Origin of the sequence: Streptomyces sp. ISL-99 (assembly GCF_018614005.1) — a bacterium.
In the GTDB taxonomy this organism is placed as follows: domain Bacteria; phylum Actinomycetota; class Actinomycetes; order Streptomycetales; family Streptomycetaceae; genus Streptomyces; species Streptomyces flavidovirens.
Map to the genome: position 1 here is coordinate 1 of NZ_JAGGPC010000033.1, position 57,671 is coordinate 57,671.

A 57,671-nucleotide genomic window follows, 5' to 3' on the forward strand; every position below is an offset into this window, starting at 1 on the left:
CTGATAGGCCGGGTTACCAGTAGATGTCATGGCTCTCTCTCGCGTTCCTCGGTCAGTGGTCGGGGGGTGCGTGCGTGGCGGTCTTGGCGAGTCGGAAGGCGATGAAGCCGAGCTCGCGGGACAGTTTGGCGTATTGGGCGGCGTGCTCGTGGGCCATCTGCGGGTCTGGCCGATGCTCCACCATCTGTTCGATGGCGAAGCCAGCGGCGGTGAACTCTTCGACCCACCCCTGGAGCGGCTGGCGCCAGTAGCGGTGGATCATGCCTTCCGACCAGGTCTCTTCGACGTGGTCGGCATCGAAGTAACTGCCGCCGTGGGTGAGCCAGTCGGCGGTCGGGTGGCTGGTGGAGAGGATGAGCCGGCCCTGTGGGACCAGGACTCGGTGAAGCTCGCGGAGGGCGGCGACACGGTCGCGGACGTAGTGGATGACCAGGGCGGCAAGGACGAGGTCGACGGCGTGGTCGGCCAGCCAGTCGAGCGGATCGTGGAGGTCGTGCTGGCGTACCTCGATCCCGGGGCCGAGACGCTGCCGGGCGTGGCGGACCATGTCCGCGCTCTGGTCGAACCCGATGGCTGCGGCACCGCGCGCCGCCAGCTGCTCCAGGTACAGGCCGGGCCCGCAGCCGGCGTCCAGGACGCGCAGGCCGCGGACGTCACCGAGCAGGGCGAGGACGGTGGGCCGGTCGTAGAGGGCGTTGTAGGCGCTGACGGCCGCTTCGGCGGCGAAGGTGTCGGCGAAGCCGTCGTAGGGCGCTGGGGCGTCACCGCGGTGCACGGGCTGTCCCCAGGAAGTGGCCGCTGGACGTGTGCGGCCGGGCTGCGACTCGAAGAACCTCCACCTGGAGCCGCTGCGGTACACGGCCACCGAGTGGAGGATGTTCCGTGAGGCCATGGTGAGCGGAGAGCTCTGATCAGTGCAGACGGGCGGTGGTCTTCCCCCGAGGGAACCGGGGGAAGACCACCGCCGCAGCATCTCACCCCCCACTGACAAGGTCCTGTCCGGTCGGCGCGACTTTGGGTTAGGACGGCCGGGTCGATCTCGCCCCGCACGGTCGCTGAAAGGCGTGGGTGATCTTGGTGACAGTTGTCGATGTTATGTGTCAACTAGAGGCGTCAGCCGCAGGTGAGCAGGGCCGCGGTGCCGGGAATCGTCGGCCAGTCGATCGCGACGCGAGTGTGCTTCTTGACGAACATGTGCGGATGCCCGGTCACGGGCGCGGGGCCGTCGGTGTCCAGCGGGTGGATGGTGATGCGTGGGCAGAGGGCGGCGCGGTGGTTGCGCTGCCAGTACTGGACCTGTTCCACCATCTCCCTCGCGGCCAGGTGGCCGTGGGGTCCGTAGCCGTGGACGACGAACTCGTACAGGCCGTTGCCGTCATCTCCGTCGGAGATGCGCTCGGTGGCCAGCCGCGCGAGGGAGGCATCGCGGACGATCGCGGCGCCGGGCCAGTGCTTGGGCGGCGGGTTCAGGACCCCGTTGTTGCCGTCCGGCTCGACGGACAGGCGGCAGAAGCCGGGGAGAACGCCGGCCAGGTAGAGGGTGAGGGCGTCGAAGGGCTCCTGGCCGCCGACGGTGACGTGGGTGTGCGCCACGGTCGGTTCGCGGGTGAGGGCGGGTGCGAGCTGGTCGACCGGCATGGGCGTGCCGTCCTCCCAGGACAGGTGGACGCCGGTGCCGGGGATGGTGCGCCGGTTCGCGTTCCAGGCGCCGTCGCCCTGCATGGCGACAAAGCCGCAGACGATGAGCGGCTCGTCGCTGTGCAGGGCCCCGTCGCGCTTGGTGAAGCCGATGGCCAAGTGGTACCCGTGCAGACGGAGCGGCGCAACGAGACGTCCGCCCTCGGTGGGAGCGTCGATCCAGGGCAGGTCCCAGGTGTCGACGGTGACCAGGATGGCGTCGAAGCCGCCGTCCGGCACGATGCCGGTGGGCAGGTGCTCGGCGTCCGCGGTGACCACCTGGACGCGGTCGTATCCGGTCTGGGTCAGGAAGCGGGTGGCGCGGTCGGTGACGGCCGGGTCGATGTCCACGGTGGTGACGCTGCCGGTGGGGCCGACGAGTTCGGCGATGAGGGCGGCGTTGTAGCCGCCGGAGCCGATCTCCAGGACATGGTGGCCGGACTGGATGCGGACGGCTTCGAGCATGTCGGCCTGCAGCCAGGGCGCGGAGATGGAGCTGATGACATGGCCGTCGTCGCTGTGGCGGGTGGCGACGATGTCGTTCGCGTACGCCTTTTGGACCGGGACCTCGGGGGCGAAGGCGTGCCGGGGCACAGTACGCAGGGCCTCGTCGACCGCGGGGGTGCGGATGTGGCCCGCCTCGGCGAGTTGGTCGGCCAGTTGGTGGCGCAGGGCGCTGGCTTCGTCGAGGTTGACGGTGGGAGGTGTTGTCACTGTGGGCCTTTCGTTCGAGTGGTTCACGCGGGGTCCGAGACGGTGGGGGCGGCGGGGTTGGGGATGCTGGCGGTGGTGGGGGCGTACTGGGCGGCCTGAGCGTCGAACATGGCGGCGTACCGCCCGCGTGCGGCGATGAGCTCGTCGTGCGTGCCGTGTTCATCGAGGTGCCCGTGATTCAGGACGTAGATGTGGTCGGCGTGGCGGACGCCGGACATGCGGTGGGTGACCAGGACGACGGCCCGGTTCGGAGCGGCAAGGCGGCGGATGCGGTCGAAGGCTTCGATTTCGGCCTCGGGGTCGAGCGCGGAGGTGGGTTCATCCACGATGAGGACGCTGTCCGCCTGCGAGGTTGAGCTGCGCCAGTGGGTGCGGGCCAGCCCCACTTTCTGCCACTCGCCCCCGGAGAGCTCGATGGCCCCGCGGAACATGCGGGCCAGCAGACTGCGCAGACCGTCGGGGAGTTTGGCGATGACCGGGGCGGCGCCGGCGTAGTCGACCGACGGCTCCAGATCCTGCGATGTCGCCGCGTGGGCCGGGCGGCCGAGGCGGATGTTCATCGCGGCGGTCACCGGCCAGCGCTGGAAATCCTGGGTGAGCAGGGAGACGCGCGCGAAGACCTGAGAGCGGTCGAGACCGGTGACGTCCTCCTCCCCCCAGCGCAGGGTGCCGGCCTGGGGCAGCAGCATCCCCGAAAGGATCTTCATCAGTGTGCTCTTGCCGGAGCCGTTCTCGCCGACCACGGCGGTGACCGACCCCATCGGCAGGGTCAGCGACACCTGCTCCAGGGCAGACGTGTCACGGTCGGGGTAGCGGTAGGTGACGCCGTCGAGGGCGATCTCCCTGACCCGCTCGGGCACTGGGCAGCCGCCCTCGGGGATGGTGCGCTGTGCTGCCTCGGTCAGAAACCGGCCGTGATCGCGGACGTACAGGGACTCCTCGTGCAACTGGTTGATGTTCATCACCAGCCCGCCCAGGCTCGCCGAACCGGTCCGCACCGCGATCACGGCGGTGCCAGCAATGGCGAGGCTCATGTGCCCGGAGAGGATGAGCCAGAACATGGCTGCGTACGTCGTGGCCATGGCCAGGCCGGACAGCGCCGAGGCGACCCACTCGGTGAGGGCCTTGCTGGAGGCAAGACGCTCCTGTTCGGCTTCGGCGCTCTCGGCCATGCGCTCGTAGCGGTCGAGGAGAAAGGTGCCCACGGCGTGGATGCGCACCTCCTGCGCGGCAGAGCGCTCAGTGAGCAGGTTGCCGATGAGGCGGCTGGCCCGCACATGCTCGATCCAGGTCATCACCGACACGTACCGTTCCTGCGCCACGCGCATGGCGCCCCAGCCCCGCGGGGCCGCGATGAGGACCAGCATGGGCATCAGCACAGGGTCCAGAACGGCGAGCACACTGGCCGTGGCGATCAGCGAGATGATGCCGTTTAGCGCGGCGACGCAGGCTCCGATCATGCGGCGGGCGGAGCCGGGGCCGTGCTGTGCGATGTCGACGAGCCGGCGGAAGTCGGGGTCGTCGATGGCCTCCAGCTCGACGCTGACAGCGCCGGCCAGATACTGGGTGGTCGCGATCCGCTCGACCTTCGGCTCCAGACGCCCCGCACGGGAGGTGGACCAGGCGGAGAGGGCGGAGTTGACGACACCGATGGCGGCGGCGGCCAGCAGACCGGGTAACAGCGCGTGCAACCGCTCGTTGGCGCTGCCCGTTCCGGCGAGCAGCGCGTGCATGACGGCGTTGACGGCAAGCAGCCCGATGGCCGCTGCCACGCCCTGGCCGACCTCGCTGACCGCCACGGCCAGCAGCGCCCGCCGGTCGGCCTGCCACGCCATACGCAGGGTGGCGCCGACGAGCGCGGGCATGGAGCGCAGCGCCGACATCATGGTCAGATCCAGGCCCGCGTGCTCGTGGTGAGACCAGCCCATGTCGTAGCGCAGCGGACCGCCGAACAGTTCTTGTTCGGCGTCGGAGACCCGGGGCTCGGCCATTTTCACCGGTCCGAAGAACCTCTTCACCGGGCACCTCCCGAGGCAGGCCAGTTCAGCGCCCGGTATGACGGGCCGTGGGTGAGCATGTGGAAGATGGCCGCGGTGTAGGGGTGGCAGTCCGGCGGGGGTTTCTCCATCGACACCCAGAACAGCCCCTCGTGCTTGTCCGGCTCGGCGTTGTGCGGCTCACCCGCCCAAGACTGGGCGACGAACACGGCGGTGATCCGGTCCATGCCGTCACCGGGTTCGTGGTGGTGGATGAGGCCGCAGAACTCCTGCTGCTCGGCGCTGATGTGAACCCCCGTCTCTTCCTTCGCTTCGCGCCGCGCGGCGCGATCGAGCGGCTCGCCGGCTTCCAGATGGCCACCCACGACGGTGAGTTGTCCTGGTGCGAGGTCGGCGTCCGGCTTGCGGCGTACGCACAGGGCGGCGCCGTTCGCCTGGAGCAGGACCTGGGCCACGTCAGCGATCAGCAGGTGAGGCGCGTCGCTCACAGACGGCCCTCCTGCACCAGGCGTTCGACGGTGCGCCGGCCGCGGGCGGTCACCAGCGAGTCGCCGTGCCGGGGGCCGTAGACGAGGGCGCTGGCTGCGTCAGCTGCGGCGAACGCTGACAGCGCGCGTTCCTCTGTTTCGGACAGAGGCCGGCCGTACCCCTCGAACAGGGCGGTGCGCAGTTCAGGGTGCTCCGGCCACAACGACGTGGCGAGCTTGACGAAATCGAGGACGAGAGGGCCCGGTTCGCTGCGCTTTGTTTCCGCAGTGACCGTGTCCCACGCAGGTCGTGTCGCTTTACAGGGCGCCCGAGCACGTCGGGCGTGTCGTTTCGCGGCAACGCGTCGTGTTGCCATCGGCGCTCGGAGCTGTGAGGAAGCGCACACTATCGTCCAGGTGGATGGCGGATCCCGTAGGAACCCTGCACGGCGCGGAACAGGCACCATGAGTAAAGCTGTCGAAGTTGAGGGTTGCCTGCCCCGGTCGGCACGGCTCTGCGGGACGGCGGGACGGGCCTATCGCGATTGTCCTTATTGGGGGTCGTAGATCGGCTTGGCAGTGCCAGTGCCCAGACCAGTCCAGTTTGTTTTGATTGTGGTCGTGCGACTGCCTCGAAGCAGGGTGTATCCGAAGTTCTGGTCCTTCATGACGGGAAGGACGGCGGATGCGCTACTGGTTCCCGGCGAGCAATGAGCCCACGCTGTGAAGTTCATGTTCCCGCTCCACAGCATGGCGCTGCTCTCTCCTCCGCTTCGGGAGATTGTCACGGTGACCAGTCCCGAGGTCGGAGCTTTCCAGGTTGCGGTGAGCTCGGTGACGCTTCCGTCGCCGATGTGTTGGAGTTCCCACTGCCGGTAAGCGTCGACTGCTTTGCCGAAGCTGAACTCGCCGTTCAGGGTGGTGGGGCCTGCCACGGTCAGTGCATCGTTGAGATCCGATGTGCCGTGGACGGTAAGGTTCCCGACTTCGAGGTCGGGCTTGAGGACGGTGACCTGGGTGGAGATGATCCGTACGACGGGATTGGTGGGGTCTCCGGTGGTGGCACGGAGGTAGAAGGTGGTGTCGGACCTGACGCCCTCGATATCGAGGCTGGTGCGATTGGTGACGTCTCGGTCGACTCCTGGGTACAGCAGTTCGTAGGTGGCGTTGGCAGAGCGTTCCCAGGTCAGCTTGATGTCACCGCCGTTGGGGATGATGGAGGGTTCGCAGAGGAAGTTGCGCAGGTAGAAGTCGGCGGGGAACTTGCCGATGTCGAAGACGGTGGTGCGGTCCTGGAAGGCGGCGCTTCCGGTGCGAGACCGTTCGGTGACGGTGAGGGGGGCAGTGCCGACCTTGCGGCTGACGGGGATGTCGGACAGCTGGATGGTGATCCCGATGTCGGGACCGACGGGCGCGTGACCGCTGGTGGGGGCGCAGACGAACTCCTTGGCGCCTGCGTCCAGGCGCACGGTCCAGCCGGCGAGGCTGATCCGCGGGCTGACCTTGGCCAGGTCGGTGGCGAGGTCGGGTGCCATCGTTCCGGACGGGATCTTCACCTTGATCCACTCGACGTCGGCCGGCGTGCCACTCTGCCGGGCAACGGAGATGATCAGTTCCCCGATCTCCTCCTCGGCCTGCGGGTTTTCCGGCGACGCCTTGAGGGGACTCGGCGTGGTGGTGACGGCGTAGGACAGCAGCGGGTCGTTCGCTGCACTGCCTGCGTCCTGCATCTGGACAACTAGGGTCACGGCTGGCTCCTGTGGGGGTTCGTTGGCCGTGCCGCCCCACCATTGGGGCGGCACGGAATGAGCGGAGGTGTCGACCGGTCAGTTGTCGCCGCGGCTGTGTGCGGCAGCGTCATCCAGGGTGAGGAAGCCGGAGCGGATCTCGGGCTCGGCCAGGGGCAGGTCGTACTGGTCCTGGCCGAGAACCGGCAGTTTCTCCCATGTGCCGCCGCGGTTCTCCGACCAGCTCCAGGTGCCGACGATCCCGGCCGGCACCGGCATGAGGACGGTCTCCTCGTTCTCGCCCTGCGGGCCGCTCAGGGCGGTGGTGGCGGCCAGCAGGGGGCCGGTGCGGAAGTTGACCGCCATCCGGGCGATCGCCGGATCGGTGAACTCCTGCGGGACGAACACCTTCTTGGTGGCGAGGATGTCGGTGGTGGCGTGCACGGCGGCACGCGGGTCCAGAAGTACGGTGGCGACCGCGGTGCTGTGCTCGCCGAAGTCCAGCTCCAGGCTCGGCCGATCGCCGATCGGCCGCAGGTACTCCCCGCTGCCCGCGGCCGGATCGACGACACTCTCGAAGTGCTCGTAGTCGTCGTCCAGGACGTATCCGACCAGGCCGTCGTCGCTCTGCTGTGCCTCGCCGAGGCGGATCGCCCACGGATAGGTGGGAAGTTGCGGCGTGCCGGGCTCGAAGAGGTTCTGCCAGCTGACGTCGGTGCGCAGAGGGCCGCGCAGGTTCATGGTGAGGCGGGTGCGGACCAGGGCGAGGGGTCGGCCGAGGAGGAAGCCCAGGCCGGGGTCGGCAGGGCCGTCCGGGTCGATGGTCTCAAGGGCCCGGTCGAGGGTGGCCCTGAACGCGTCGAAGGTCTGCGGGCCGCGGGTCTTCACCGCGTTGAGCAGCCGGTAGGGGTGGGGGGCCGCCGTCTCCAGTTGCTCGAACTCCGTGACCTCGGAGCCGGGCAGGGCGAACCAGGAGACCTCCCGCCGGCCGTCGCGGTCGAGGGTGACGCGCAGTTCGCCGAGGGTGGCGCCGTCGGGGGCGTGGACGACGAGGGATTTGTCGAGGCGATTGTGCAAGAGCCAGGCGCAGACGGGGTTTGTCCCGGGGGTGAGGTCGGTGTCCTCGTCGGTGATGGCGGCGAGGAAGTCGAAGCGCAGCCGGGCGGGCTGGAGCAGGCGCGGCCCCAGCTCGACCAGCCGGTCGGAGTCGTAGTCGCTGACGGGATGGGCCGGGCGCATGGTGTCGGGCATTTCGGGCGTGAAGTGGCTGGGGTTGGTGATGAGGTTGACGGAGCGTCCGAAGCGGTCGACGACGGCCAGGTCCAGGAAGGCGAGCTGGCCGGCGCGCAGTTCCTGGAAGGTGGTCTCGGGCCAGGGGTCCCAGTCGCTGGCGGGCATGGCGCCGGGCTCCGGCGGGGGATAGTCGCCGTTGCCGATGAGGTCGGCGAGGTCCCCGGCGGGCTGGAGGCCGGCGAGGGGCCTGCGCTGGGCGACAGCGGCGCCGAACCCGTCGAGGCTCTGGGAGAGGTAGTCCGCCTTACGAGCCTGGGAGCGGACGCCGTGTACGGCGTCGGCGGACAGGTTGTCCCGCACGCGGGCGTAGCTCTGCAGGGAGCCGTCGACGATGTGCCCGGCGGAGGGGGCCAAGAGCTGGCGGCCGGAGACGACCAGCGGGGTGCCGGACTCGCCGGTGCCGTTGTACTGGTAGCGGGAGCCGTCGACGAATTCCCAGTGCGCCGTGTCGCCGTCACGGAAGGGCAGGGGGAAGTACTCGGCCTTCCAGAGCAGGAACAGCGGCTGCCACGGCATCGCCCACAGTGTTGTGCCGTACTCGGGCAGGGTGCCGGTGACGTCCCGGATCGCACCGCTCGCCAGTGCCCGGTCGAGGATGAGGAACTCGCTGAGCAGTGCGGGGAAGCAGGCCGGCTGCTGTCCGGTGAGGTCGATCTGGGCAGCGGTCGCGGCGACGTCGGTGGTGGTGATGTTGGAGGCGGTGGTGACGAGGCGTTCGGGGGTGCGGCAGGGCAGGGCGCTGTCCCGGGTGAGCGGGGCGTGGAGGTTGGCGCCCTGCAGGGTGAGGACCGGGTCGGCGCTGTACTCGAAGTCCTCGGCGGGCACCCGGATCAGGCGCCGTGCGGCCCGGGAGTGATAGGCCGGGTACAGGGCGTCGATGCGCGCCGCCAGGTCCGCCTCGCTCCGGCCCCAGGGCAGCGCGGCGCGCTGGGCGGCCAGGTCGCGGGCGAGGACGACGACACGTCCGGCTGCACCGTCCGGGTTGCCGGGATCGAGTTCGTCGTCGATGCGGGCGTTGAAGTCGTCGGAGCGGCGGGGAAGCCGGCTCAGCCACCACAGGTGGTAGAGGCGTTCGCGGGCGGCGTCGAGTTCGGCTTCGGTGGCGTCGTGGGCGGCCTGGCGGTGGTTCAGGTCGGTGACGGTGTCGGCCTCCGCCGCCCGGGCGGCGCGCGAGGTGCTGCGGCCGGTCTCCTCGCCGCGTTCGCCGATGAACCAGCGGTAGCCGCCGGCGACCGGGCCGAAGGCTTGGTCGTGGGCGCGGCGGTCGGTGAGGATGTCGGCCTCGGGCCGGTCGCGTTCCTCCAGGGCGTCGATGCCGCCGAGCAGGAACGCCCGGAACAGATCGGCCTCGTCGCCCGAAAAGGCACCCGGGCCGTCCGCCTGGGCGCCGAGTTCGGCGACGGCTTCGGCGATGCTGTTGGACACGATCGGGGTGACATCACGGGGCGCCGGGCAGGGCGAGTCGGGGACGGGGCCGTCCAGCTCCCAGTCCAGGCCCAGGACGGTTCCGGTGTAGACGGAGGTGCGGATGCCGCTGCCGGAGCCGACGGGCGGCGTCCACTGCAGGCGCTCCAGCAGCTTGGGGAGGTTGTCGGTGCCGGCGAGGATGTCGCTTCCGGGATCCGCGTACCAGCCGGCGACGAAGTAGCTGAGCCGCTCTTGTGCGGGCAGTTCGCCCTCGGCGGTGTCGAGGAGGGTGTCGTGGAGGGAGAAGACGTTGCTGTTGTAGGGCTGGAAGACCGAGAAGGTCAGCAGGCCGGGGCCGATCGCGGTGAGGAACGGCGCCCGGCGGCTCTCGGGTTCGCTCCAGGGGCCGGTCAGGTCGTGGCACTTGCCGATCAGTGTCGCGGCGGGTTCGTCGCTGCCGGGGTCCTGGAAGGAGACGGTGCCGTCCATCGGGTCGAGGTAGTCGCTCTCGACGATCCACGCTTTGAGCGCGCGGGTGCTGTCGGTGTGGCGTACGACGAGCCAGCGGTTGGGTACCAGGGGGAAGTCTCCGACGCCCTCCTCCTCGTCGTGGCGGCCGCGGGTGAGGGCGGCGGGCAGCTCCCACTGAAGGTAGACCCCGAGGCGGTCCTCGCGTCCGGTCCACTCCTCGGGGCTGGAGAACGGGGTGGGCTCCGGGGGGACGCCTTCGCCGATGTCCTTGAAGTTGGTGATCCACCGGTGGAAGACGTGCGGGGTGCCGGTGTCGCGGGTGGTCCGGTTGACGGCGAGGGCCGCGACCTCGACCGGCACGATGAGGGTGTTGTCCACGGACATGGCCCGGGGTCCTTTCGTCGCTGCTGGGGGTGGTCGGGGCTCAGGGCCGGGAGAAGGTCTGTGCCTGTGGTGCGTTGATCATCTGCAGGGCGAACTGGGCCGAGGAGATCCGCTGGGTTCCTTCGAGGCCGTGTGCCCGGGACAGGGCGGGCAGCAGGGCGTCGCCGGTGCCGTCGACGTTGAGGACGTCCTGGCCGCCGGGGCGAAGGAATCGGGCGAAGCCGGCCGGCTGCGGGAACTCGCCCATGGGGTGGCCGATCCGGTTGCCGCTGATCTCGCGGAGCTCGATGGTGCCGACGTCGCCGATGCCGAAGCACAGGCCGCGGGGTGGCTCGGCCAGCTCGAAGCGGTCGATCAGTTCCGAAAAGAGCGCAAGGCGGATCTCGGTGCCGAAGACGGCTTCGCGCACGGGTTCGACGATGCGGGTGCCCTTGTAGGCGGTGATGACGGCCTTGGGCCAGTTCGGGACCAGGCTGGAGTTGATCAACACCGCGCACTTCGGGACGGGCCCGCCGTCGGTGGCGAGCGTGTTGAGGTCGGCGTCCAGAGTGTGGCCGACGCCGACGCTCAGCGCGCCGTCGACCGCCGCCCGTACCCAGGCGGGGTCGAGGTAGGCGAAGCGGATGCTCTCCGCCGGCAGTGCGCGGGCGTCGGGGACCAGATGGGACAGGCTCAGCAGCTCCAGGCGGCGCAGGGCGTCCAGCCAGGCGGTGACCTTCGCGAAGTCGTCCGGGGCGGCCTGGGTGAGGAGGCCGGCGACGCCGGGCTGGGCCAGGACGGCCCGCGCGTCGCCGGGGCTGCGGCGGGAGCGGGCGGCGGTGCGGCGGCGCCCGGCCCGCAGCTGCGGGCCGGCCTGGTCGAGTGCCTGGACGAGGCGGGCCTTGCTGCCAGCGCCGCGTGCGTCATCGCCCTCACCGTCGACCCCCGTGAGGAGGCGGTCGAACGCTTCGTAGGCCAGGGGGGCGGTGAGCTGGCGTGCGCTCAGGGCCGCGACGGACCGTGCGGCGAGTTCTGGATGGGAGGCGAGGCGGCGGGCTGCGGTGCGGGCGGCGGAGCGGAACTCCAGCAGCGCGGTGCGGAACTCGGCGTCCGCGAGGGCCAGGGTGCGTCCGGTGGTGAACGCGGCGGCGTAGGCGGTGTCGAAGACGCCGTAGCGCTGCAGGTAAATCAGTGCTTCGCCCGGGGATTCCAGGCGGGTGGCGGCCGGTGCGGGCAGGTTCTGGGCAGGTTGTGCGGTGAGCGGGCCGCGGTAGAAGGCGAGAGTGCGCTCACCGGTCTCCAGGCGCTGTGGCAGGGCGACGGCGCCGGTTTGCATGCGGCCGATGGCCTCGGCCTGCTCGGCATTCGGGTTGGCCGGGCCCGGGGCTGGTACGCGCAGGCGCAGTTCGTCCGCGCTGCGGGGGGTGGTGCCGTCGGTGGTCGCCAGGTACTGGGCGAGGTCGCCGAAGCCGATGCCCGAGTCGGGCTCGGTGGTGAAGGACCACGAGGTGAGGGAGACCAGGCGCACGCCGTCGGCGGGCGCGGGGGTGGTCAGGTACCGGTCGTGGCCTTCGAGGGAGACCAGGTGGACGACGTGGCGGCCGCCCGCGGCGGCGGGGAAGCGGTTGGCGACCAGGACGGCGTTGAGCTCGCCCTCGTCGGGCTCGGGGGTGTCGCCCGAGCGGGTGGCATCGGGGCGGCCGCCCTCGCGCAGGTGAGCGAGGTAGCCCATCTCGGCGGGCAGCGGCTTCACCAGGTCGAAGACGGCTTTGGGCACGAGGACGGTGGCGCACTGCTCGTCGTACTCGTCGGGGCGCAGGCTCTCCGGCGGCAGAGCGGGGGGCGTGCCGGGGCCGTGGGTACCGTCGAGGAGGGTGCGTACGATGCCGGCCTTGACGAGGCCGACCGCGTCGGGGTCCTCGGGCAGTTCGTCCTCGCGGAACAGCAGGAGGGTCATCCAGGGCACGCCGCCGGGGTGGCCGGCGCCGAGGGGACGGCTCCAGGGCAGGCCGGGGGTGTCGAGGTTGATGTGGGCGAGGGTCTGGCTGTAGGTGCCGACGGCGTCCGGCACGGGGAACTGTGCGTGGATGCCAGTCGGGTCGACACTGAAGCGTGGCTGGACGACGTCGAAGGGCTGCGGGGTGGCGTCGATGACGCGGTCCGCGCCGCCGAGGTCCTTGAGGGTCTGGCGGTTGTCGATCCGGTAGCGGCCTGCGTACAGCGACGGGATGCGGTGATCGAAGAACCGGGTGCGGTGCTGGGTTGCCGGGGTGCTGGTGCGCGGTTGGGGGACGGGTTCGGACGTGGTGCTCACGTGGAAGGGCCTTTCGACAGGACGCGGCAAAGGGCGAGAGGTCCGGTGGCGCACGGCGCACGGCGCCCGGGCGCGCCAGCTGGTGCGGGCGGCCCGGCGCGGCGTGGTCGGTCAGCCGGCGAGGAGCATCGGCTCGGCGGTGAAGGCGGTGCCCGCGGCCAGGGCGTAGGTGCTCAGGTCCGAGTCCAGTGCGCCGCAGTCCATGCCGAGGCCCGCCAGCGCCTGGGCCAGGGCGGTGCGGTGGCCGCGGGTGGTGTTGGTGTCGATGCCGTCCTGGATGGCGGCGATCACGCCGCCGGGCCGTGTCGGTACCGGGCCCGTGGCGGGCTCGGCCGGGGACAGCGGGAGGTTGCCGTCGGGATTGATCGGGTCGAAGGAGATGGCCTTCTCGTCGATGAACCCGGTGTCGGTGCCGTGGTCGACCGGTGGTGAGGTGAGCCGGATCCCGAGGATCCGGTCGGGGATGATCCCGTCGTTCGGCGCGTCCGCCTGCTCGCCCCACAGGCCGTTGGGCACGTTGCCGCGCAGCACCGCACGGCCCCATGCCCCGAGATCGACCGCGCCGCTGCCGAGGGTGAGCCGGACACGTAGTTCGCTGCCCTTGCCCCGCGTGTGCATGGGCAGGACGTCCACCGGGCTGTCGGTGGCGACCGGGATGTCGCTGTCGCCGAGGAACACCTTGCTGACGGGGGCCTGGGTGTCGGCGGTGAAGGTGAAGCCGCCGTTGCTGACCAGCCACGGCTTGACCGCGTCCCGGGTGGCCGGGGCGCCCTCGCCCGTGTAGCCGGCGACGGCCGTGGTGCGGACCATGTTCTGCGGTGGCGGCAGCATGCCCTGGAAACCGCCCCAGTCCAGCGCGGGGGTGTGTTCGCGGCGGTCGGCGCCGAAGCCGATGGTGAAGGAGATGAACCACAGCTGGACGGTGGCCTCGCCGCCGACCGCGGGACCCCAGATGCGGACGCTGACGCCGACCTCGATGGAGATCTTGATCTTGACGAACCAGATCTTGATGGTCGCGGACACCCCGACCCGGATGCCGATGCCGACGTCGAAGTAGAAGGGGTTCCACTCCAGCAGGGCGTCCACCCGGGCACTCAGCCAGGCACGGAGCATCCCTGACTGGAAGACGACGTCAAGGGAGCCGCCAGCCATCAGGGATTTGGGGGTGAACGCGGCGTAGGCGTTGCCGGTGATGCTGACGGTGGACCCGACGCCCCAGGTGAGGCCGGCCGGCTGCTGCTTGGGGTAGCGGGTGGGCAGTTCCCGGCCGGCGGGGATCGCGCCGAGCATGAACGCGAAGTCGCCGGCGTGCGGGTGGTTGCCGAACCAGAACTTCATGCCGACGCCGCCGCGCAGCTTGCAGTTCGGGTCGATGAGGAATGTCTTCTCGGTGAACGCCGCGCCGATGCTCAGCTCCCCGGCCGTCGGGCGCAGGGTCGCCTCGATGCCGATCTCGACCCGGGCGATCTTCTTCTCACTCTTGGTGGGCAGCTGCATCCCGGCCACACCGAGCAGGCTGATGGTGAGGTCGGAGCCGGTCTGCACCAGGGCCATGGCGTGGCCGCGGAAGGTCTCGAAGCAGTCGAAGGCCAGCCCGGCGGCGAACCACAGGTCGCCTTCCTGCGGCCGCACCCACGGGGTAGGGCCGCCGATCAGCTCGCCCAGGACCTTCAGCGGGTCGACCTCGTCGTCGGCGCCGATTCCGCCCGGGTTGTCGAGCGCGACCAGGAACGGGAAGTTCCCCAGCGCATCCGCGGCCGGCACCCGCACGCGGCTGTTCCAGCCGAACCCGGCGGAAATACCGCGCACCTGGAAGAGCGGCGGGCCGAAACCGACCTGGCTGCCCAGCGAGCCGTAGGCGAACAGCGACGGCTCACCGCCGGAGCCGTCGGGGACGACGTAGGCGCCCATGGCGGAGCCGTTGAACGCGCCGGTGTCCACCAGCAGGACCCCGCCGACGACCGTCTTGTAGGGCGGGGAGGCCGGCAGCGCGGTCAGCGCCCCGGCGATCCGCAACGGCGGACTGTAGTAGTCGACGCTCAGGCCGTTGTCGCCCCCGGGCGTGCCGATCGGCGACCAGCCGCGCACCGACGGCGCGTCGAGGACCCGCATGCCCTTGCGGAGCCGGGGCCCGGGGCGGGGGGTAAGAATGCCGTTGTCCGTGACCAGGGCACGGGGGGTGTCCTCGCTGGGGACGCCGCCGCGGTCCCTGACTGCGGGAAGGGCCCGGCCCAGTCCGTCCAGGCGCCCGGGATCGGCCGGCGGCGCGGGCGCGCGCCGGACCAGCCGCAGAGCCCGGCCGTCCGTCAACGCCCATGCACCGGGTGCCAGTTCCATCTCAGCCGGTGCGCCGTCGACCAAGACCAGAGCCTGGCCTCCACCGAGATCCGCCGTCACCAGGGTGCCGGTCACCGCTTCGCCCTCCGTGGTGAACGCGACCCGCACCGGCACCGGCGAGGGAGACGCCGTGGTGATCGCGTGCCCGACTACGGCCAGGGCCTGCGGATCACACACCGGAGTATCCAGGCGCACCGTGCCCTTGTCGAACACCAGGGCAACGGCATCGCGGTCGGGAAGAAGAGGCACCGGAATCTCAACCGCACCTCCCAAGGACGTTTCGTCCAGCAGCCGTTGAACGTCTTCCACGCGTGCTGTCACAGCGCTCAGCCCCTACTTGCGGCAAAAGGGAAGACGGAAGCGCGCCTCGGTCCGGTAATGGGCTTGGCGTGTCCGTCGCGAGGAGCCTAGCCAGTTGTGGACCATCTGTATGCATCTTGTCACTTGTGGTGACAGGTATGGCTGGAAGGTGAGGTGCGAGCTCAACGAAGAAGTGGTCCTGCCACGGCTGCATCCGGCTGACCTGCAAAATCGTTTCGAAGTGCCGCAGGGGAGCGGGCGGCTGAAACGCCAGGAACGGCCATCGTTCGTCGGGCCCGGGGTGCGCGTAGCGCAAACCGGCCAGCCAGATCGGGGCCGCACTGTTCGCGACAGCGGGTGGAAGGCGCCAAGGGATCCCGTAGGGCGAACGTCCGGAAAGTGCTTGCCCGCGGTCGGTGGACAGGCGCCCAAATAGTTTCTGCGAAGCCCTGAGTTGGGCGCTGATCAGCACTCGAAGCGGCCGGGATGCCGCCCGCGACTCAGCCGCCGTGGTGTCGGTGGCGGCTGGGGGTGCTGAACCCATGGAGGGCGGCGAGCAGTGCTGGCGGCCAGGTGTACGGCGTGGCCAGCACTTACTTCCTCCACAGCACGCAGGGGAAGCATGCCCCGGCAGGTCTCAGTTCCAGCCGGGCCTGCAGACGACCAGGCCGATCAGCCTCCCGCAGCGCCCTTAACTCCGCCTGAGGAAGGGTTCGGAAGCAGCGGAACAGGGCAGTGCGCAGGCGCTGGAGCCGAGATCGGTTGCGGAGGGGGTGCGTTCGCCCCGTGGAAGACAGCAAAGGATGCGTTCGGATGGCTACAGGCACGGTGAAGTGGTTCGACGGTGAGAAGGGCTTCGGGTACATCGAGCAGGACGGCGGGGGACCGGAGGTGTACGCCCACTACAGCGCAATCCGGGCTTCAGGGACCTGCAGGAAGGCCAGAAAGTCGAGTTCGACATCACCCAGGGCCCCAAGGGCCCCCAGGCCGCGAACATCCAGCTCGGGTAGAAACAGCCGGTCCGGATCCCGTCGCGCCGGGCTGCCGGCCAACCCTCGCCAGACGAGCCCCCCATCCCGTCTGAGCACCGCCCCCTTGCTCGGTGCCCCGGTGCCGCGACGCTGGTGAGGCGGCCGGACATGCATCCCGCCCCGGTACGGGCGCCGATCGCTCGTACCGGGCGTGGCCTGGCGCCTATTGGGTGCCGAGGCGTGTGGGCTTGAGCCCCGCTCCGGGAAGGTAGGCCATTTCCATGGAGGCTGGCAGGGGCGAGCCATCGGGTTGCAGTAGTTCCACAGTGGGGTCCACGTTGGCGTAGATCATGAGGCTGCGGGTCTGCGGAGCCGTCTGTAGTGCAGTGGGCGTTTCGCTGGCGACGGCGCTTACGGCGTATACCGCCACTGCAGTGCCCGTCTCGTCCACGACCTTGATTCCCGAGGGGATCGCCGTTCCGCCACTGAGGGTCAGCGTGGGCACACCGTCCTCTGAGTACGTCACGGCGAGCGTTCCTCTCTGCTCCGGCGTGATGTCCTGCACCAGCAGGTTCGGGACGCCGGAGTCGGTGGCTTGCTCGTCGCTCGGGGACTCATTCGGGATCTCGGCCATGGGTGTTCCTCCATGCGTTCGCTCTGCTACGGACAGCAATTCAGCGTCCCATGATCAGGATTTCACGACTACCCCACCCCCCGATGCTGGGCACCCTCGTAAGCCTCGCAGGCCCCATACCCGCAGGCAGCCGGGGGCTTCCTCGCTCTCCGGGAGGAAATGCTTTCAAAACGGGATGGGCAGGGACCGCTCCCCAGCTTCGGCCGCGGTCAGGCATGCGTCAGCGGAAGGGACGTAGTACGTCGTCTCGCCCTGGTAGGTCGGGAAGCAGCTCTGTTCGTAGGCGTACTCCTGAGCCACGCACGACATGAATTTGGTCGGGTTGCTGGGGTGGGGGTAGTTGCCGTCGGTCCGGCCCTCGCAGGAGAAGGGGGCGGGGTCCTGGACCGCGGCCGGTTGCTGGGCTCCTGCGGTGGAAGCGGCGGCGAGCACGGCAATGCCGCTCAGGGCGAGGCTGGTAAGGATCTTGTTCATCATGCCCCGTACAACGCCGCAGGCGGCAAGAGGTCGCGGGTCATCACCCGAGCGGGGCGAGCGTTACCGGGTGGCGAGGTGGGCTGTCAGGCGGGAGGCGGAGGTGCCCAGGCCGGTGGGGCCGGCCGGGACGCGGCCCGGCTCGGGGCGGGAGGGGGAGGCCGGTGCGGGCGCGCCGGGGGTGAAGACTTCGTGCCAGTCGTATTTTCCTGACGTCACGTGCCATTCGAGCATGGCCCGTACGACCTTCTTGATGCCGGCGGTGTACCTCTCCAGCCTGTCGTCCGCCATGCCGTCCTTGCCCGCGGACTGTGCCATGTAGTCGAGCGCCGTCATGTCGGCGTTGATGCGGTCCACGAGGAAGGTGACGGCTTCGACGGAGCTCTTGCCTTCGTGGGCCATCATGGCCGCGATCAGGTTGTACACCTCACCCGATGCCATGTCGCGGTTGAAGCCGAAGATGTCGTTGTACCAGCAGACGGCGTTCATGAAGCGCACGTGGGTGTCGGCCACGGATGGGTGTCCGTAGATCTCCTCGGGCAGGAACGCGTCCAAAGCGATTTCGTTCCAGGGGATGAACATGTCCATCCCGTGGACCTGGATGAATTTGCCCAGGATGTGCGCCGTGGTGGGGATCCGGCGCTCATGGCGCACCGCCCCGCTCTCATCGAGGGAGACGTTCAGCCAGTTGTCGATGACGCTCGCATGGCGCTTCAGCTGGTCCAGCGGGGAGATCGCCCGCACCTGGGCCCACAGCTCGGCAAAGGTGTTCAGGGTGCGGGCGCCCCACGGGTCCCGGCAGGGTCCGGGGACCCCTGCCCACAGGATTGGTCTGAACGCCTGGACGTACTCGATCTGCTGTGCACGGTATTCATCGCTGCGGGGTTCGTCCATGAAGTCGTCGAGGATCCAGAAGAACGTCAGGAGCTTGTCGGCGAGCGCCAGGTAGTCGTACTTCGGGGCGTCGCACCACATGCGGGCGTGTAGATCTGGCATGCGCTGCCGCTGCAGGCGGCCCAGAACCTCCTCCTCGCTCACACCCGGGTAAGGAGGCGCCATCCCTTTCTCCATGATCCATCCGAAATTGTCCCTCTTGAGTCGCTGCGCCTCAGGGTGGATTCCGACTTCCGGGAACGGGCAGACGATCTCGGGGACTTCCCGGCTCGCACGCGGCACGGCAAGTCCGCGTACCGCGGGGATGGGGAAGGTGTCGCGCACGGCGGCGGAGCTCAGGTCATCAAGGGTGAGGACGCGTGCCACGGTGAAATCATCCTGTTCGATAGGGCTTGCCCGGTCTGTGAATCTGGTGCGTCCAGTTTGCGCAACGGGGCTTCGGATGCGTGGTTGGTGAGTCCTACATCGGGGCCAGAGGGTGAGAAGGCCCCGTCCGTAACGGACCACCGGTTTGCCCACCTTCAAAGCCAAGAGCCAGCCGGCAGGATCGCTCCGGACACCCTTCGACGACACGCAGCACTGAACGTCCCCGGCGAGGTGCCGTTGACGCATTCAATCGTTGGGGATGTCTCGCAGGCGCCGGAACTTCCTTGCCGCCACTCGATGCGATGAATCCGATGGCTGCAAGGTTTGCGACAGTGCCTGTCGGCGACGGGCGAACTGTCAGATGCACTGCTCATCCGGTGAGACCGAGTTCGCGTAGGGCGTCGGAGGGTGGTTGCGGTAGTGGCCGCCGCCGGATTCGGCGCCATGAGAACTCAGGAGCGGGGCGCCCGGAATTTGATTTTCGACCGGGTGCACCGCCCAGCAGGTGAAAGGTTCAGATAACGTCAGCTGCACGACCCGTACGGCGCCGTGCCGCCGCGGGCGGCGGGCAGCCGGCGGACGTTACCGAGGGCTGCCGCCTGTTCTCGGAGCCGCGTGATCTCGTCGTGCTGGGCCGTGAGTTGGGAGATGGCGGCGGTCTTGAACGCCAAGAGCTCGGCCATGGCTTCGTCCCGCTTGGCGACCCGATCCTTGAGCTCGGCGACCTGGGCCTTGAGCCGTTCGATCTGCGCGGCCCGCGGGTCGACTATCTCACCGGCCTGTTGCAGAGCCACAAGGCGCCGCTCAAACTCCTCGGCAAGGTGCTGGTAGGGGCCCGGCCGGGTAGTGCCGTCCCGGTTCTTCTTCGGGTAGAAGCCGGTCCGGCTGACGCCTGACTCCAGGGCCAGGGTCTTGAGATCGCACTTGCCGCCCGGAGGGAGTTCCCCGCGCAAAAGCCGGTCCATGGCCGCTCGGATGGCTTCCTCGTTGCGCGCGCGGTCGCTGTCACTGATGCGCCCCATCAGATCTCGTCCTTCCCGGCTGCACCTGCGGCCGTAACTTGGGCGATCTCAGCGAGAACCCGCTCGGCGCGGGTCACGCTGACTTGGAGCCGGGCTCGCTCGGTCTTTTGCCGGCGGCTGAGACTGCCGATGAACACCTTGGCGGTCTCCCGCGATTCCTCCCACACCGGGCGGTGGCACGGATGATGCGTGGCCTGGGAACAGCGGGAGGAGTCACACATACCAGCAAGCGGCCGGTCTGCATCCGGAGTACCAGCCAGCCGCAAGCACAGTGCCTTGGCCGGATCGACGAACCAGCAGTAGTTCGCCGTGCCCAGGTGGAGGGTGCGGGCCCGGGCTGAGAGCATGGAGACGACCTCCAGCTCGCTGTCGACGAGCTGGGGTGCGAGCTCGGAGAGCTCGTGGAGCCGTCCGTCCACGCTGGTGAAGAGACTGATCAGATCACGGGCGCCGGGACCGGCCGGCATGATCCCGCTCTGATAGTCGCGGTAGACGTCTATGAGGATGCCGATGTTGCGCTCTTCCTCAAGCTCATTGATCTCGGCGAGGAACTTCGCCTGAGCACCCCCCGGACGGGCCGCGTACCCCTCCGTAGTGACTACAGACAGATGCTTGAGCTGCAGTTTTGCAGCGAGGAGGCCGCCAGGACGGTATGCGATCTCCACGGCGAGGGTGCGCCGGAGTGCCCGTGGCGTCACCGCCGCGATCGGAATGGGGGCCAGTCCCAGCCGCTCCCGGCTGGCCCGTTCACCCACGCTCTGAAGTTCTGGTACGTCGTGTCGCAGAAGACCGGATGGAACAGTGAGGTGCCGGGCGCCGCGTCTGGGCCGAGGAGCTGCTCGGCCACCTCGATCGCTTCGTAGACCTCCCGGGTCACCACCCACTCGTCCCGGACGCCGCCGAGCGGTTGGCCCTTGATGAGCTTGCCTGTGAGCCGGTAGCGGAAGAGGCCAGGAGCGATCTCCTGGGGCGGCTGGCGGCAACCGACGACCAGTTCGCCCAACTCACAGTGCCGCATCCCGACGAGTGCGGCCAGCGCCAGGCCGCAGGCCGTGGCCAGATATCCGACCAGGAACTTCAGTTCAACCGAGAAGAGTGGTTCCGTCCAGGCGGCGTGGCCCTGCCCGTCGGCGCGCTCCACCTGAGCTGCGTGGCGGCCGTAGGGAGCGCAAGCCCCGACAAGGGCAAGGGCCCGCTCCAGGTCCGGGCGGAGTTCCGGAAGCCAGACACCCCGAAACTGCTTGGTCCCGCACTCCCGAGCGAGTGCGCTGAGGGAAACAGCGGCCAGTGGGTCATGCTCCTCGCGCAGCCCGCGAGCACGCGCCTCCTTCGCGCCGACCTGTGTCATCAGTTCCAGAGGTTCTCCGCTTTCAACCCGGCGCTCCAGCTTGCGCAGGAACGCCTCGTGTCCGGGGTGGGTGGTGGCGGTGAGGCTGCGGTCCGCGGCCTGACGCTCTCGTTTCGAATCGGCTTCTCGCAGGATGTGCGGGGCCAGCGTTTGGATCATGTACAGCACCGCGGCGAGCAGGGGCTGCTGAACGTGCGACGCCAGCGGCTGCACCTTGTTCGCGCCGGCGAGTTCGGCCGTCCGGCCCGAGCCCCCGGCGGCACTCGCGCCGTTGAACGGCCGCAGATTATCTCGGAGCCTCTGTCCGGTGAACAGCTCCCGGTACTGCGCGAGCCCGATCACCGCGCCCATCGCGACGGCTCTGGTCGACGGGGAGTCGGCGACCACTTCACCGTCGTCGCCGAGCCGCTCGCCACGGAAGTCCACATACGCGGTGCAGTGGTAACTGGTGACCTCGTCCAGATCGGTGATGCCCTGGTCCGTGAGCCACTTGAACCACCGTATGAGCTCCGACAGCTTGCCGTGGCAGGTCGACAGCGCCTGAACGGTGCGTTCGGCATGGGCGAGGTCACGAACGGCGTTGTGGCGAGGCGCCATCAGAGCCGCGATGTACTCCTTCGCGGTCAGCCTCCACTCCCTGTTGGCGATCGGAGTGAAGTCGAGGGCGCGCTGGTTGGGCCGCAGATAGGCCGGCAGCCCAATGACAGCGTCGAAAGGCCACCGGTCCTCGTCGAAGTAGGACCCCGTCACACCCAGCGGCAGGGCGAAGCCGAACAGAGGACACAGCTCAGCGCCAGCGAACGGCGAGACGACGTGCCTCGGCCTGGGGTTCAGCGGCGGCATCATGCGGTGCGCTCCTCGGGGTACAGCGGGATCTCGTCGTCGGTGTCGGTGATCACCGCGGCCAGGCGCGCAAGCTCGGCCGGATCGTAGGAGGTGAGGATCTGCTCGATCCGGTGCGCGTACGGACCGAACACGGCCATGAAGTGCGCGGCCGGCATCTGCTGCCACTGCCGCGCGAAGAACGCCTTCATCCGCAGCAAGTTGGCAGCATGCCGCGGCGCGAACAGGGAGAGCGGGCACAGCAGGCACACCCAAGGCCGGGCCGGGCACGGCTGGCCCTTCGGGCCATGCAGTCCCGCGAGCGGGTCCGCGCACGCGGCGACGAACACGTCACGCTGTCCGCCGACCAGTTCGGCAATAGCTGCGTCGTCCAGGCCGAGCCGGGAGACGAGGTCGGGCAGGTTGTCGGCCAGCTCCGCCAGGTCGTCGTCACTCAGCACGGTCGGCGGCAGCGCCTTACGTAGAAGATCACCCTGGGCCTCCTCCACGATCGCCTCCAGCGCATCCTTCTGCGCAGGGGTCGCGGCCGTGAGGTAGTGGTCGCCCTCGACCCGTGGGCTGTGGTTCGGGTCGATCCGCCCACGCCCGCTGCCGAACCAGTGCTTACGGTCCCGGTGAGACTCGAACGAGGTCCGGATGCTGTGCCGGTGGATCCGCAGCGGCTTGCCGTCAGCGCCCTTCAACCCCGCCCGCCTCACCCATCCCTGGATCGAATCGTGGAGCGACGCGCCCGTCCTCCAAACCCCGAGCTGGGTGTAATCGTGGCGCAGCCACAGCTCCGAGGCTTCCGTCTCCGCGGCGAAGCGGCGCGAGACGGCGGAATGCTCAAGCCACCATTCCACCAGTCGCACGGCACGCGGCGACAGCGTCACGCTCTCCTCGGCCGTACGGCCCTTGAGGTAGTTCACCAACATCGCCGTGTCTCCGGCCCACTCCAGGTCCTCAACGCCCAGATCGGCGATGCCATCGGGGACGATGCCGGTGTACGCGCCGAACAGCAGCTGGTAAGCGACCACCACCGACGAGGAGGGAAACAGCGCAGTACAGGCACGCTGAGCGTCACCGCCGCGGCCCATCCGGTAGTAGGCCATCGTCGGCGTCCACCCGACCCGCTGCCCCAGACTGACCGCGTTCTCCGGGCCATAGCGGAGCATCCACCAGCACAGATTCTCGAATGACCAGCCGTGCTGATAGGGATCCCGGCCCTTCTCGGCCGCGGCACGAGCCTGCCCGAACTGCGACCACGCTTCCCGGATCTCTGTCCGGCACACCTCCTGCAGCCTGCTCCAGACCCTCTCGTCGTAGGGCAGCAGCGGCTTGGAGTCCCGTCGGCGTCTCTGGTTGTACGCCCGACCGCCCACCAGTTCGCGGACCTCGGGACGCAATGCCTGCCTGTCTTGGTCAAATGCCGCGAGCATCCGACGGATCATCGACTCGTGAACGTGGCCGGTCACCCACAGCTGCTCGACGAGGGCAGGACGGGTGAGCTCCGCAGCGCCGCCTCTATGCCCGCGCTTGGCCATCGCCGCGGCGAACAGACGAATCGCCCGCAAGAACTCCCGGACACTCCCCTCCGCGTCCACCTGCCCGTGCGGATGTATCAGCCCGATCAACCCGTTGGCCAGGTCACGCACCAGCTGTGGGTTCTCCTGCTCGGGCAGCTCCAGCGTCGCGGTCGTGCCCCTGGTGAACCAGCAGACCAGCCGCGCGGGCTCCTCCAGTAGTTGAGCGGCCATCAGACGAGCACCGCCTCGTCCTCGAACTCCTCATCAGCCTCGGCCTCGGCGAACAAGTCGAACTCAAGCCCCGCGCGTTCATACGCCTCGCGGTAGATCCGGGTCATGTCCAGACGTCGTAGGTACGCTTCCGTGGTGACGACACTGGTGTGTCCAAGGAGGTCACGCAGCACCATCATCGGATCCGCCTTCCCCAGGTAAAGAGCAAGTGCCGCATCCGTGTCGGTCGCGTGGGCCATGCGGGCCGCCTCCATGAAATAGCCGCTGACCAGCCATTCCAATGTCCTGATCGCGAAAGTGTGACGGAGCCGGTGCGGGGCAGTGTGAGGGAAGCGGGGCTCGAAACGCTCCCGGATCCGGGTAGAGGTCCGCTCGAACACCGCGGCCCAGGCGGTGAAGGGAGCTCCGTTCGCCTGTACCCCCAGCAGCATCGATCCGCCATCGGGCGCCACCAGGCGTCGCCGCTCGGACGGCGTCAACGCCGCCCACTTCACACGGGTGCCGTTGACCCGGCCGCCCCGGGCGTCGGCCTCGCTCACCGCCAACGGTTCCCCCCACCGGGCCGGCGGCTTCCAGCACGAGCCGACCGTGGCCAGGGGACGGACCGTCGTCATGTACCGGTGCACACGAACCAGGCTGCTATAGGACGTCCACGTCGTGCGGAACTTGCGCCCCTTCGTCACGCCCTCGGGGACAGGGAAGGAGATCGGCAGCGCGGTCGGCTTCGGCGGAAGCGGGGGAACCTCCACATCCAGCAAGTACGTGAACTCCTGCGACCGCAGCCCCGAGGAGAGCACGAAGTCACCCACCGCGGCGTTGCGCGTGAGCGTCCGCCCGCGGTACGAGGTATCTGGCGACCCATCCGGTCGGAGCCCGGCCAGGCCGCGAACGAACGTCTCCTCGAAATCGGCCTCGAAGTAGCGGATCGTGACATGCCGCTTCGGAGTGCGTCGGCGGGCCTGGTTGACCCGTTGGGTCCGCACCTGGTCCCCGTACATCGAGACGGCTTCCTTGTGAGTGAACGGCACCGCGGGCGCGTACTTCTCCTTGTCCGCCCACATGTAGAAGCGCGACAGGATGCTCATCTGCTGGTTCCACGTGGTGGCCGCAAGCCGACGCTTCAGCGGACCGCACGACCTGTCGACCGCGTACAGACTCAGCGCGTCCTTCAGCCGGGCACGCTCATCGAAGACCCCGATCCCCAAGGTCGCAAGGAACTCGCACCACTCCCGCAGCGTACGACCGTAGAACTGCCACGAGTTGGGGGCCGGGACACCATCCAGCGGCAACCACCGCAGCCAGGTGTTGATCGCCACCGTGTCGCGTACGCCGCGCTCATCCTCGAAGAGAAGGTCGTCATCGACAAGGACCGGCATGAGCTCGGATATCACGGGGCGGCCGCTGAGCCCCCACGACTTCCAGCCCTTTGAGCTGAAGAAGATCATCTGCATGGCCGGGACGGTACGCGGGGGACAGGAGGGGCTGCAAAGCGCAAACCCAGGTCAGGAACTCACTCCCTCCGGCTATGGGACATGACCACTAAGCAGAGACAATGCGCTCGAAGTCGATCAATGCGCAGCGTCTGCCGTTCCACAGCAAGTTGCGCTCCCAGAAGTCCCCGTGCCGCCGCCCAGCCGGCAGGGGCCCGCAGCCGGACAGCATGCTCACCAGGTGCCGCAGCGTGTCGGCTTCCGCGGTCGACAGGTGGTCGCCGGCCGCCGTCAGGTGCTTGTCCAGGCCGGCCACTGTTTTCTCGACGACTCTGGCGGCGTCAGGCTGGACCAGGAGGCCATTCATTGCGTCGTGGAAGCGACGCAGGAGTTGACCGGCTTGCCGGTGGGCAAGGCGGCGGCGCGCGGGCGACTCCTCTTCCTTCAACGGCTCGCCGTCCACAGCGGTAAGGATCAGGGCGAGCAACTCCGCGGAACTGTCGCGCAGCACCGGGGCGTTGCCGTGACCGAGTTGAGGAACGGCCACCCGGTAGGCGTGGGTTTCGCGCGTATACAGGATCGGCTTGGGCGCCACCTTCACGTAGTGGTCGCCGGTGCGTCCAGCCACCCGCCACACCTGGGAGTTGTCACGGGCGTGCGAGGCGTCCCGCACACAGTCCAGGGGACCCAGCACTCTCTCCACCCAGGAGGCGAGGGGGGAGGGAAGACGAGTGGATTCCGTCATGCCAGGTACCTCGTATCCAGTCGTGACCCCTCGGCGCGCAGGGCGGCGCGGCCGGATCCGATGTGAGGGTTGGTGCCCGAGGAGGTGGCGGTGTTTTCGAACGCAGGATGAACGAGCGCAGGGCGGCATACGGGATGCATGAAGACTCCTCGGGACGAAATGCGGACAGGTGATCGGCTAACGGCGGTTCTGCTGTCGCCGTAACGGGTGGGTGCGGGCGAAATCTAGAACCTGATTTCGAATACTGGGCTCTCTCCTTGTGCGGCCGAGCGTGGCGGGCTGTGATGCTGTGTTCGATCACTCATGTGGGTTGCGGTTACTCCTCCGGGGGGTTGCCTGGCACCGCCTTGCCGTCCCGCAGCAGTCGCCTCAGTTCGGTTTCGCCGAGGGCGACGGCCTTGGACAGAGACTGCCGGTAATCCGCGGACAGGGTGCCGGCCCCGAGACCCGCCGCCGTGATCACCGCCTTCAGTGCGTCTGCCCGGTCGGCGCTTAGACCGGCTCGGGCGGCGGGGTGGTGTAGGGCCTCGCGTGCGGCGTAGGCGTCGAGCCGGGCCGCCTCGGCAACGGCTTCGGGAAGCGTGCTCGCATACGGTCCGTCGGGGGCCAGTTCCAGGGCGGCCAGGCCCGCCCGGGTCTGGAACACGGCGGTCGACGGATCGGGATGAGTAAGGAGCACGGCGGCTTCGCTCAGGGTGTGGTCGAGATCGGGCTGCGGAACCGGTACGTCGAGGGGACGGCAGTGGGCGCGCAGGAGCAGGCCGACGGAGGTCTCCCAGGGCTCCGTGGGCTGGGTGGCGTCGATCAAGTCGCGGGCCTGCTGGTCCAGTCCCTGTTCCATCAGGGACATGATCTTGATCTGGCGGCCGTCGAGAAGCCGGTTACCGATGCCACGGTGCCGGGCCATGGCCTCAGCTGCTTCTGTCCACCGGCCGATCCGGGCGAGGGCGCGGGCGCCGTCCACGAGCAGGGTGACCCACAGCTCCTGGCACACCTTCCGGTGATCAGCCTCGGTGCTGGTCAGCGCAGACAGGTCGACGGTGCGGCCGTCGATCTCGGCCTTCTCTCGCCGCCGGGCAGCGTGGTTGAGACGGGTGAGGAGGTCATAGGCGGCCTCGCCCTGACCGTCGCGGGTCAGCAGCCGGGAGAGGTTGACCAGCGGCATCAGCGACATGACGGCGATCGGCCCGCTCAGGCGTCCGGCGTCGGCGAAGACCTGGTGCTGGCGCCAGCACAGGTCGGTGGCCAGGTCGGGCAGGCCGACGTCGGAGGCGATCAATGCGGCGTAGTTGAGGACCCCGCAGGTGCGGGCCACCAGGTCGTGGTGGCCCGCACCTGCGGGCGCGACGGTCAGCCCGGTCAGGTGGGTGATGCGCTCCTCCAAGGGGAGCGCGGGCGCCTTGGTGCGTCGGACCAAGGGGATGCGGCTGGCTATCGCGGGGATCATCGGCTCAGCCCTTGCGCGCCCAGTCGACGACCAGTCGGCTGTAGGGCTTGTCGACGACGAAGCGCGGGTCGGCCGCCGTCAGCCGGTCACGCGAATCCGCGACGGCCATCCGGAAGCCCGGTTCGGGAGCGTCGTTGCCGCCACTCGCATCCCAGGCGCGGATCTCGCTCACGACCCGCTCGGCGAGGTCGGCGCCGCCCTCGCCGTGGCCGATCACGCCGACCTCCCAGTACCGGCCCTTCTCGTCCTCGCCCTCGCGGATGGTCAGGTACGCGAGCGACCCGCCGTCGAGCGCGGCCATTGAGCCCCAGCCGAAGTGCGGGGTGAACCCGGGCCGCTGGCCCGGCAGGCGGGACAGACCGTTGGGCAGCACGCAGGCCAGGTACAGATACAGCCACTCCCACGCGGAGCCCTGCCGGAACTTCACCCCGGTGTAGACCTTGGTCTGCTGCTGGTCGAGGACGAAGGGCATGACGTCACGGTCCACGTCCTGCTCGCTGAAGGTCTCCAGCCGGACGTTGCCCTCGCCGGCCATCGGCACGAGCGTGTACACGTCGTCGCAGACGCCCTTGCGCAGCGGGATGAAGGTGGCCATCTCGCAGGACACGGTCTTCCAGGTGTCTCCGTCGCGCTCGAAGGCGAAGGAGCGAGAGATACTGCCTCGGATCCGCATCGGCAGGACGAGGCGTCCGCCGGGGGCGAGCTGATCGAGGATCTTCGCCGGCACGTCTCCCGCGCCGACCGTGAAGATGATCCGGTCGTACGGGGCGTGCTCGGGCAGGCCGGCCGCGCCGTCGGCCAGGGTAGCGGTGGCGTTGTCGACAGCGGCGGCGGCGAGGTTCTTGCTCGCGCCGGCGACGAGGTCCTGGTCCACGTCGAGGGTCCACACATGCCCACAGGGCGACACGATCTTGCCGAGGAGGGCGGCGTTGTAGCCGGTGGCGGCTCCGGCTTCCAGGACCTTGTGGCCGGGCTGGGCGCCGAGCTGTTCGAGCTGGGTGGCAACGATGGACGGCGCGGAGATGCACGAGATCATCTCCCCGTGCTCATCGTGCTTGATCGGCACCGCGTCCTCCTTGTACGCGGCTTCCAGGTCGACGCCGGGCAGGAAGGCGTGCCGGTCGGTGGTGCGGAAGGCGTCGATGGCTGCCTTGCTGCGCAGGTGGCCGCTGTCGACGAGGCGCTGGGCGAGGGATTCGCCCAGCTCGTTGGGTTCGGTTACGGGTGTCACGGTGGTCTCCATTCGAGGAAGGCTAGGGTTCGCCGGGGCGGACTTGCGGGTAGACACGTCAGCTCCTTCTCCGGTGGAGAAGGCGACGTGACGGCCGAGCCACGCAGTGGCGCCCTGCACGTCGGCAGGCACGCCCGCGCGGTTGAACGCGAAGATGGCGTGGTGGGCGATGACGCCCCGAATTCCGCGTATCAGTCGGCCGTCGGCGGCGAGCTGGCGCAGGCGGCGGCCGGCGTCCTCGAACGCGGTGACGCGCTCGCCCCAGCCCGCCTCCGCGTCGGGGCGCAGGGCGGCGTCCGCGTTCATCAGTCGCCGCATCGCGGAGACGGCTCTCTCCAGCGCGGGCCCCTCGGGCGGGGTAACGGGGGGACGCAGGGCGGCCCACCGGGCCCATACGTCTCCGGCTTCGAACGGGTCCAGTCCCGCCTCGCGGATCATGGCGGACAGCAGCATTACGCTGCGCTCGCGGGCGCCGGGGTTGCCGGTCCCGGCGAGCGCGGCCGGGCTGTCGGCGCAGAACACGTCGTGCGCGATCTCCATGCCTTCGGGGCCGCCGAAGGCATGGGTCTCCGGCTCGTAGATCCCGCCCGTCCAGCCGGTGATGACGCGGTCGGCGACGAGCTGGTCCAGCAGGTCGGTGGCGGGCTGTTCGGTGCGCATGCGCACTCCGGCGTCCTTGCGGAGGAAGTGGAAGCGGCGTTCGGCCAGCGCGGTCGCCAGGGCCCGTGCGGCGTCCGCGTGTTGGTCGGGGAAGGCCAGGGTGGCGTGCCACCAGGACGTGTCTGGGGGGATCGGCAGGTTCTCGTCGTCGAAGGTCACGGGGAGGGACTCCTTGTGAGGCGGCGGGGTGGGGTCAGGTGAGCAGGAGGGCGCGGGTCCAGCCGGTGGTGTCGGTGGCGTTCAGGGCGAGTTGGGCTCCGGCGCGGCCTTCCATGAATCCGGGTTTGGGCAGGTGTTCCCAGTCGGTGGCCAGTCGTCGGTGCAGGTCCTGGATGATGGGGGTGAAGCGTGCGGGTGCGGGGCTGTCGGCGGCGACCGCGCGGGTGAGGGTCAGCAGGCCGGCCCAGCCGTGGCAGAGGCTTGAGTCGGTGATGCGGGCGAGGCGCAGTGGGGCGGTCAGGATGGCCTCGACGGTGTCCTCGGACGCTTGGCGCCGTGCGGGGTCGCCGAGGGCGAGCGCGGCGAGTTGTTGGGCGCGGGCGATGCCGGGCTGGCCGTAGCACCAGGACTGGCGGGCCGGTTCCGCCTCGGGCGGCTGGTCGGCGTCCAGGTGCGCTGCGGTGGACCAGTAGTGGGTGCTGTGCCGGTCGAGCCAGGTGGCGAATGTGCCGACGGCCTCTACTTGGCCGGGGACGCTGACTCCGGCGCGCAGGGCGAGGGAGAGCACGGCCAGGGTCCCCGCGATGCCGTGGGCCATGCCGTTGTTGCCGTGTCCGCCGGCCATCTCCTTCCCGTCGGGCCCGACTGGCGACCACCACCCGGGCAGGATCCGGCCTTCACTGCGTGCGGGGTGGGCGAGCGCGACGAGGCAGGCGAGCACGTCGGGCAGCCGGGGTGCGAGCGTGCGGCGGGCCAGCAGCAGGGCGGCGAGCCCGGTCAGGCCGCGGATGAGGTCCCATTCGGCGAGGTGGGGCAGAGCGCCGGCCGCCTGACGGCGGTGGGCGGCGGCGAGCCGGGCGTCCACGACGCGGTCGACGGCCGCGCGGACGTCGTCGCCGGCCCCGTGGGCGCGGGCCAGGACGAATTCCAGGGCGGGTGCGCCGTGGAAGAGGCTGGCGTTGCTGCCGGTACTGACCCCCCGGGCGGTGGCCTGGGTGAGGTGGCGGCGGGCGGTGGACAGGTCGTGGCGCTCGATGTCGAGCAGGGCTATCCCCAGGGCGCCCTCGGACAGGTCCTGTGTACGGGGCACGGTTGTCGTGGTCATGAGCGCCTGGCCAGGGGGATGACGATGCTGTGGGCCCGGCCGCCGATCCACCCGTCGGCGTTTGGCGGGGGCGCGTCGTGCAGTGTGGCGATGCCGAAGGGGCTGGCGTCCAGGTGCGCGCGCAGGAGGTCCAGGTCGACGTCGCGGGTGAGGTCGAGGGGAAGCTGCTGGTCGTCCTCGGCGAGCAGGACGCGCTCCGGCACCCGGAACCGGGCACGCCAGGCTTGGAGTTGGCCCGCCCACTGCTGGAGTGGGGCGGTGCGGGCAGGTAGCGTGCGGCTGCGGACCTTCCATCGGGCGGCGGTGAGGATGGTGCGCCGGTAGGTGAGTGCCGGGGTGAAGGGCAGGGTCCAGGCGGCGCCCCAGTCGAACCAGGTCACCTGAGGGGATACGGCCCGGCTGATCTCGCCGAGGAAGCGGGCCATCGGCGGGGTGTAGTTGTTCCACAGGAAGTTGATGGCGGTGGGGGCCAGTAGCTCCAGCCGCTTGCCCGTCGCGGACTCCAGCAGCTGGGGGCGGCCCTCGGCGACGGTGACCGAGAGGTCGCGGGGGAAGAGGACGTGCGGTTCGGGACGGCGGAATTCGCCGACGCTGACGACGCGTGGCAGTGCCTGCGGCGCGCGGGTGAGCAGGTCGGCCGGCACCCGCCCGGCGTGGAAGGAGAGCTGCGCGGGCTCCGCCGCCGGATCGACGGTGGGCAGGTTCGCGTACGGCCCCTCGGTGCCGGGCAGGAGGTGCCAGAACCGTCCGGTCATCGATCCGGCCGAGCGGGAGACGGTCAGTACGCGCAGCCGGAAGTCGCCTCGGTCCAGGGCCGGGACAGAGAAGGCGTGGATCTGCGCGGCCAGTTCGAGGTGGGGCGCCAAGTGGTCGGGCTTGCCGCCGACCGCTGCTTCCAGTTCCTCGAGCAGCGCTCCGGTCAGCGCGACGGTGCGGCTGCCTTCGGCGGCGGCGGTGCCGGCCAGCTCCAGCAGCAGGCGGTCACGCCGGGACATCGGCCGGGGCGGTTCGCTCGCCGTGACGAACCCTGCGGGGAAGCCCACGCCCCGTTCGGTGTCCGTGGCCACCTCGACCGGCACGGTGGTGTTCTCGCCGTAGCGCTTGGTGAACTGCTCGATCCACTGCCGCCATGTCGGTGTCCCGTTCGGATGAGTGGCCAGGCGGGCCAGTACGGTTGCTGCGGTTTCCGCCTCGGTCAGAACCTGCTCGGGCAGCCGCACGTCGGCGTCGAGCCGCAGGTCGCACGCCGTCCGTAGGCCGGCTGCCTGGGGGCGTGCCGCAGGCGTTAAGACGTCGGTGGGGTCGGCGATGGTGGCGGGGGCGCGCAGGGAGGAGCGCAGCAGCCGCACCCGAAGCAGTTCGCCCAGCAATCGGTCGCGCGCCGTGTCGCTCACGGCGGGGAACTCCGCGGCGAGCTTGTCGGACAACTGGCGGTACCCGATCGGCGATCGGGCCAGGTCGAGTACGAGACGCAGCGCGGGGCTGAGGGCGAGGCGGAACTCGGCGTCGCCCTCGGACGGCACGTGGACGTGCCGGTCGCGCTGACGGATCAGGGTGTTGACGCACACCTCAGCGCTGGCCATGCGTGCGGCGTCGCTCTCGCAGGCACTGAGTACCTCGTCGAGCCCGACCGGGTCGGGGCGGGTGACGGCCTGGTGCTCCTCGCCGAAGCGGACGGACGTAGCCTGGTCGAAGCCGAGCGGGGCGACTCCGGCGAACAGGCCGTATGGGGTGGAGCGGCGGGCGTAGCGGATCGCGTAGCGGGCGGTGGACAGAGCTGCCCGGCGCACCCGGCGCATCTTCGGTGTGCGGCCGTCGATGATCGCCTGCACCTGCTCGACGAGGTCAGGGCTCGCATCCGACACGGTGCGGCGAAAGTCGGTGTCGGACCACACCGCGCTCAGCCACGCGCGCCACTCTTCCACGGGCGCCGTGGATGCCGGCCAGGGCGGCATGGCGGGCTCGGTCGTGTGTACCGCGGCGCGCAGCATGGCCTGTCCCGCGCCCTCGTACAGGCTGGGCCGTTGCCGTGTCATCAGCGCTCTCCTCATCTTCTGGCGTGGCGGGCGGGGCGGGCCGGACGGGGAGAGCCCCGTCCGGCCCGCGCTGCCGGGGTGTCCCGGCTTACGAGGTGGTGCAGGCGCTGGGGCAGGAGCTGCCGCAGGTGTCGCCCGTGCTGCACATCAGGACCGTCTCGGTCGCCGGCGTGCCCTCGATGAAGGTGATGTCGAGCCCGAACGGGTCGTCATCGGTCTTCACGAGGTCCGCCGCCTGCGCGGGAGCGGTCGGCCTTTCGGCCTGGATGGCGGTCATGCATGCCTCCTAGGGGGTGGATGGTGCGGGATGCCGGGGCCCGGTCGGGCCCCGGGGTCTGCTGCCAGACGGGTAGACCGGCGATGTCGCCTGAGCCGTGGCGTCTGGGGTCTGTGTGTTGTGCCGTCAGGCTGCTGTGGGCTGCGCCTGGGGATGGTTCTTCGCGGCCTGGTCCAGCACCCTGGTGAAGTGCTCGGCGCGCTTGTCTCCCTCGGCCTCCTGGGCGCGGAGGTCGCCGAACCGCTTCCAGTAGCGTCGGCTGACGTCGCTTTGCATGATCCACGAGGCGAGGAAGGGCAGGTGTCCGTTCGGGACGAAGCCGAGGCGGTCGCGCAGGCTGAGCGTGCAGATGAGCCGGTTGGCCGACATGAGCTGCATGTACTCGTCGGCTTCCATGTCCTCGGGCTTCCAGAGCTCGGCCAGGTCGGGATTGGTGGACATATGCGCCAGCCAGTCGAGCTGGTTGCCCGCGAGGAGCGCCTCGTTTCGCTCGGCCTGGTGCCGCGCGTCCTGCCTGAGCCTGGCGGCTCCGACCACGGCGGTGGCGAGCGAGACGGCGGCTCCGGCAGCGAGGACAGCGCTGGTGAGCTTCATACGGCAAGGGTCCTTTTCGTGTGAGGGGGGATCGGTGAGTGAGTCGGATCAGTGGAGTGGGCGGGGCCCGCTGGTCATGCGGCCCCGGCGAGCACGACGGTCGAGGAGTCGCTGGCCTGGCGATCCTGGGCGAACCGGCGACGCACCGTCTCCAGGGCGACGGCGATCGGTGACAGTCCGACGGAGGCTCTTCGCTGGTCCAAGGAGTCCGGCGCGCGCACCAGGCACAGCTCAACCCCTGTTGCTTCGAGGACCAGCTGGGTCCCGAACTCCTGCGGGCGACCGCTGTTGACCAGGGTGCGGTCGTAGAGGTGAGCCCAGTGCTGGATGCGCGCGTCGCCGTCCTGGACTGCGCGCTCCAGCAGGGTGGTGGCCGCCCGCTGGAAGTCGGGTTCGTCGTCGGCGTGAAGAGCGAGGCTCCATGCGGCGCGCGCCGCTTCGGCGCCGACGAGGCGGCGGCCGGGCCAGTCATGTTCGGCCAGGATGCGGCGCAGGATCTTGGTGTCGGCGTGGTCGGCGTGACGGTCTTGGCCGAGCTGGACGGCGTCGAGCTGGTTGCGCACACGCTTGGCCCGGCGCGCTGCCGACTTCGTGGCTCTGGCGATGAGTTCGCGGGCGAGGTCCGGCCGCAGCGGTTCGGCGGCCGTCACACGATGCTCCGGCTGTCTCCGGCGGACTGCGGCTCGTGTACCCGGCAGCCGATGAGCGCGCCTAGTCCAGAACGCTGCTCGGCGGTGAGTTCGAGGCGAGCGACCCGCTCCTCGTGCTGCCCCGTGCCCGGTCCGTGCACGTCCCAGCCTATGTCGGTGAGCCGACGAAGGAATGGGGCAATCGGATCAACGTCGAGGGGGTGACGGGCCAGGGCCTCAGCGCGCACCAGCGGCAGGTCCAGCCGGGCGGCGAAGTCGGAGGCCCACAGAGTGATCAGCTGGACGGTGTCGTCGGAGCGGTCGGGCAGGGTGTGGACGCAGCCTAAGAAGAGGCACGGGCCCTGGCCCCATCCGAGGTCGGGGGCGCGCTGGGGGATCATGCAGGCCAGCAGCAGCCCGTCCTCGAACAGTCCGGCCGGCTTCGCCTGCGGGTCGCGGAACAGGGCCGGGATATCGACTCGGGCGGGTATCGGCAGGCCGCGCATGGTGAGCCAGTGCTGACGGTCCTCGACGAGTGCGGCGGCCTCGTCTCGCTCGGCGTCCGTGCCCAGAGTCCGCATCTCGTACACGGTTGCTTGCGCGCGCTCGTGCAGGGGCGCGGGAGCCGGCTCGGTGACCGGCGCGGCGGGTGATGTGTTCACTGGTTCGCTCCGTTTTCCACCGTGCTGGTCGGCTTGGCACCCAGCAGGCCCCATGCGTGGGCCAGGACGACGAGTTGGGTGACGTTGGCGGCCCCGGTCTCGTCGAGCAGTTCGTCGAGTGCGGATTGGAGATCGGCGGGGGCGATCTTGGCGGCGAGAGCGGTGTCGCGGGGGGTGCTGTGCTCAGCGACCGCCTTCAGTAGCAGCTGCTGCTCTGCGTTGAGCTCCGGCGCAGGCCGGTCCGTCGTGGGCGGGGTGACCTGTGCGGCAGCCAACAGGAAATGCACGAGCACCTGCGGCTTGCAGCGGGGCGGGCAGTGGACGCTCACCCGGATGTCGCGTACGTACTGACGGACCGTGTGGGGCGACAGTCCGGTCCTCGTGGCGATGTCTTGGGTGGTGAGACCGTCCACGAGATGCTGGGCGACGCGCTGGTGGGTCGGCTTCAGCGGTGTGATCGGTGCGCTGGTCGTCATGGACGGGGTCACGGGTGTCTCTTTCTCGGCTGGGTTGACGGTCACCGGAAGGGGTGCCGCCGGTCCCCGAGGGGGACGGGGGCCGGCGACACGGGCCCGTGCGCGGCGGTCGGGATTCACGGGGTGCCGCGCACGGGGGTTCATGCGGCGGTGGGGTCGGGGTGCGCCCAGGCAGTTTCCGCGGCGAGGCGTTCGGACCACTGGATGTGGTCCTCGTCGAAGGCGGCGTCGGCGAGGCGTATGCGCTGGACTTCGCCGGTCCCGGCCGGTGGGTAGGTGTGCTGGATGTCGCGCCACAGGCGCTGGAGGACGTAGTCGCCGTCGAGGGCCTGGGCGCCGTGCAGTTCCATGGCGTCCTGGGCTGACGTCATGGCCCACTGGTGGCCCAGGTACTTCGCGTTGATCAGGTCGGCGTCGCAGGGCAGGCCCTGGTCGAGGAGGTGCACGGACTGGTAGGCCAGGATGCGTCCGGCGCGCAGGCGGGCCTCCATGTCACCGATGCGGTCCCGCAGGACCGGCAGATCGGACAGGGCGCCCCGGTAGCGGGGGCGTGCCTTGAGGCGAGCAGTCGTGGTGGCCACGACCGCCTCGTGGATCCCGAGGCTGACGGCGGCCAGGTTGGGTCGGCCGTACAGGATGCTGCTGCTCTGCGCCACGCTGAGCCCCTGGCCGATCTCTCCGACGACGTTGTCCGCGGGGATGCGGACGTTGTCGAGGTCGAGGCGGCCGGCGGAGAAGCCGTGCAGGCCAAGACCGGAGCGGTGGTCGGCGACGGAGAGGCCGTGGCGGTCGGTTTCGACCATGAACGCGGTCAGCGCCTGTGAGGTACGCTCGCCCGCCTCGGCGGTTCGGGCGAGCACGAGGTGGGCTCCCGCGAGGTGGCTGTTGCCGATGTGGACCTTGCTGCCGTTGATCACCCATTGACTGCCGGTGCGCTCGGCGGTGGTTTCGATGCCGCCGATGTGCCCGCCGGCGGTCGGTTCGGTCACGGCGATCGACAAGAGCAGTGAACCGTCTGCCACCTGCGGCAGCCAGCGGCCCTTCTGCTCATAGGTGGCGAAGTGCAACAAGGCGCCGACGGGGATCAGGGTGGCCTGCAGAATGGCCGCGGCTGCCGCCGAGACGCAGGCGATGCGGTGGATCAGGACCGTCTTGGCCACATGGCCGGCGCCCAGACCGCCGAAGGTGGCCGGGACGGTGACGGCGAACCAGCCCCGTGCGGCCATCAGATCGGCGACCTTGCGCTCCACCCTGCCCGGAGCGGCTTCCATCCGTACGGCGCGCGGCGCGATGTGCTCGGCGGCGAAGGCATCCGCCTCGTTCCACAGCAGTTCGTGGCGGGCGGTGAGATAGGGGCGCAGCGCAGGAGGCGGTGTGGCGGGTGTGGCGGGCATGGTCGTCTCCCTCTCCCTGGGTGAAGTTCGCGCGGTGGGGCGGCCGGGGATCGCTAGCGGCTCCCGGGTGGGGGCGGTGGAGCGGTCCTAGCGGACGGGCGCGGGGGCGATGTGGTCCATCACTTGGGCTCCGGTGCTGATGACGATGTCTCTGAGCCGTCGGGCCTCGCTCAGGGGCCGCTTCTCGGGGTCGATGACGCAGACCGTGCCCAGCACGGTGCCGCTGTCGTGGATGAGTGGTGCGCCGAAGTAGGCGCGGATCCCGACCGCGTCGACCACGTGGTTGCCGCTGAAGCGGGGGCTGGCGTGCACGTCGTGCAGCGGGAGCGCCTTCTTGCGGGCCACGACCTCCGGGCACCAGCCGTGGTCGTGGCTCATGGTGCGGCCGACGATGACGTACCCGCTGTCCGCGGGCGGCTGGTGCAGTCCGACGAAGGTCTGCTCCTCCAGGAACAGATTGACGAACCCGTACAGGAACCCGGCCTGCTCGGCCATGGCGCGGGCCAGGTCGTCGAAGTCCTGGCTGGCAGCGGTGGACACGCCCAGGCGCTCCAGCAGCTCATACCGCCGCGCCAGTTCGGTCACCTGCTGGTGCTGCGGGCCGGTCACGGCGGCGCCGGCCGGGATGGACAGCCCTTGGGCGCCGTTCCGCAAGCCACGTTGCGGCAAGGACAGCGCGGGTGGGGCGGCCTGCGGCACGAGGTGGGGGGCGGTGGGCTGATATGACATCAGGCGTCCTGGAGGGTGGTAGTGGATGTGGGGTGAACGGGACCTGCCGGTGCGTTCTTCACGGCGTGGCCGACGAGGGTCAGCAGGACGCCGGCGACGTGGTTCGGATTGCGGGCGTCGCAGGTGACCACCGGTACAGGGGTGGGTAGTTCGAGGGCGGTGCGGACCTGTTCGGGGTGGTAGCGGTGGGCTCCGTCGAAGTGGTTCAGGGCGACGACGAAGGGCAGGCCGATGTCTTCGAAGAAGCTGACGGGGGTGAAGCTGCTTTCCAGGCGGCGGGTGTCGACCAGGACGACCGCGCCGACGGCTCCGCGGGAGAGGTCGTACCAGAGGTCGACGAACCGGTCCTGGCCGGGCGTGCCGAACAGGAACAGCTCCAGAGGCACGGGTGCGTCGGGCAGGCTGAGGCGGCCGAAGTCGAAGGCGACCGTGGTGGTCTGCTTGGCCTCGACGCCCTCCAGGCTGTCCACGTCCGCGCTCGCCTCGGTCAGGTACTCCTCCGTGCTCAGCGGCGTGATCTCGCTGACGGCGCCCACGGCGGTGGTCTTGCCCGCGCCGAAGCCACCGGCGATGACGATCTTCAGCACGGTCGGTGCACCGGCATGCGAGTGCGACGGAGTCCGCACGCCCGCGGCCGGGTCATCCGGCTTGGGGGTAGGCGATGGCATCGGGCCACTTCCTTTTCAGGGCCGTAGAGAGGGCCGCCAGCATTTGCAGGGAGGGACGCGCATCCGCGTTTGTGTCGGACGCGGCGTAGGGGGCGGTGACGGGGACGACGAGGGCGTCGGCGTCCAGGAGGTCCGAGACGAGGATCTTGACGGCGGTGACGGGGCGGCCGAGCCGTCCCGCCAGCTCGGTCACCGAACGCCGGTGCTCCCGGCACAGGGCGAGGATCTCTTCGCATTCCTCGGCCTGGCCTGGGCCGGGCCGTCCGGGGCCGGCGTCTAGCACGGTGTCCAGGCCCAGCAGGTGCCGCGGCCTGGTGCGCCCGCGCGTCAGCGTGTAGGTCCGGACGAACGTCGCATCCTCGGCCGCGTCGCCGTGAGCGCTCACCGGACCTCATCACCTGTGCCGACTCGGACGGGGATCTGCATGTAGGGGGCGAACTTCTGCACCAGGCGCGCCATCTCGAATCCGGCGGTGCCGGCGTCGGCGTCCGGGGTGGCGATGACGGCGAGGACGGTGTCCACTTCACCGCGTTCGTTGCCGGGGTGGTCTTCGAAGGCCGCGCTGCGACCGGCGCTCTGGACGAAGAACAGGCAGTCGTCTCGCTCGATGATGACCTGCCTGGCCGGCCGCTTCTGGTGGCCGGGGCCGGTGATGTTGGCCGCGAGGGAGGCCACTCCGCTGAGCGCGGCCGACAGTTCGTCCGCCCAGTCCTTGTCGACGTCGCTGTCCAGCAGCCGCAGGCCGTCCCGCGACAGCAGGACGGCGTGCGTGACGCCCGGAACGTCGGCGGCGAACTGCCGCAGCAGCCAGGCCATGTCCTCTCGCTGATGGCTCGCCGTCGCCTCGGATGCGGGCGCGACGCCGGTCGTCACGTGGTTCATCTCAGGGTGGGTGCTCATGGGGATCGCTCCAGAAGGGGGAAGGGCCGGCGGATATGTCCGGGCCACCGGGAACGCGGAGGGAACGGGCGATGGTCAGGGCCTGGGATGCTCTGCCGAAGCGGGAGGAGAACCGGCGGTCCCGCCGGCCTCGATGCCGGTGCGGAAGGCGGCTGCGAGCCCTGGCGTCGCCGCGGTCGCAGGGGCTTGCTCCCGCTCACGTGGTGGAGGGAACGCACCGGCCTGCCGCGTACGCCGGGGAAGGTCGGGCGCGGGAGCAGAGTGCCCCGCCTCATCGGTCCCCGGCGCGCCCACGGTGATCGGGTGCTTGACCTGGCCTGCCGAGGGGGCGGCCGTCGCTGCGGCAGCCTGCCGCGGCGGGGGCGTGGAGGGGCGTGCTTCCCGGCGGCGAGCGCCCGCGTCACCGACGGGGGGAATCGCTACGAGGAGCCGTGCCGGAATGACGACCAGGGCCGTGGTGCCCCCCGTCACGTTCTCCTGCAGGAGAACGGACAACCCGTGCGACTGGGCGATTTTCGCGGCGACCAGCAAGCCGAGTTGTCCGGCTCGTACCTGGCCGCTGACGTCGACCTCGTCGGGGGCCTTCAGTAGACGGTTCATCTGTGCGCGCGTCTGGGGGTGCATGGGGATGGCCCGGTCCTCGACCTCGATGGCCAGCCCGTTCGGCACCCGCTGCGCCCGCACGGTCACCTTCGTCATGGGATCGGAGCACTCGCAGGCGTTCTCGATCAGCTCGGCCAACAGGTGCGTCAGGTCCGGCCCCACGTGTCCGGGAAGACCCAGCTCACCGCCCACGGACCCGGCCGCAACCACCACGCGCGGGTACTGCACCACCTCGGAGATCGCACCGCGCAGCGTGGTCGTGACGGGAACCGGCCGGCGCACGCTGCGCAGGGACTGCCCGCCCAGCACCGCCGTGCTCTCCACCTGACGACGCATCCGCGTCACGAGGTGATCGATCTCGAAGATCTTCGACAGCAGCTCCGGGTCGTCGGTCAGCATCTCCAGCTGACTCAGTGCCTCCAACGCCTTCCCGACCAGGGCGTGTTCCCGCATGGCCAGGCGGCGCAGCACTTCCAGAAGGACGACGGACTGGGACTCGTCGTGCACGCGTATCAGCGAGGCGACGGCCTGCACTTTGAGTGCACTCAACGCCTTGTCGATCTCTGCGGTCGCACTGGCCGGCTGCGGCATCTGCATGTCCGGCAACGGCGGCCGTCCCCCTCGGCACAGCTCGTCCGCCGACCACTGCACCGACTTCTCGACGGCCGCCGCGACCCCCGCGACCGCGGTCAGCTCCGCTGCCCGTCGTTCCTCTACGGCAGCGTGCACGGCACCAGCGGCCGTTCGCGCTCCACGGGCCGCCACCAGCGCGACGCCGGTCAGCCCGCAGACCAGGCCGACCAGGAGCCAGCCGAGAGCCACCGCGGCCGTCGACCGGACGGTGAACGCGGCGCCCAGCAGCCCCGCAAGGAGCAGCAGGGGCAGTGCCACGGCACGGCGGACGCAGTGCACCGTGAAGGCGTCGGTCCGTGGGGACCGCCGTCGGCGGTGGCCGGTCGCGGCCGACCGTGTCGGGTACGCGCTGTCAGACATGGGAATCCTCGTCAGTGGGGAGGGGCGGCTAGGCGTGCTGCGACGTCAGGTCCTTGCAGGTCTGTCGCGGCCTGCGTGCCGGGGACCGGGGCGCAGGAACCGCGACCGCGCCTCGGTGAGGGGAGGACTGCGTGGACAGCAGATGAAGGAGCCGGGCGCTCTGGATCAGGCCCATGTGGCTGAACGCCTGCGGGAAGTTCCCGAGCTGGCGCTGCTGGACGGGGTCGTACTCCTCGGCGAGGAGCCCGAGGTCGTTGCGCAGCGCGAGGAGACGTTCGAACAGGGCGTGGGCCTCATCCAGGCGGCCGGTCAGGGCCAGGGCGTCGACGAGCCAGAAGGAGCAGAGGATGAAGGTGCCCTCATCGCCCTTCAGGCCGTCCACCCCGGCGTGGTTGCCGATCGTCGGGTACCGGCGCACGAGCCCGTCCGGCGTGGACAGCTCCCGGCGTACCGCGTCCACGGTGCCGATGACGCGCGGGTCCTCGGGCGGCAGGAAACCGACGCGGGGGATCAGCAGCGTGGCAGCGTCCAGTTCCTGCGAGCCGTAGGACTGGGTGAAGGTGTTGCGCTCCGGGTCGAAGCCCTTGGTGCAGACTTCGCGGTGGATCGTCTCGCGCAGCTCGACCAGGGTGTCCAGGTCCATGTCGAGGGCGCCGGCTTCGGCCAGGCGGATGGTGCGGTCGATGGCCACCCAGGCCATCACTTTGGAGTGCACGAAGTGCCTGCGGGCCCCGCGGATCTCCCAGATTCCCTCGTCCGGTTCCTGCCAGCGCTGCGCCAGGTGCTCGATGAGTCGCTGGTGCAGGACCGCGGTGTCGGCGCAGTGGGCGACACCGCTCTGGTGCGCGAGATACAGGGTTTCGATCACCTCGCCGTACACGTCGAGCTGCAGCTGGTCCGCCGCCCCGTTCCCGACCCGCACCGGGCGCGATTCCTCGTACCCGGGAAGCCACGGCAACTCTCGCTCCCGCAGATCCCGGTCCCCGGTGATCCCGTACATGATCTGCAGGTTCTCCGGATCACCGGCCACCGCACGCAACAGCCATCGCCGCCACGCCTGGGCCTCCTGCCGGTAGCCGGTCCCCAGCAGCGCGGCCAGGGTGGTGGAGGCGTCCCGCAGCCAGGTGAAGCGGTAGTCCCAGTTCCGTCCGCCGCCGATCTCCTCGGGCAGCGACGTGGTCGGCGCCGCGACGATCCCGCCGCTCGGCCCGTAGGTCATCGCCTTCAGCGCGATCGAGGAACGAACCACGGGCTCGCGGTAGGGCCCGTCGTAGGTGCCTTCCTGCGTCCAGTCCTGCCAGAAGGTGAGCGTCTCGGCGAGCGCGGCCTCCGGGTCCGGAACGTCTGGCGCTGCTGCGTGGGAGGGGCACCAACTGAGCACGAACGCCACGCTCTGCCCCGCGGCGACGGCGAAGGCACTGACGATGACGCCGTCCTTCTCTACCTGCTGGACGCAGGTGTCGAGCCACAGCGCGTCCGCCCCGGCCTCCGCGGCCATGCGGCCCCCGACCTCGTGGATCCACGGGCTGACGCTGCCGTATCCCGGCCGCGGACGCAGAGCCGAGACCATCGGCACCTCGCCGGTCATACCTTCGACGATCCGGATCACCTGGGGTGCCCCGTCGCGCGGCGGCATGAAGTCGAGCACCCGGGCCGACCCGGTCGGTGTGCGCCACACCGATTCGAGAACGAGCGAGTCACCGTGATACCGGCGCTCGGCGACGGCCTCTCCGTCGGACCGGCCAGCAGGTGCGGTCGGAGAGATCTGCCAGGAGCCGTGCTTCTGCGTGCCGAGAAGGCCGGCGAAGACGGCCGGTGAGTCGAAGCGGGGCAGGCACAGCCAGTCGATCGAGCCGTCGTCGCAGACGTGGGCGCTCGTCTGCATGTCGCCGATCAGGCCGTACTGCTCGATACGGGGAAGGCGCTTCATCGTGTGGGTCTCCATGGGCCCCGTCAATCCGGGGATGGCGTTGGGGCCGCGGAAACGGCCGGGAACGGTGGATGAGGAGGGCCTCGGTGGTTACCGAGACGGAGGTGGTTCGCTCTGCCCAGGTGGGGAGCCCTCGTGCTGGGGAGTGGCGCGGCCGGTTGCTCGTCCGCCGCGCAACATCAGCCACGCCATCGGGCCGAGAACCGCGGCGATGAGAACTGCCCCAGTGACGGTCATGCTCGGGGCACCGACGCGGCCAGAACCAAGCAGGCGAAGGCAATGGCGAAGACCCAGCCGCGCAGCACGTTGATCCGCGGCTTGCACCATCGCTGTTGTCTCCGCGTCGGCTTCGCGGGGGCGGCCCCACCGTGAGCTTGCACGGTCGCGACAAGTTCCCGGGTGGCCTCGGCCAGCTTGACCAGGTGCACCCTGCTGGGCATGTAGCCGTCGGGGACGCCCTCCGAAGCGAGCTGCTGCGCACCGAGCAGCGTGGACGCTCCCGGCGGAACCGCGACCTCCAGTTGGCTGATGTGACCGCGAAGGCGCCGAGCGAGTTCGTCCACGTCGGCGGCGCTCTCCGGCAGCGGCGACTCCTCGTCCAGCACAAGCGCCACGGTTTCCGCCGCTGCCACCGCTCGATCGCGCTGCGGGCCCGGCACAGCACCGCCCTGCTCGCTCGCGGTCTCGCTCTGGCAGGCATCCCGACGGGAAGTCAGCGCAAGACGCATGACAGGGCTCCTCTTCACTTCAGGCCAGGTGGAGTTGACCGCAGTTGGTGCGACGCCGGGTACAGGACTCATCGGGGGCCTCCCATGTAGGCGGTGCAGGGGCGCGCGGCATGCGGCGCCGTTGCGCCGCGCGGTGCCGATCAAGCCGCTGATCACTCGACGTGATTGCGTGGTGACCAGCGAACACCCCGTCGTAAAGACTTGGGAATGACTTTCAGATGACGTTGACCCGTCAGTAACCTGCTTCGGGGTGCCCCCGGAGTGGGCGGTCCTGACATGCTGGGCGCCATGGTGACTCTCGATGGAAAGCCCGTATCCGTAGACGAACTGCTGCCCCTGGCGCTCACGAACGTCGGCCACTTCACGTCCATGCGCGTCGACTCCGACGGCAGCATCCGCGGTCTGACGCTGCACCTAGAACGCCTCGCACGAGACTGCAAGGTCGTGTGGCACGCGCCCTTGAACACCGACCGCGTGCGCGAGTACGTCCGCCAGGCCCTGGAGGGACAGACTCTGCCGTGCGTCGTGCGTGTCACGATCTACGACCCGAAGGTCGAGATGGGCCACCCGGCCGACGCCAACAAGCCGCACGTCCTCGTGTCCGTACGCGGTGCCGGCGCCCTGCCTCCGGAACCGTTGCGCGCCCAGAGCCTCGTGTACGAGCGTGATCTGCCCCAGGTGAAGCACATCGGCCTCTTCGGCGCCCTGCACGCCCGGGGCGCGGCCCAGCGAGCAGACTTCGACGATGCCCTGTTCGTCGGCCGTGACGGCTTCGTCTCTGAGGGCGGCACCTGGAACGTGGGCTTCGTTGACCAGGAGGGCACCGTCGTGTGGCCCGACGCTCCTGTACTGCCCGGTGTCACCATGGCTCTGCTCCAGCAGCAGGCCGAGCACCGCACCGCCCCCGTCACCCTGGCCCAGGCGGAGGGCATGGCAGCGGCCTTCGCCACGAACACCTCGATCGGCGTCCGTCCTCTGGCCGCGATCGACGACACCGAGCTCCTCGTGGATCATCCCGTCTTGAGGCGACTCCAGGAGGCGTACCTGTCGATCGCCGGCGAGACCCTGTAGGGCAAGGTCATGGCGGGGGTGACTAGGTGGACCGGTCGTGAAGCCGAGTTGCTGCGCATGGCCATGCGCAAGAAGCAGAAGGAGTTCGCCGACCTGGTCGGCGTGAATCCTCGCCAGATCCCCCGGTGGAAACGCCGGGGGGAGACCATCGAACTCGAACTCGACAACCAGGCGGCTCTGGATACGGTTCTCGCCCAGGCCCCGCCTGATGTTCAGCAGCGGTTCGCCGCGCTCATGACCGAACGTGCCGCTGTTGAGCACGACGAGCGCGCCGAGGAACTGCTGCGAAGGGACCCGAGCACCCGCCGACATCCGATCGACGGCAAGGTCATGGCTCTCGTCGAAGAGGGCATCTACCTTTCCGGCCCGGACAACCGCTCGGTGTGGCTGGAGCCGTTCCTCATCGACGTCTATCCGACGACCAACGAGGACTACGCGAAGTTCGTGCTGGCCACCAGGCATCGGCCGCCTCAACACTGGCCCGACGGTCACTGCCCCGTCACATTGGCCACGCATCCCGTGGTGTGGGTGACCTGGCACGATGCGACTGCGTACGCTCGCTGGGCCGGCAAGTCCCTGCCTACCGGGCGGCAGTGGGAGAAGGCGGCTCGCGGACCGCGGGGGCGCATCTACCCCTGGGGCAACGAACCTACAGCCGCGAAGGCGAACACGGCCGAGGGCGGCATTGACGCCACGACTCCGGTCTCCCGCTACCAGTCCGGCGCCAGCCCGTTCGGAATCTTCGACATGTGCGGCAACGTCTGGGAGTGGTGCTCCACGGAAGAGGAGCCCGGCAACGAGCGGTACCACCTGAAGGGCTCCGCGTTCACTTCCCCGTTTGAACGGGCGGCGCCGTTCCTGCTGAACGCCGCCGCCGCGTCGATGAAGGACAACGACACAGGGTTTCGCTGCGTCGCTGCCCCGTAGGACGTGGTCAGCACGCCTGATGCCGACGGCACGGGCCCTCATGCCAGCCCCTGTCCGGCCTCGGGGATCACCACGGCGACGAAGCCCTTGTGCTCGAACCAGTCGAGTTCCTGCCGGTACTCCTCGATGTGAGGACTGATGACGTCGGCCGTGACCACCACGACCCCGTCCGCGTACCCCGCGAGGATCTGCTGCCTTACACCGCACCAGCCGGGCCGCGCGGCAGGGGCACCGGCGCCGTGGTGGTCGACGTAGGACTGGCCAGCTCCCACCTGCCAACACTGTCGCACCGCGCAGGCCGTAGCCGCGTCGAAGGAGTGCCGGGGCTCTTGGCCACCAAAGGCCAGCGCGTACAGGCATACACGTGGCATCCGCCCGCGGTCACGAGCCCGGGCAACGATCCGCTCAAGGTTGTCTCGGCGCGCAGTCGCGAGGGAACCGTAGGCATCGGCCCTGCCGCGGAGCCTATCGGGGTTCAGCCACTCTTCGAGGTCACGCTCCCGGTCCATCCAGGAGGTCTGTGTCCTGCGGGCGGTGCTCTGGCGCATTGCGGGCCTCGGCTCTTGACGGGGTGTGGGGTGCTGGCGCGGCCCTACCTTCACGTGCCTTGGGCTGGCACGGGCCGCGCACGAGCTCGGGGGTGAACGCCCCCAGCGGCAGCCGACCGAACTTCCGGACCCGCTGCTGTAACTAGCTTGCTGCGCGCGCCAATTAACATTCAAGGGAATCCCCGAACGGGCACTAATTGGCATGTGCCACTTAGCGGGCAGGAGGTGTTGCAGAGGGGACGCGCCGTGCCAGACTCCGGACAGAGAACCCCTGTTGACTCACAGGCATCACGTTCTGGGGAGCAGGGGATTGGACTTGGTAGACAGAGCAGCGAGGTGAGGGGACAGGTGGCGGCACGACGGGGACCGACGTACCTGCGGGTCATGCTCGGCAAGGAGCTGCGCGAACTGCGCGAGCGGAAGAAGAAACAGGCTGAGGCGACGGCCGAGCCTGGCAGGGAGGTGGACTCCTACACCGCCGAAGCCGTCTCTACGAAGCTCGGTTTCTCCCGATCGAAGCTGAGTCGGGTGGAGGCCGGCGAGATCCCGCTCCCCAAGCTGGCGGACCTTGAAGCGCTGATGGACGAGTACGACGTCATAGAGCCCAACGACCGTGACGTCCTGCTCCAGATGCAGCGCGACTCGCTCAAGAGCGAGCCGTTGACGACCTTCCGAAATGTGCTTCCCTCTGGGATGCCCCGGTACCTCGGTCTTGAGCGTGAGTCGGTGCGTATCCGAGGCTTCGAGAACAACGTGGTGCACGGCTTGCTGCAAGACGAGAAGTACGCAAGCGCCCTGATGGGCTCCGCCAAGATCGTGGAGGAGCGCACGACTGACGCCGTCGAGCGCAGCGTGCAAGCCCGCATGGAACGCAAGACGCTGCTGGACAGCGGGCGCGAAGTGCACATCATCCTCACCGAGAACACGCTGCGCACGATGATCGGCAGCCCCGAGGTGATGCGCCGCCAGTACGCGGAGATCATCCGCCTCTGCGAGCAGGACAACGTAGAGGTGCAGATCATCCCCGAAGACCTGTCCACCTACCGCGCAGGGTTCTGCTTCACGGTGCTGGAGTTCGATGAGCTGGACGCGGTAGTCCAGAGCGACGGCTACAGATCAATCACCATGTGGTCGAAACCCTCCGATGTTGGGCAGTACCAGAGGCAGTTCGATGCCATGGTTAAGGCGGCGCCAGGACCCTCCCAGACGCCGTCAATCCTGATGGAACTCGACAAGAAACTGTGGAAATGACTGATCACACGAAGCCCGTTCCCTCTACGGAGTTCGCGCCGGAAGGATCGTGGTTCAAGTCTACGTACAGCGACCAGGGCGGTGGCAACTGCGTCGAGGTCGCTCATCGGGGCGATCTGATCGGAGTCCGTGACTCCAAGGACAAGCAGGGTCCGGCCCTGGCCCTTCCTCGCGACGCGTACGCGTCGTTCATCCGAACGGTGAAGGCTGGCGTCGTGGACTTCGAGCTGGTCGACTAGCGGCACGCTGGCGCCTGGGACCTGTACGAGAACGGCCCGCATCCCCCTGACCACAACAGGGGGATGCGGGCCGTTCTCGTACAGGTCCCAACAAGCCAGTGCCGCATTCGCTTACGGCAGACGACAAAGAGCCGCAAAGGACTGGAACACCTTCCGAGGCTATGCCAACGTACTACACCCCGGAGGGAAGCAGGCTCGTCAACGGCTCGCCGGGTGATATGGAGGGAGTCTGTTCTGTCGATCCGTGATCTTCGAACCGCTCAGGTGGCGTCCCCAATTCTATTTGCCTTCGGCGGACTTAACGCTTGGGTCGGCCAAACGGCAGGTGACTACCTTGCGGTCTCCGCCGGGCTCTGTGTCTGCGTCTGCGCGGCGGGCCTTTTCGGCGAAGATCTTTTGCAACAAGGCTAGCGTGGCGATCGTGTCGTCCGCGCGCACGTGGCACGGCATCCCGGCGCCACGCCCCGGCAAGTGGCACAGGCTCTCGGGATTCCCGAGCGCCGCGTCACGGCGAATTTCGACCGGCTTACGGACGACGGTCTGCTAGCGGTCGCCTCGGACAGCGCGCCTGGAGCCCCACGCTCGTACCTTCTTCTCCCCGTCGGCGGTGAGGAGAAGCAGCCATCGGGTACGTGATGCGGCGCGCAACATAGCCGACGATCGCCGGTTAGCCAAACCGGCGATCGTCGCGACCATTGAGGTGTTCGCTTTTCGGCTGCGCTTGGCGGTGGAGCCGTGGCGGACACAGGCAGCTTCGCGTTGGCAAGAGGAGGCGCGGGGCAGCTCTGCTGCGGCGCCTTTGCCGTAGGCAGCGAGTGCCGCCGGCAGGCGGCCGTCCTGGCGCAGACCGCGCGAGGGAGTGCTGCCGCCCCCTGTCACTCCTCGCTCCTCAGCAAGGAAACCCTGCCATGCGCCGATCCGCGATACCCCCTGCCCTTTTCCGCCCCGAGCTAACACCGAGCCCTGCCCTCGGCGTTTGCGAGGTGACGGCGTGGCGGTAGCGGTGCGGCCTGGGGCAAAGCTGACGGTCGATGACGTGTGTGACGAGCTGGGAATAGCCCGATCCACCTTCTACGACTGGCGGCAAAAGGGGCGAGGGCCGCGCTGTATCCGACTGCCTAACGGCAGTCTCCGGATACGGCGCAGTGATTTCGAAAACTGGCTTAGTGATTGTGAGGATGCCTCTTGATCGGTGGCACGTTTGACGTACGGATCTACAACATCGAGCGCCGGACGCGAGCGAACGGATACACCTACAAGGTGGTCTGGAAGGTCGACACAAAAAAGCACAGCAAGACCTACCCGACCAAGGCACTCGCGGATGCCCGGCGCTCCGACCTGTTGACCGCAGTCAAGCGTGGCGAGCCCTTCAGCACCGAGACCGGTATGCCGATCTCGTACTCCAGCAAGGCGGCCGGCACCAACTGGTACGACTTCGCCGTCGAGTTCGTCGACAAGACGTGGCCGCAATTCTCTGCTAACCAGCGGAAGAACGTGGCAAAGGCGATGACCCCCGCCACCATCGCCTTGCTCCGAACGCCCCCTAAGCAGTTCGATCCGGTCAAGGTGCGCACTGCGCTGCGCGAGTGGGCCTTCAACTCCAAGCGCCGGACCAACCCCGAAGAATCGATACCCGACGAGGTCCGCGTCATCCTCGACTGGGTCCAGCGCAACACGCTGTCGATGGCAGCTTGGGAACAGTCGGACCGGATCGACACGGTCGTCTCCGCTCTCGGCACCCTGCTGGACGGCACTGCGGCAGCGGCCAGCTCCGTGACCCGCAATCGGCGGATCATGAACCTGGCGATGGAGTATGCCGTTCGTCACGGCATACTGCGCCAGAACCCCCTGCCAAAGGGGAAGGGCAGTGGAGGCGGCGCACCCAAGGTCGCTCAGGCCATCGACAAGCGCTCGCTGCTGAACCCGGAGCAGGTCACCGCGCTCCTCGACTGGATTGGCAAGCGCCCTCGGCGGGGGCTCATCTACCGGGCCTTCTTCGCCACCCTGTGCTACGCCGGCCTTCGACCGGAGGAAGCCGTCGCGCTTCACGTGGCCGACGCCACGCTCCCCGAATCCGGCTGGGGCGAGTTCATCGTCCATAACGCCCGGCCGGAGGTCGGCAGCCAGTGGACCGACAGCGGCAAGCCCCACGATGACCGCGACCTGAAGGGGCGAGCCGAGGGCGACACCCGGACCGTGCCTATCCACCCAGACCTCGTTTCCTTCCTCCGCGAGATCATCGACCGCTACAAGCTCAAGCCGACCGACATCCTCTTCCCTGGGGAGAACGGCGGCATGCTTGCGGGCTCGGTGTTCCGACGAGTCTGGGAAAAAGCCCGAAAGGCTGTTCTCAAGCCACACGAGTTCCAGTCACCCGCAGGCAAGCGCGTGTATGACTGCCGCCACACCTGCCTCACGGCGTGGCTCAACAAGGGCATCCCCCCGGCCCAGGTCGCCGAATGGGCGGGGAACAGCGTGCCCGTGCTCCTCGCCATCTACGCGAGGTGCATCGCCGGCCAGCTGGCGAACTATCTGAAGCAGATCGAAGGCATCCGGTACGTCCCCGAGGCGGTGTAGCCGGACGCGATCGAGGGCGGTGCGGGACCCCAGGCAGATGGGGTCCCGCACCGCCCTTCGGCGTTAGTCGGCAGGGACCTTTCGGGTGCATTTGGATGGGGGAGGCTGGGGGACGCATGGGGGACAGACACCCGTAGAGGTCCAGTTTCAGCCGGTGCCAGCCGGACTCCCGCGCCTTCCGGCGAAGCGGCGTACGCTGGAAATCCGCGAGGGTCAGACATAGTCTGACCAGGCAAAACACGGCCCACCTGACGTGACGTCAGTGGCGCCCCCGGCAGGACTCGAACCTGCGGCCAAGCGCTTAGAAGGCGCCTGCTCTGTCCCTGGCTCCTCACTGCCCGGCGCTGGTGCAGCTGGCAGTACCCCAACGCGGTGCTTGATTGTGCTGATTCGCCGACGGCAGACACGTTGAGGGCGCAATTGACTGGAATGACGCGCCGAAGCAAGCAAACCTAGAACAGTCCGCAGCGGCGCGACTACGCGCTGCTTTCACGTGTGTGCGCCAGGGCATCGGGAGTATCGAGTCGGGCGCAACATAGCCGACGATCGCCGGTTAGCCAAACCGGCGTTTCTCCAGACCATTGAACTACCCGCTGATCTGCCGGGTGTGTTCCGTCGTTCCCGCAAAGGAGTTCAAAACTATGTCGGTCGAAGTCATGGAAGAAGAGTGGCTGTATTCCGAGGAGCAGGTTCGAGCGCTGCTTGAGTGGGTGCGTGGACGGGAGGGTGTTGAACGTTCGGTGTACCCCTTCGTGCGTGTTGTGGCCGAGCAGGCTCTGCGCCCGGGCGAAGCCCGTGAGCTGCGAGTGAGCGACGTGGTGCTCCCGGAGCGTGGCCTGGGCAAGCTGACCGTCCGCTACAGGGGGAAAGCGAGGGAGGTTCCCCTCCGCTCGCAGTCCGTCGAGTTTCTGCGGGCATGGATAAGCGAGGCCGGCCTGCGCGAGGGCGATCTCCTGTTTCCCGACCTGCGCGGACGTTCAGCCTCGACTCCCGTATACCAGCAGGTATGGGCGCAGGCCCAAGAGGCCGTTCTGCCGCGGGACGAGCGGTACTCGTGGCGCCTGGGGGAGCCCATCTCCATTCTCCGGGAGTCCTGCCTGGCGAAGTGGCTCGGGATGGGCATCTCACCCTTCACGGTTGCTGAGTTGGCCGGTGTGACTCCGAGTTGGCTGGCCCTGCGTTACCCGCACTGCTTCCGTGTGGAAGACGCAGAGATCGACTGGGACCGCCTGGAGGCCATCATGGGCCTTCCAGAGTCACTGAAGTCGTGAATTTCGCCCCGCGCTCTGGCTGAGGTCCAGAGCGCGGGGGCGCACGGGGCACAACCGCCCTCTTGGTATGAACTCCTGCGCGCGATGAAGCCGCCGTGTGACCAACCTCCGTTCGGCCGAGGCTCTCCCTACGCGTTTCACCCTCCGGACAGGGTGCTTGACCACCCCTTACACCGGTCGACGCTCTGATGGCCGTCTCGCTGGACGCCCAGCCCTTCCCCAGTACTTCGAGGCCCCCGCTATGTCTGTACGCCTGCTGTCCATACCCACCGTCGCCGCCGCCCTGGACGTCGACCGTCGAACCGTCTATCGCTTCATCGCAGCCGGCGACCTGCCTGTCGTCGACCTCCGTACCGGGTCAGGCCGCTCCCGTGTGCGGGTCCCAGCGGCCAGCCTTGATGAGTTCCTCAGCCGTCGTGCCGTTGTCATGCCGACAACTCGCCGCTGACCCCGATCATGGTGGCCCCGTCGTCGAACAAGGAGTAGAACCTGTACCTCCGCAAGTTGAAGTCCGGCAACTGGCAAGCGACCGTACGCAACCGGGCAGGAGACCGGTACAGCGAGTCGTTCCCCCTCAAGGCGCAGGCCCGCGCCTGGGGCACCGAGATGGAGACACAGTCCGCCCGCGGAGGCATCCGCGACCCACGCGCCGGCGAAATCACCTTCCGCGAGTGGCACGACCGCTGGTGGGACGCCCGCATCGTTGAGCCCCGTACTCTGCGCGGCGACGCCTCCACCATCAAAAACCATGTCATGCCCCACTGGGCGGACTGGGAGATGCGGGCCGTTACTCGCATGGACGTCCAGAGCTGGATCCGCTCCCTGGTGGAGAAGGGCGTGGGCGCTGCGGCGATCAAGCGAGCGTACAACCTGACCTCGTCCATCATGCGCGCGGCCGTGGATGACGATGTGATCGCGTTGAGCCCGTGCCGCCGCATCGACCTGCCTCAGATCGCCGTCAAACCGCCGCAGTGGTTCACGACCGACCAGGCGCAGAGCATCCTCGACGAGCTTCCCGCCCCCTGGAAGACGATGTGCCTACTGGGCGTCTACACCGGACTGCGCTGGGGCGAACTCTCCGGCCTTCACCGTCACCGCATCGACCAGCGTCGCTCGCGCCTCTTCGTGGTCGAGGTCAACACCAAGCGGGGCATCAAGGAGTATCCCAAGAGCTCCAGGAGCCGCCGGGAGGTCCCGCTCCCGGCCCATGTCCTGGAAGCACTTGAACGTCACATATACCGGCTCGACCGGGACGCCGTGGTGTTCACCACCGTCACCAAGGGCAGGGCGGGACGGCTCCTCGATGACGGTAACTGGCGCCGACAGACTTGGTGGCCAGCTGTCGAAGGAGCCCGCTACTTCGATGACGACGGCGAGCAGCAGCTCGTCCCGCACTATCCGCCCCACTCCATGCGCCACACCTGCGCCTCATGGCTGGTGCAGAAAGGAGTCTCCCTCTACGAGGTCCAGCACCTCCTCGGCCACGAGAGCTTCCAGACCACCCAGCGCTACGCCCACCTGCAGCCGGACGCGCACAAGGCCGTCCTCGGGGCCTGGGAGCGGATGGAAACCCCGCTCACGATCGCCGCGTAGACGTTGCTTCGCCCCTGTCCCGCTTGGACAGGGGCGAAGCCGTCTGCACGCGGAATAAGGTCACGATCACGAGTTCGAGTCGGGCGACTGTTCCTGGGGGAGCGCCCAGCGGCCGTCAGCGTCGAACGGCCACGGATAGGCGTAGGCGTCGACCTTTGCAACCTCGCGAAGAACCTCCCGTTTGGCCGGGGGGTCCGGCGGAGTAACAAGCGCGTGGGGCAGCGGGTCGAGCCGTGCGGCATACGCCTCCGCCCACTGCAGCCATTCCGCCTCGTCGGCCGGAAGCGGAGCGCTGTCGGTTCGAGCGCGGGTTGCCTGGCAGAAGGCGCGGATCTCGGCAGCCTGATTCCAAGCACTCACCTGTTCGGCGAGCACCTTCGCACGCTGCTGATCGATCTGCTGCTCACGCGTCTGTGCGATAGCCGCGTACCACCGGCGCCGCCGCTCGGCTTCGAGGAGTTCCTGCTCCCGGTCCCGGCGTTCGCCTTCAGCAGCGAGATGTTCGAGGTCCTGTAGGAAGAGACCCAGGCGCGACTCCAGCGTCCATCGCACCCCGTCGCTGTGCGCATACGAGTGCTGGTACCAGCTCTTGGCGGGTGCACCGAGGGCGAGGCGTCCGTTGAACTCCTCGTCGTACTTGGGAAGCCGGATCCAGGGATTGCGCTCCTTTTGACGTACCTCCTTCGGAGTCGGCTCGTGAGGGACTTTGGTCGTCCGTTCCGTGAGGACGAGGGGAAAGGCTCGGCCCCGGATCACGATCGCCAGTGTGTGTAGGGCCTCGCCGCGTTGGAGGTCGGTCTGAGGCTCAGCTGTGTAGCCGCGGTTCTCGGCTTCGGTCAGTAGCGCGTGCATGATCCGTAGGGCGCGGTCGGCAAGCGGACGCGACACATGCAATGGGATGGCCTCCGCTCTGCCGCGGGTGTCGACCGTGCCCTGGGAGCGGCCCATGGCTTTACGCGTCGCACGGACGAGAGGGTGCGGCCGATCCAGAACTTCCGGTACGTCGATGCTCGGCACCGGAGGAGGCTGTGCAGCCTTCTCGGCCTCTTCGTTGACCAGGGTGAAGACACAGTCGCCACGTTGACGACCGTTCCACCGCACCTTGTGACCTTCCGGAACGTGCCCGTGGTGGAGTGCGTCGTAATAGGCGGCCCGCCACCGCCCCCGGGTCCGAGGCGCAGGATCAGCAACCGTGATCGTCCCTGATGCCGATTGCAGTCGGGAGACCAGTTCAGCCCCGCCGGCCGGAGCGAGCGCGGCTTGAGCGCTGTCACCCTCCAGCCGCTCCTTATCCGCCTGGACCTGCCGGGGATGCTTGCCGTGCTTGAGGTAGTAGCGGCCGTCCGCAGTCACCACGGCGACGTGACCACTGCCGCGCCAAGTCCTCTTGATCAGCCCACGTTGCTCCAGCGCCCAGGCGACCTGTGTACGGCCGGGTGCGATACGCACGGCATCGGACACCGCCGCGATCTCGCGCAGCAAGTCAGCCTGCGGTGCAGACACCGCGTACTTCACCACTCCGGCTCCACTCGAGGATGCAGATGGGATTGTCAAGGTAGAGGAGAAGGGCGGCGATCGAGGTGTGTTGGCCCCTCAAATGAGTGGTGCCAAGGCTGAACTCGACCACGACCGGCGGCATCTGGTGTATAGCCCTACTGATCCTCCACAGGGCAGATTCGCCCGGAATTGGATGTTCGACATTGTCTTGATGCCCTGCACCCGCTACCGAGACGCCGCCCTCAGGCGCGGCACGAACGGCCCGGTCGAGCAGAAGAGCAGGGGCCGAGGGGACGTTCGTCATTCGTGGAGTCATCTATGCTCGCGCCCAGTTGATATGACCGGTTCGCTTCAGGGGGCGGAGAGCCGCATGGCAGATGAGATCAAGTACGAGTACAAGGTCGTGCAGACGGTTCGAGGCACCGACGGACTGGTGATCTCGAAGATGCAGAAGGACGGATGGGAGCTCGTGGAACAGCTCCCAGGCAGACTTCGCACCACCCTCAACTTCCGTCGGCCGAAGAGGCCACTGCCTTGGCGTCTGATCGGGGCAGGGGCTGCCGCCCTCGTGGTCTTGGCCGCCATCATCGGCATGGGCGTTGCGCTCGGCGACGGCGACGAGGAGAAGGGCGCGTCAGCCAGTTCGCCGGCCGCCAGTGAGAAGCCTTCCGCTACGCCGCCCGCAAACGAGCCGACCACCGCTGAGGTGATCACGGCGCAGAACAGTCCCGAGTTCGCCACGTTGTTGAAGGCGGATCCGTGTGGCGAAGCGAACGTGAACTTCGCAACCAAGCACGAGGGGCAGACGGTCGCCTTCGACGGGTCAATCAGGCACACGGCGGCCCACGCGGATGACCAGACCCGCTACGACTTCCTTCTCGGCCCGGGCGACAAGGGGCCGCAGACGACGGACGGCCCGAACTTCAAGTACGAGGACGTCAACACCGGCAACCTCCACCTGACCGGCAAGGAGGTCCCTGCCACCATTGCAGTTGGCGACAAGTTCCGCTTCATCGCCGAGGTGATCGAGTTCAACACGGCCCAGTGCCTATTCCGCCTCGCCCCGGTCTCGACGGAGACCCGGTAGCCGAGATGGCCAGCCTTCCCATCATGGAGGGAGCTGCCCAAGGGAACGGCCCCCTGCTCCATCCATTCGAGAGTTTCGCACTTTCCCACCAGCTTGCCAGACGGCAGCGCCATCCTTGACCCATGCTCGCATCCAGCCCTACCCAACGGCTCGCCGACCACGTTCGACATTCCCTTGGCAGCGGACCGTTTCTCCAACCCGGCGGATGGACCCACATGGGTGCTGTCATCTGCGACGTCAGCTTCCAGCCACGGTGCAACTACGAGAGGACTCTCCGACCGCGGCTCCTCCATTTGCAACTGAGCTGGGCTGATGCAAGAACAGTCCGCGGATTCCAGCGCCGGCTCGTCACGGAAGACCTCGCCGTGGCCATGAAGTTCAACCACGCACAGAAGGTCGCGACGGCTCACGCCATCACCGACCTCCTCGCTGCCGACGGGGTCGATACCCGCGAGGACCTCCACGCCTGGCTCGATCATCAGGCCAATCGCGCCGCTCTGCGCACGGTGAAGGGAGTGGGGCCGAAGAGCATCGACTACATAGGCAATCTCGTCGGCCGTTCGCACGTCGCCGTCGACGTACACCTGCGTGCCTTCGCCGGGGATGCTGGTGTTCCGGACCTCCCATACGACCAGTTACGCGCCGTGTATGAGGAAGCCGCCGCGCTTCTCGGGCACGACAAAGGCCGGCTGGAGCATGCCGTTTGGCGGCATAAGTCGAAGGCCACGTAGCCAGCCAGCGGGCTGGCCGTTGTAGGTGCGGTTGCAGCAGGCTGATCTGCTCGCCGAGTTCGTGGACCTTGTCTCCGGTTTGCCCCCTTCCACCAGTTAGCGAAGATCCTGCGGTGGCACCATCGAGGCCAGGCGGAACTCTCCTGTGGCTGGGGAGAGTGCCGTGATCCGTGCATGGGCTCATCCTGTTCGATTCGTTCTGCGGCTGAAAGTCGCGCACGACCCGCCCGTTCCCGGCGGACAAGGGCTCCCCGGAGCAGTCGAGCCGGGCCCCGTGGACGGGCGTTCAGTCGAGTGGACTGGACGCCCGTCCACGGCCATAGCCTGGGTCGGGGCGAATGTCAGCAGCGGAATCCGTGGGTCGTGCTTCGGGGCTCGACGTCGGTGTAAGGCTTGAACCACTCGTCCCACAGGTCCTCTTCGGACACGTCTGCCTCCAGGAAGTCGTGCGCCCTGTCGCTGACGTCGAGCAGCCCGCTCTCATTAGCGAGGAACTCCCAGTCATGGTCGAACCGAGAGGCCGGAAGAGTTTGGTAGACCTCGTCCGCGCAGACGGATTCGATATTGAACCCGCCGATGCTGTTCACGGCATGGCCGAATAGCACGCTCTCGGCCAGGCAGTGGGGTACCGGGATGCCACCGGCGAGTAGATCGGCCGAGAGGTCGTCGTACGCGCGAGCGCAGTGAAGTAGGAACCAGTTCGACTGGGCCTCCGCGCTGACCGGAACGCTGTCTTCCCAGAAGTCGGGGTCATAAGCGGCGAGGTACGTCTTGTCCGCAAGGTCCCTCAGCTGCCGATGGAGAACGAATGCGGTCCTGGGCGTTACACCAACGCCGCTGCAGTCCTCGCAACCGCGCCCCCGGGGGGACGAGTCGCAGACAGCGCAGCTTGCGCAGTCCTCGTCCACAGTGCAGTCGCAGTTCGGGCAGCTCCCGCAGTCGGTAGCGCTGAAAAGCGAGAATGCGGCGGCGTTGCGCTGTCCCAGACTCTCCATAACGGCCCGCGCGGTTCTGCGCGCAGCCTGGGCCCGTGGGGCGTCACCATTTGCGTCCTCGATCTCCTCCGCGATGTCAGTGATTGCCCTCCTGAGGGGGCCAGGCAGGGAAGCCGAACACCGGTGAACCTTCGCGAGGGCGCCTGCTCCTCCCTGGAGAGCCGCATTGAGTGTGAGGGTGAGCAGCTGGGATTCGTCGCGATCCTCGAACGTCCCGATCTTCGAGAGCTCCGGTCCGCGGGGTGTCCCGAGCATGCTGAACAGGATGGCGCCGTTGCCCTTGGGCTGGGTCAGGAAGAAGAGATGCGACGGTACGGAACGTGCCGGCATGGCTGAGCCTCCGAGTGGTGCGCGCGGGCATCGAGTGCGGGCACGGCAGGGAACACCGCCGCAGGCTCGTGCCTACTACGTGAAAGATGAGGTGAGAGACAAGCCGGTGGTCCGGGTGCGTCCGCAGACTCCTTGGCAAAAGCGCAGCTGGTGATCTGGCCACGAGCGAGACCCCGTTGCTGGCACGCGGAAGCCTGCCATAGAAGTGGCCGGGAATGCCAGTGATTCCTAATGTGGTCTGTCAAGCCGCGCGTGCGGTGGGTGGCGTGACTTCATAGGTCCGTCCATCCCGCAGGAAAGCGTAGGGAGCCTTTTCCACCCTCACGTTGAGGCGTAGTGAAGGACGAGGACGGCCTTCACGAAGTCGGTGCCCCGGTTGGTGCCGCAGCGGAGCTTCCGCAGGAGGCGCCAGCCCTTCAAGACGGCCATGGCCTGCTCGCCGACGCCCCCGATCTTGGCGTGGCTGTTGTTGCGCCGTCGCTTCCAGCGCTTGAGCCGACGGCCCCGGAAGGGGACTCGGATGTGCCGTCCGGCGTCTTGGTACGCCTTGTCCGCCCAGCACTTCAGTCCCGCGGCGGCGAGTGCGTCGACGATCCCGCGTTAGCGGGCAGCGGTCAGGTCTTGGGTGGAGCCGGGCAGGGCCGGGGAAGCCCACAGCAGTCGGCCGAATGTGAGGACCTGAACGTTCATGCCGTGCCGTTTGTGTTTGCCCGAGTAGTACGAGGTTTCGACGGTGATCTTGTCGATGGGCAGCAGTGTGCCGTCCAGGATGACGCACGCCTTGGGAGTGGTGGTCTTCACGG

General features: G+C 68.7%; 50 protein-coding genes and 2 pseudogenes (1 of these 52 running past the window's edge). 14 read left to right on the plus strand and 38 right to left on the minus strand.

From position 1 onward, the window contains the following. Window positions 1-52: 52 nt before the first annotated feature. Window positions 53-775: a class I SAM-dependent methyltransferase gene (locus J7E91_RS20700; protein WP_214906944.1), complete on the minus strand. Its 723-nt coding sequence runs from the start codon at window positions 773-775 to the stop codon at window positions 53-55. Between the two features lie 16 nt (window positions 776-791). Between J7E91_RS20700 and J7E91_RS37060 the strand changes: the two genes are divergently transcribed. After that, complete coding sequence (locus J7E91_RS37060) at window positions 792-911, plus strand: DUF397 domain-containing protein (protein ID WP_214906946.1); 120 nt, start codon at window positions 792-794, stop codon at window positions 909-911. Window positions 912-1,113: 202 nt separating this feature from the next. Here J7E91_RS37060 and fxlM (J7E91_RS20710) read toward each other — a convergent pair whose 3' ends face one another. The 7 genes from fxlM (J7E91_RS20710) to J7E91_RS36115 form a co-directional block, all read right to left on the minus strand. Continuing rightward, window positions 1,114-2,391, minus strand: coding sequence for a methyltransferase, FxLD system (gene fxlM, locus J7E91_RS20710; protein ID WP_214906948.1), 1,278 nt, complete (start codon window positions 2,389-2,391; stop codon window positions 1,114-1,116). Between the two features lie 23 nt (window positions 2,392-2,414). After that, window positions 2,415-4,409, minus strand: a complete 1,995-nt coding sequence (locus J7E91_RS20715) for an ABC transporter ATP-binding protein (RefSeq protein WP_374224750.1) — start codon at window positions 4,407-4,409, stop codon at window positions 2,415-2,417. Further along, window positions 4,406-4,876, minus strand: coding sequence for an NUDIX domain-containing protein (locus tag J7E91_RS20720; RefSeq protein WP_214906950.1), 471 nt, complete (start codon window positions 4,874-4,876; stop codon window positions 4,406-4,408). Before J7E91_RS20720 ends, J7E91_RS20715 begins: the two co-directional genes overlap by 4 nt. Window positions 4,877-5,406: 530 nt before the next feature. Next, on the minus strand, window positions 5,407-6,603 hold the full coding sequence (locus J7E91_RS20725; protein WP_214906952.1) for a hypothetical protein: 1,197 nt from the start codon (window positions 6,601-6,603) through the stop codon (window positions 5,407-5,409). 78 nt (window positions 6,604-6,681) lie between these two features. After that, window positions 6,682-10,137 carry a hypothetical protein gene (locus J7E91_RS36110; RefSeq protein WP_251016009.1) on the minus strand — a complete coding sequence of 1,152 codons (3,456 nt, stop codon included), beginning with the start codon at window positions 10,135-10,137 and terminating at the stop codon, window positions 6,682-6,684. Window positions 10,138-10,177: 40 nt separating this feature from the next. Continuing rightward, window positions 10,178-12,430 carry a hypothetical protein gene (locus tag J7E91_RS20740; protein WP_214906954.1) on the minus strand — a complete coding sequence of 751 codons (2,253 nt, stop codon included), beginning with the start codon at window positions 12,428-12,430 and terminating at the stop codon, window positions 10,178-10,180. A 111-nt stretch (window positions 12,431-12,541) separates the two neighbouring features. Continuing rightward, window positions 12,542-15,016 (minus strand): DUF6603 domain-containing protein, encoded by a 2,475-nt coding sequence (locus J7E91_RS36115; RefSeq protein ID WP_251016010.1) that lies wholly within the window; start codon window positions 15,014-15,016, stop codon window positions 12,542-12,544. Between the two features lie 864 nt (window positions 15,017-15,880). On the opposite strand from J7E91_RS36115, the pseudogene J7E91_RS20755 reads away from it, so the two are divergent. Next, window positions 15,881-16,077, plus strand: a pseudogene (locus J7E91_RS20755) (cold-shock protein). Between the two features lie 184 nt (window positions 16,078-16,261). Here J7E91_RS20755 and J7E91_RS20760 read toward each other — a convergent pair. The 26 genes from J7E91_RS20760 to J7E91_RS20885 all read right to left on the minus strand — a co-directional run bounded on the left by J7E91_RS20760 (window position 16,262) and on the right by J7E91_RS20885 (window position 42,751). Beyond that, window positions 16,262-16,672: a CS1 type fimbrial major subunit gene (locus tag J7E91_RS20760; RefSeq protein WP_214906956.1), complete on the minus strand. Its 411-nt coding sequence runs from the start codon at window positions 16,670-16,672 to the stop codon at window positions 16,262-16,264. A gap of 165 nt (window positions 16,673-16,837) precedes the next feature. Beyond that, complete coding sequence (locus J7E91_RS20765) at window positions 16,838-17,146, minus strand: carbohydrate-binding module family 14 protein (RefSeq protein ID WP_214906958.1); 309 nt, start codon at window positions 17,144-17,146, stop codon at window positions 16,838-16,840. A 63-nt stretch (window positions 17,147-17,209) separates the two neighbouring features. Then, window positions 17,210-18,406: a terpene synthase family protein gene (locus J7E91_RS20770; RefSeq protein ID WP_214906960.1), complete on the minus strand. Its 1,197-nt coding sequence runs from the start codon at window positions 18,404-18,406 to the stop codon at window positions 17,210-17,212. 524 nt (window positions 18,407-18,930) lie between these two features. Continuing rightward, window positions 18,931-19,428, minus strand: a complete 498-nt coding sequence (locus tag J7E91_RS20775; RefSeq protein ID WP_214906962.1) for a hypothetical protein — start codon at window positions 19,426-19,428, stop codon at window positions 18,931-18,933. Continuing rightward, a complete protein-coding gene (locus tag J7E91_RS20780) occupies window positions 19,428-20,183 on the minus strand; it encodes a hypothetical protein (RefSeq protein WP_214906964.1) in 756 nt (251 codons plus the stop codon). Before J7E91_RS20780 ends, J7E91_RS20775 begins: the two co-directional genes overlap by 1 nt. After that, on the minus strand, window positions 20,123-21,622 hold the full coding sequence (locus J7E91_RS20785; protein ID WP_214906966.1) for a hypothetical protein: 1,500 nt from the start codon (window positions 21,620-21,622) through the stop codon (window positions 20,123-20,125). The genes J7E91_RS20780 and J7E91_RS20785 overlap by 61 nt, the downstream gene beginning before the upstream one ends. Then, window positions 21,619-23,253: a hypothetical protein gene (locus J7E91_RS20790; protein ID WP_214906968.1), complete on the minus strand. Its 1,635-nt coding sequence runs from the start codon at window positions 23,251-23,253 to the stop codon at window positions 21,619-21,621. The genes J7E91_RS20785 and J7E91_RS20790 overlap by 4 nt, the downstream gene beginning before the upstream one ends. Window positions 23,254-23,354: 101 nt before the next feature. Further along, window positions 23,355-24,806 carry a site-specific integrase gene (locus J7E91_RS20795; protein ID WP_251016011.1) on the minus strand — a complete coding sequence of 484 codons (1,452 nt, stop codon included), beginning with the start codon at window positions 24,804-24,806 and terminating at the stop codon, window positions 23,355-23,357. An 88-nt stretch (window positions 24,807-24,894) separates the two neighbouring features. After that, entirely contained in the window at window positions 24,895-25,659 is a 765-nt protein-coding gene (locus J7E91_RS20800; protein ID WP_308376839.1) for an aminoglycoside phosphotransferase family protein, read from the minus strand. A gap of 187 nt (window positions 25,660-25,846) precedes the next feature. Continuing rightward, window positions 25,847-26,977 (minus strand): hypothetical protein, encoded by a 1,131-nt coding sequence (locus J7E91_RS20805; protein WP_214906972.1) that lies wholly within the window; start codon window positions 26,975-26,977, stop codon window positions 25,847-25,849. 4 nt (window positions 26,978-26,981) lie between these two features. Beyond that, complete coding sequence (fxlM, locus tag J7E91_RS20810; RefSeq protein WP_214906974.1) at window positions 26,982-29,027, minus strand: methyltransferase, FxLD system; 2,046 nt, start codon at window positions 29,025-29,027, stop codon at window positions 26,982-26,984. 34 nt (window positions 29,028-29,061) lie between these two features. Further along, window positions 29,062-30,132 carry a lanthionine synthetase LanC family protein gene (locus J7E91_RS20815; RefSeq protein WP_214906976.1) on the minus strand — a complete coding sequence of 357 codons (1,071 nt, stop codon included), beginning with the start codon at window positions 30,130-30,132 and terminating at the stop codon, window positions 29,062-29,064. After that, window positions 30,129-32,168 carry a lantibiotic dehydratase family protein gene (locus J7E91_RS20820; RefSeq protein WP_251016013.1) on the minus strand — a complete coding sequence of 680 codons (2,040 nt, stop codon included), beginning with the start codon at window positions 32,166-32,168 and terminating at the stop codon, window positions 30,129-30,131. Before J7E91_RS20820 ends, J7E91_RS20815 begins: the two co-directional genes overlap by 4 nt. A gap of 88 nt (window positions 32,169-32,256) precedes the next feature. Further along, the gene (locus J7E91_RS20825; protein ID WP_214906978.1) at window positions 32,257-32,445 is read right to left on the minus strand and encodes an FxLD family lanthipeptide; all 189 of its coding nucleotides are present in this window, start codon (window positions 32,443-32,445) and stop codon (window positions 32,257-32,259) included. A gap of 126 nt (window positions 32,446-32,571) precedes the next feature. Beyond that, window positions 32,572-33,039: a DUF6082 family protein gene (locus J7E91_RS20830; protein ID WP_214906980.1), complete on the minus strand. Its 468-nt coding sequence runs from the start codon at window positions 33,037-33,039 to the stop codon at window positions 32,572-32,574. 74 nt (window positions 33,040-33,113) lie between these two features. Continuing rightward, window positions 33,114-33,689 (minus strand): DUF6624 domain-containing protein, encoded by a 576-nt coding sequence (locus J7E91_RS20835; RefSeq protein ID WP_214906982.1) that lies wholly within the window; start codon window positions 33,687-33,689, stop codon window positions 33,114-33,116. Then, window positions 33,686-34,258 (minus strand): hypothetical protein, encoded by a 573-nt coding sequence (locus J7E91_RS20840; RefSeq protein ID WP_214907213.1) that lies wholly within the window; start codon window positions 34,256-34,258, stop codon window positions 33,686-33,688. The genes J7E91_RS20835 and J7E91_RS20840 overlap by 4 nt, the downstream gene beginning before the upstream one ends. Window positions 34,259-34,326: 68 nt before the next feature. Next, entirely contained in the window at window positions 34,327-34,818 is a 492-nt protein-coding gene (locus J7E91_RS20845; RefSeq protein WP_308376841.1) for a DNA-binding protein, read from the minus strand. Between the two features lie 128 nt (window positions 34,819-34,946). After that, complete coding sequence (locus tag J7E91_RS20850) at window positions 34,947-36,200, minus strand: acyl-CoA dehydrogenase family protein (protein ID WP_214906984.1); 1,254 nt, start codon at window positions 36,198-36,200, stop codon at window positions 34,947-34,949. Window positions 36,201-36,287: 87 nt separating this feature from the next. Next, window positions 36,288-36,929 (minus strand): GAF domain-containing protein, encoded by a 642-nt coding sequence (locus tag J7E91_RS20855; RefSeq protein ID WP_214906986.1) that lies wholly within the window; start codon window positions 36,927-36,929, stop codon window positions 36,288-36,290. Next, window positions 36,929-37,597 carry an ATP/GTP-binding protein gene (locus tag J7E91_RS20860; protein ID WP_374224751.1) on the minus strand — a complete coding sequence of 223 codons (669 nt, stop codon included), beginning with the start codon at window positions 37,595-37,597 and terminating at the stop codon, window positions 36,929-36,931. The genes J7E91_RS20855 and J7E91_RS20860 overlap by 1 nt, the downstream gene beginning before the upstream one ends. Beyond that, a complete protein-coding gene (locus J7E91_RS20865) occupies window positions 37,569-37,982 on the minus strand; it encodes a DUF742 domain-containing protein (protein WP_214906988.1) in 414 nt (137 codons plus the stop codon). The genes J7E91_RS20860 and J7E91_RS20865 overlap by 29 nt, the downstream gene beginning before the upstream one ends. Further along, on the minus strand, window positions 37,979-38,497 hold the full coding sequence (locus J7E91_RS20870) for a roadblock/LC7 domain-containing protein (RefSeq protein ID WP_214906990.1): 519 nt from the start codon (window positions 38,495-38,497) through the stop codon (window positions 37,979-37,981). Before J7E91_RS20870 ends, J7E91_RS20865 begins: the two co-directional genes overlap by 4 nt. A 75-nt stretch (window positions 38,498-38,572) precedes the next feature. Beyond that, the gene (locus tag J7E91_RS20875) at window positions 38,573-40,093 is read right to left on the minus strand and encodes an ATP-binding protein (RefSeq protein ID WP_214906999.1); all 1,521 of its coding nucleotides are present in this window, start codon (window positions 40,091-40,093) and stop codon (window positions 38,573-38,575) included. A 28-nt stretch (window positions 40,094-40,121) separates the two neighbouring features. Then, window positions 40,122-42,023: a glycoside hydrolase family 15 protein gene (locus tag J7E91_RS20880; protein WP_214907001.1), complete on the minus strand. Its 1,902-nt coding sequence runs from the start codon at window positions 42,021-42,023 to the stop codon at window positions 40,122-40,124. 233 nt (window positions 42,024-42,256) lie between these two features. Further along, a complete protein-coding gene (locus tag J7E91_RS20885) occupies window positions 42,257-42,751 on the minus strand; it encodes a DUF6415 family natural product biosynthesis protein (protein ID WP_251016014.1) in 495 nt (164 codons plus the stop codon). Between the two features lie 288 nt (window positions 42,752-43,039). Here J7E91_RS20885 and J7E91_RS20890 point away from each other — a divergent pair, with 288 nt between their 5' ends. Beyond that, window positions 43,040-43,822 carry an aminotransferase class IV family protein gene (locus tag J7E91_RS20890; protein ID WP_214907003.1) on the plus strand — a complete coding sequence of 261 codons (783 nt, stop codon included), beginning with the start codon at window positions 43,040-43,042 and terminating at the stop codon, window positions 43,820-43,822. A gap of 9 nt (window positions 43,823-43,831) precedes the next feature. Further along, entirely contained in the window at window positions 43,832-44,749 is a 918-nt protein-coding gene (locus tag J7E91_RS20895; protein ID WP_214907005.1) for an SUMF1/EgtB/PvdO family nonheme iron enzyme, read from the plus strand. A 38-nt stretch (window positions 44,750-44,787) separates the two neighbouring features. Here J7E91_RS20895 and J7E91_RS36120 read toward each other — a convergent pair whose 3' ends face one another. Then, the gene (locus J7E91_RS36120; protein ID WP_251016015.1) at window positions 44,788-45,021 is read right to left on the minus strand and encodes a hypothetical protein; all 234 of its coding nucleotides are present in this window, start codon (window positions 45,019-45,021) and stop codon (window positions 44,788-44,790) included. A 660-nt stretch (window positions 45,022-45,681) separates the two neighbouring features. Between J7E91_RS36120 and J7E91_RS20905 the strand changes: the two genes are divergently transcribed. The 8 genes from J7E91_RS20905 (at window position 45,682) to J7E91_RS20940 (ending at window position 52,228) form a co-directional block, all read left to right on the plus strand. Continuing rightward, a complete protein-coding gene (locus J7E91_RS20905) occupies window positions 45,682-46,548 on the plus strand; it encodes a helix-turn-helix transcriptional regulator (protein ID WP_214907009.1) in 867 nt (288 codons plus the stop codon). Beyond that, on the plus strand, window positions 46,545-46,787 hold the full coding sequence (locus tag J7E91_RS20910; RefSeq protein WP_214907010.1) for a DUF397 domain-containing protein: 243 nt from the start codon (window positions 46,545-46,547) through the stop codon (window positions 46,785-46,787). Before J7E91_RS20905 ends, J7E91_RS20910 begins: the two co-directional genes overlap by 4 nt. A 438-nt stretch (window positions 46,788-47,225) precedes the next feature. Beyond that, window positions 47,226-47,423, plus strand: coding sequence for a helix-turn-helix domain-containing protein (locus tag J7E91_RS36125; protein WP_308376843.1), 198 nt, complete (start codon window positions 47,226-47,228; stop codon window positions 47,421-47,423). 367 nt (window positions 47,424-47,790) lie between these two features. Next, complete coding sequence (locus J7E91_RS20920) at window positions 47,791-47,976, plus strand: helix-turn-helix domain-containing protein (protein WP_359388241.1); 186 nt, start codon at window positions 47,791-47,793, stop codon at window positions 47,974-47,976. Then, window positions 47,973-49,364: a tyrosine-type recombinase/integrase gene (locus tag J7E91_RS20925; protein ID WP_251016017.1), complete on the plus strand. Its 1,392-nt coding sequence runs from the start codon at window positions 47,973-47,975 to the stop codon at window positions 49,362-49,364. The genes J7E91_RS20920 and J7E91_RS20925 overlap by 4 nt, the downstream gene beginning before the upstream one ends. Before the next feature lie 641 nt (window positions 49,365-50,005). Then, window positions 50,006-50,635, plus strand: coding sequence for a site-specific integrase (locus J7E91_RS20930; RefSeq protein WP_214907013.1), 630 nt, complete (start codon window positions 50,006-50,008; stop codon window positions 50,633-50,635). 241 nt (window positions 50,636-50,876) lie between these two features. Further along, on the plus strand, window positions 50,877-51,083 hold the full coding sequence (locus tag J7E91_RS20935; RefSeq protein WP_214907015.1) for a helix-turn-helix domain-containing protein: 207 nt from the start codon (window positions 50,877-50,879) through the stop codon (window positions 51,081-51,083). 56 nt (window positions 51,084-51,139) lie between these two features. Continuing rightward, complete coding sequence (locus tag J7E91_RS20940) at window positions 51,140-52,228, plus strand: tyrosine-type recombinase/integrase (RefSeq protein WP_214907016.1); 1,089 nt, start codon at window positions 51,140-51,142, stop codon at window positions 52,226-52,228. 66 nt (window positions 52,229-52,294) lie between these two features. Here the strand turns inward: J7E91_RS20940 and J7E91_RS20945 are convergent, their stop codons facing one another. Further along, on the minus strand, window positions 52,295-53,743 hold the full coding sequence (locus J7E91_RS20945; RefSeq protein WP_308376846.1) for a hypothetical protein: 1,449 nt from the start codon (window positions 53,741-53,743) through the stop codon (window positions 52,295-52,297). A gap of 352 nt (window positions 53,744-54,095) precedes the next feature. Between J7E91_RS20945 and J7E91_RS20950 the strand changes: the two genes are divergently transcribed. Both J7E91_RS20950 and J7E91_RS20955 read left to right on the plus strand, forming a co-directional pair. After that, window positions 54,096-54,812 (plus strand): DUF4839 domain-containing protein, encoded by a 717-nt coding sequence (locus tag J7E91_RS20950; RefSeq protein ID WP_214907018.1) that lies wholly within the window; start codon window positions 54,096-54,098, stop codon window positions 54,810-54,812. 365 nt (window positions 54,813-55,177) lie between these two features. Next, window positions 55,178-55,543: a hypothetical protein gene (locus tag J7E91_RS20955; protein ID WP_214907020.1), complete on the plus strand. Its 366-nt coding sequence runs from the start codon at window positions 55,178-55,180 to the stop codon at window positions 55,541-55,543. Between the two features lie 341 nt (window positions 55,544-55,884). On the opposite strand, the gene J7E91_RS20960 is transcribed toward J7E91_RS20955, so the two are convergent. Beyond that, window positions 55,885-56,868 (minus strand): hypothetical protein, encoded by a 984-nt coding sequence (locus J7E91_RS20960; RefSeq protein ID WP_214907023.1) that lies wholly within the window; start codon window positions 56,866-56,868, stop codon window positions 55,885-55,887. A 321-nt stretch (window positions 56,869-57,189) separates the two neighbouring features. Next, window positions 57,190-57,671 (minus strand): annotated as a pseudogene (locus J7E91_RS20965) (transposase family protein); its annotated part runs 46 nt beyond the window's last position; the annotation flags it as partial.

Bases quoted from the DNA above. Each gene is read 5' to 3' on its own strand.
- J7E91_RS20820 (WP_251016013.1), bottom strand. From the start codon at position 32,168: ATGACACGGCAACGGCCCAGCCTGTACGAGGGCGCGGGACAGGCCATG.
- J7E91_RS20805 (WP_214906972.1), bottom strand. From the start codon at position 26,977: ATGATCCCCGCGATAGCCAGCCGCATCCCCTTGGTCCGACGCACCAAG.
- J7E91_RS20775 (WP_214906962.1), bottom strand. From the start codon at position 19,428: ATGGGGCGCATCAGTGACAGCGACCGCGCGCGCAACGAGGAAGCCATC.
- J7E91_RS20800 (WP_308376839.1), bottom strand. From the start codon at position 25,659: ATGCCGCCCTGCGCTCGTTCATCCTGCGTTCGAAAACACCGCCACCTC.
- J7E91_RS20815 (WP_214906976.1), bottom strand. From the start codon at position 30,132: ATGACCACGACAACCGTGCCCCGTACACAGGACCTGTCCGAGGGCGCC.
- J7E91_RS20785 (WP_214906966.1), bottom strand. From the start codon at position 21,622: ATGATGCCGCCGCTGAACCCCAGGCCGAGGCACGTCGTCTCGCCGTTC.
- J7E91_RS20880 (WP_214907001.1), bottom strand. From the start codon at position 42,023: ATGAAGCGCCTTCCCCGTATCGAGCAGTACGGCCTGATCGGCGACATG.
- J7E91_RS20890 (WP_214907003.1), top strand. From the start codon at position 43,040: ATGGTGACTCTCGATGGAAAGCCCGTATCCGTAGACGAACTGCTGCCC.
- J7E91_RS20895 (WP_214907005.1), top strand. From the start codon at position 43,832: ATGGCGGGGGTGACTAGGTGGACCGGTCGTGAAGCCGAGTTGCTGCGC.
- J7E91_RS20935 (WP_214907015.1), top strand. From the start codon at position 50,877: ATGTCTGTACGCCTGCTGTCCATACCCACCGTCGCCGCCGCCCTGGAC.
- J7E91_RS20910 (WP_214907010.1), top strand. From the start codon at position 46,545: ATGACTGATCACACGAAGCCCGTTCCCTCTACGGAGTTCGCGCCGGAA.
- J7E91_RS20825 (WP_214906978.1), bottom strand. From the start codon at position 32,445: ATGACCGCCATCCAGGCCGAAAGGCCGACCGCTCCCGCGCAGGCGGCG.
- J7E91_RS20850 (WP_214906984.1), bottom strand. From the start codon at position 36,200: ATGCCCGCCACACCCGCCACACCGCCTCCTGCGCTGCGCCCCTATCTC.
- J7E91_RS20830 (WP_214906980.1), bottom strand. From the start codon at position 33,039: ATGAAGCTCACCAGCGCTGTCCTCGCTGCCGGAGCCGCCGTCTCGCTC.
- J7E91_RS20875 (WP_214906999.1), bottom strand. From the start codon at position 40,093: ATGTCTGACAGCGCGTACCCGACACGGTCGGCCGCGACCGGCCACCGC.
- J7E91_RS20860 (WP_374224751.1), bottom strand. From the start codon at position 37,597: ATGCCATCGCCTACCCCCAAGCCGGATGACCCGGCCGCGGGCGTGCGG.
- J7E91_RS20760 (WP_214906956.1), bottom strand. From the start codon at position 16,672: ATGGCCGAGATCCCGAATGAGTCCCCGAGCGACGAGCAAGCCACCGAC.
- J7E91_RS20905 (WP_214907009.1), top strand. From the start codon at position 45,682: ATGCTCGGCAAGGAGCTGCGCGAACTGCGCGAGCGGAAGAAGAAACAG.
- J7E91_RS20885 (WP_251016014.1), bottom strand. From the start codon at position 42,751: ATGCGTCTTGCGCTGACTTCCCGTCGGGATGCCTGCCAGAGCGAGACC.
- J7E91_RS20855 (WP_214906986.1), bottom strand. From the start codon at position 36,929: ATGTCATATCAGCCCACCGCCCCCCACCTCGTGCCGCAGGCCGCCCCA.
- J7E91_RS20870 (WP_214906990.1), bottom strand. From the start codon at position 38,497: ATGAGCACCCACCCTGAGATGAACCACGTGACGACCGGCGTCGCGCCC.
- J7E91_RS20960 (WP_214907023.1), bottom strand. From the start codon at position 56,868: ATGCCGGCACGTTCCGTACCGTCGCATCTCTTCTTCCTGACCCAGCCC.
- J7E91_RS20950 (WP_214907018.1), top strand. From the start codon at position 54,096: ATGGCAGATGAGATCAAGTACGAGTACAAGGTCGTGCAGACGGTTCGA.
- J7E91_RS20765 (WP_214906958.1), bottom strand. From the start codon at position 17,146: ATGAACAAGATCCTTACCAGCCTCGCCCTGAGCGGCATTGCCGTGCTC.
- J7E91_RS20930 (WP_214907013.1), top strand. From the start codon at position 50,006: ATGTCGGTCGAAGTCATGGAAGAAGAGTGGCTGTATTCCGAGGAGCAG.
- J7E91_RS20795 (WP_251016011.1), bottom strand. From the start codon at position 24,806: ATGCAGATGATCTTCTTCAGCTCAAAGGGCTGGAAGTCGTGGGGGCTC.
- J7E91_RS36110 (WP_251016009.1), bottom strand. From the start codon at position 10,137: ATGTCCGTGGACAACACCCTCATCGTGCCGGTCGAGGTCGCGGCCCTC.